The following is a 57,671-nucleotide window of genomic DNA, read 5'->3' as shown; positions in this document are numbered from 1 at the left end:
TCAAAGCGGTGGTGCTGTCGCCGATGCGGTCGCCGTCCATCTCCACCCCGGGGAGGGTGGCAACGGCGCTGCCGGTGGCGATGAGGATGCGCTCCGCCTCGAGGTGAGTGGTCTCGCCGTCGTCCCCTTCCACCACCAGCTTGCCGGGACCGTCGAGACGGCCGTGGCCCTGGTAGCGGGTGATGTCGTTCTTCTTGAACAGGCCGGCGACGCCGGTGGTGAGGGCACGGACGGTCTTGTCCTTGTGCTTCATCATGCGCGCCAGGTCGAGTTCCACACCCTGCACCTGGACGCCGAAGGCTTTCAGGCCGTCTTTGGCCTCCTCGTATTTGTGGCTCGCCTCCAGCAGCGCCTTGCTGGGGATGCAGCCCACCCGCAGGCAGGTGCCCCCGAGCTCCGGGACCTTCTCGATGCAGGCCACGTCGAGACCCAGCTGGGCGGCGCGGATGGCGGCGACGTAGCCGCCGGGACCGGAGCCCACCACTACCAAGTCGTGCTTGTGGCCGTCAGCCTTCTCGCTCTTGGATGCAGCCATCTCAAACCTCCAGGAGCATGCGGGCGGGATCCTCGAGACACTCCTTGACGCGCACCAGGAAGGTCACCGCCTCGCGGCCGTCCACGACCCGGTGGTCGTAGGTCAGGGCCAGATACATGATCGGGCGGATCACCACCTCGCCGTCCACCGCCACCGGCCGCTCGACGATGTTGTGCATGCCGAGGATGCCGCTCTGGGGCGGATTGACGATGGGGGTGGAGAGCATGGAGCCGTAGATGCCGCCGTTGCTGATGGTGAAAGTGCCCCCCTGGAGCTCGTCGGGGGAGAGCTCGTTGTCCCGGGCGCGGGTGGCGAGGTCGGCGATGGCCTGCTCGATCTCGGCGAAGCTCAAGCGCTCGGTGTTGCGGATCACCGGCACCACCAGCCCCTTGCCGCCGCCGACGGCGACCCCGATGTCGTAGTAGTTCTTGTAGACGATGTTGCCGTCGCGGATCTCGGCGTTGAGGCCGGGGATCTCCTTGAGGCCCTCGATCACCGCCTTGACGAAGAAGGACATGAAGCCCACCTTGATGCCATAGCGCTTCTTGAAGGCCTCCTGGTGGGCCCGCCGCAGGTTCATCACCGCCGACATATCCACCTCGTTGAAGGTGGTCAGGAGGGCGGCATCCTGCTGGGCACCCACCAGACGCTCGGCGATGAGCTTGCGCAGGGTGGTCATGCGCACCGTCTCCTCCTGGCGCGAGCCGCCGGAGGCTTGGCCCGCAGGCCGGGCAGGGCTCGATGCGGGCTTCTTCTCGCCGCTCTTCTTCTCGGGCGACTTCTTCGCCGCTTCCTTCTTCTTGCCGTCGGCCTTCTTATCGTCGGCCTTGTCCTCGCCGCCGTCCAGATGACGTTGGACGTCCTCCTTGAGCAGCCGGCCGCCGGGGCCGGTGGCGCGAACCGCGGAGGCCTTCAGGCCGTGCTCGTCGAGGAGCCGCTGGGCCGCCGGCATGATGCGCGGCTCACCGGATTCCTCGCCGGAGTCGTCCTCACCGGCGGAATCTTCCTCCGCGGCAGCCTCGTCGCCGGAATCGCTGGAATCGTCTTCCGCGGCTTCCTCGTCGTCGTCGCTCTCTCCGCCGTCGCCGGAATCCGCTTCGCCCTCTTCCATCAACCCGATCACCGCGCCCACCTCGACGGTGTCGCCGGTCTGGACCAGGATCTTGGTCAGGGTTCCCGAGACCGGAGCCGGAAGCTCCATGGACGCCTTGTCGGTCTCGATGACCACCACGTCGTCGTCCACCTCGACGAAAGAGCCTTCGTCGATGAGCCAATCGCCGATCACCACCTCGGTGATGGATTCGCCGGCGGAAGGTACTTTCAATTCGATCGCCATGTCGCGTTCTGCTCCTGTCTCGCTCTATCTCTTCGCGGACCGGCGGAGGACGCCGGGGCCGCGCTCGATCAGGCTCCCGATCATCAGGATCCTAGGGCCCGCTCGATCAATTCTTCTTGTTCTTCCTTGTGAGCCGCCGCCGACCCCGTCGCCGGGCTCGCCGAGGCCTTGCGGTAGATGCCGCCCTCCAGGGGCCAGCGGCCGAAAAGCTCTGTTCCCAGCCGCATGCGCAGGAAAATCCAGGCGCCCATATTCTCCGGTTCTTCCTGCACCCAGTAGACCTGTGTGCCGTCCGGATAGGGCTCCAGAGCCTTTTCCAGCTGATCCAGCGAGAGGGGGTAGTACTGCTCCAGCCGCACGATGGCGACGTCGCCGATCTCCCGCTCTTCCCGGGCGCCAGCGAGGTCATAGTACACCTTGCCGGAACACAGCAGCACCCGCCGCACCTTCGAGTCGTCGGTCACCTCGGCATCGGGGATCACCCGCTGGAAGTGGCCCTCGGAGAAATCCTCCAACGAGGATTTGGCCTTCGGATGGCGCAACAGGCTCTTGGGGGACATGACCACCAGGGGCTTGCGCAGGGGGCGCAGGACCTGGCGGCGCAGGCAGTGGAAGATCTGCGCCGGCGTGGTGAGGTTGACCACCTGCAGATTGTCCTCGGCACAGAGGGTGAGGAAGCGCTCCAACCGGGCGCTGGAGTGCTCCGGCCCCTGGCCTTCAAAGCCGTGGGGCAGCAGCAGGCCGAGGCCGCTGAGGCGATTCCACTTGTCCTCGCTGCTGGAGAGGAATTGGTCGATGATCACCTGGGCGGCGTTGGAGAAGTCGCCGAATTGCGCCTCCCAAAGCACCAGCGAGGACGGATAGTCGAGGCTATAGCCGAACTCGAAGCCCATGGGACCGATCTCCGACAGCGGGCTGTCCCAGACCTGGAATCGAGCCTGATTCTCCGCCAGGTGGCCCAGGGGCAGGTAGGTACGGCCGTCGTTGGGGTCGTGGAGCACGGCGTGGCGGTGGCTGAAGGTGCCCCGCTCGCTGTCCTGGCCGCTGAGACGCACCGGATGCCCTTCCGTGAGCAGGCTGGCGAAGGCCAGCGCTTCGCCGGCGCTCCAGTCCAGCAACTCTTCGCCGTCGGCCATTTTCAGCCGCGCGTCCAGGAGGGCACTCTGCAGCTTGGGATGAGCGGAGAAACCCTCCGGGAGCCGGGTGGTGGCCCGCAGCAGCTCCGTCACCCGCTCCTCGGGAACGGCGGTGGTGACCTCCGGCACGTCGGCATCGGGCCCGCCGGTGTAGGCCTGCCAAATGCCCGCCCCCATGACCGGGTGCTTGCGCTCGAAGTCCGGGTCCCGCGCCCGCTTGAGCTCCTGCTCCAGCAGCTTGCGGCGATCCTTGGCGATGCGCTTGGCCTCCTCGGCGGTGACGCCTCCCAGGGGTAGCAGGCTGTCGAGATAGCCCTCCCGCACCGACTTGCGCTGACGAATCTGCTCGTAGAGCAAAGGCTGGGTGAAGGCCGGCTCGTCGCCCTCGTTGTGGCCGTAGCGGCGATAGCAATACATGTCGATGATCACATCGCTGCCGAATTCCTCGCGATACTCCATCGCCATTTCGATGACCTGAGCCACCGCTTCGGGGTGCTCGCCGTTGACGTGGAAGATGGGGGTCTGAAGCATCTTGGCCACGTCGGTGGCGTAATGGCTGGAGCGCCCGCTCTCCGGCGGCGTGGTGAAGCCGATCTGGTTGTTGACCACCAGATGCAGAGTGCCGCCGGTGGCGTAGCCGGGCAGATTGCTCATGTTGAGCATCTCCTGCACCACACCCTGGCCAGCGAAGGCGGCGTCACCGTGGATGAGCACACCCAGGACCCGGCGCCGCTCGGCATCCTCGCCGCGGTCTTGCTTGGCCCGGACCCGGCCGAGCATCACCGGCCCAACGAACTCCAGGTGACTGGGATTGAAGCACAGGGAAAGGTGGAGCTCTCTACCGTTGGCCAAGCGGCGTTCGGTGCTGTAACCGAGGTGGTATTTGACGTCCCCGCGGCCGCGGAAGAGCTCGGCGTCGGCGTCGGCGAATTCGCGGAAGATCTCCGCCGGGCTCTTGTCCATGACGTTGGCCAGAACGTTGAGCCGGCCGCGGTGGGCCATGCCGATGACGATCTCCTCCGCCTCCTGCTCGCTGGCCGCCTGGATCACCTGCTCCAGCAGCGGGATCAAGGTCTCCGCCCCCTCGGCGGAGAAGCGCTTGGCGCCGAGGAATTTCTTGTGGATGAACTGCTCGAAGATCTCAGCGTCGGTGAGCTTGGTGAGGATGCGCCGCTGCTCTTCGACGCTGAGCTTGCGGCGGCAGGCGGGATCCTCCAGCCGGCGCTGCAGCCACTGCTTGCGCTCGACGCTGTCGAGATGCATGTACTGGACCCCGATGGAGCCGCAGTAGCTGTCCTTCATGCGCTCGATGATCTCGCTGAGCTTGAGCACCAGGGTGCCGGGGATGGTGGCGCTGGAGTAGACGTTCTCCAGATCCTCCTCCTCCAGCCCCCAATGCTCCAGCTCCAGCTCCGGCACTTTGTAGGCGGGCTTGGCCAGAGGGTTGAGATCCGCCAGCAGGTGTCCCCGCACCCGGTAGGCGCGCACCAGCTGATCCACCCGATGCTGCCGCGAAGCGCGGTCCCGCAATCGCCGGCTGAGGCCGCGGATCATCCCCTGGGCGAGGCGCGGCTCGGCGTTGAGGCGGGGCAGCAGATCCGTGCCCTCCAAGCACAGCAGCCGCACGTGGCCGCGGGCCAGGGCGTCCGCTACCCGCGGCTCGCTCTCCAACACCGCCAGCTCCCCCACCACGTCGCCGACGCCCAGCTGGGCCACCAGCTCGCCGTCGCGCCAGATGACGATATTTCCCTCCGCCACGATGTAGAGGGCGTTGCCCACGTCCCCCTGGTGGAAGAGATACTCGCCGTCCTCCAGCTCCAGCTCACCCATCAAGGCAGCGATCTGCTCCAGCTCGCCGTCCGGAAGATCCTGGAAGAGGCGTACGCTGTGCAGGAAGGGAGTGCGCTCCTCCACCGCCGCGGAGCTCGGTGGCGGCGGCGGCGACGGCCGCGGCGCCGAGGTGCCGAGGGCAGCTCCCCCCGGAGGGTTGAAGATGGACGAGGGATGGAAGGACGGCCCCAGTGCCGGCCCCTCGGACGAGCCGGCACCGCTGCCGCCGCCGCTCGAGGCCCCACCGCTGGAGGACGCCTCCAGCTGGGAGAAATACTCCCGCCAGGCCTCGCTCACCGATTCCCGATCTTGACGATAGCGTCGATATTGCTGCTCGACGAAAGCCAGGCTCTCGCCAGCGAAAAGCTGCTCAGCAGACTTCATGTCTTCGGTAGCTCCCTACTCTTGAAACTCGAGTCTCCGAACGCGGACGGCTCCAACGCCCTCTCGGGCCGAGGCAACACCTCGGCCGGGCAGGGTGAAACCCATCCGTGGGCTCCGAGCCGCCGTGCCCGCGCTCGAGTCCATTGTATGCAAGGGATGCGAAAAGTTCAGGTGGCGTCAATTCTTGGCGCGCAATTGATCCAGCAAGCTCCGCGCGGAACGCTCCAGCTGAGGGTCCAGATCTTCCTCCAAAAGGTCCTCCACCAACGCCTGGGCGTCCCGACTCCGGCCGCTGTTGGCCGCCTGCACGGCAGCATTGAAACGATCCACTTGCCGATTATGCCGCTCGACGGAGCGTACTTGCTCCAGTTGCCGCAGCAAATCCAGCCGCCACACCGGATCGGAGGTGAGCTCCGAGATTTCCTCGAGCAGCGCCAGAGCGGGCTCCACCCGGCCAGCCTCCAAGAGCTCGCTGGCATGCTCCAGATCCGCTCGCAGCACCGCCTCGGTGGCGGCCTCCACCATCTGCTCGTCCCCCAGCCGCGCCAGATCCCGCTCAATCACCGCCCGGGCCTCTTCTCGGCGCCCCAACCGGGCGTAGGTCACCGCCAGATTGAACACCACGTCGCCGCGGGAGGGTAGCAGCCGGCGAGCCTGCTTCAGGGCTTCGAGACCGCGCTCCGAGGCCTCAGGCTCCAGAGCATAGGCAGCGCCCAGGCCGACCCAAGCTTCGGGGAAGTCGGGATTGAGCCCGAGGCTGCGCTGGAAGGCACCGCGCGCGGCGGCGATCTCCCTCTCGGCGCGGCCCTCCAGCTCCGCGGCGGTGAGCCGGCGGCCGACCCAGGGAGCCAGCAGGTTGCGGCCGTAGAGATAGTGAATGCGGAAATCGCCGAAGGCCAGCTCCAACGCCCGCTCATAGTAGCCGCGGGCATCGTCCCAGCTCTCCGTCTGATCCTCCAGGTAGCCAAGCCCCGCCCAAGCTCCTCCATGCCGCGGATCGAGCTCCAACGCCTCCAGGAAGTGGCTCCGCGCAGCCTCGGCCCGACGGGGCGCGGCGTAGGCCAACAGATCTCCCAGCCGGTAGAGGGTCTCGGCCCGCGGCAAGTCGGTCACCGTTCCGGGCACCGTCGCCGCCTTCAAACCGGCCACCGACAGCTGCAGGCCCGGCAGGCTCGGCTGTGCCAGATAGGCCTCCAGCTCCCGCTCCAGCGTCCGATAGTCGGTGTCGAAGGCCTGGTGAAAGGCATCGTCCACCTCGACGCCGGCGACGACCTGCTCGAGGAAGCGAATCAATTGTTCGCTACGCTCCCCGTCGCCCACCATCAGGTAGTGCACGAGAGCCCAACTCTGGGCGTAGAAACCACCGCGGCGGGAGCTCTCATTGTACTCGTCGGACTCGACCCCGACGGCGAAGAGATCGGCCAGCGAGAGGTTGGGGTGGCGCTGCATCCAGCGCAGGTGATGTTCCAGGGGCCGACCCAGCTCGACCCGGTCTCCCCGCGCCTCGAACGTGCTGTAGAACTCCGCCAACCCTTCGTTGAACCACAGGGGCACCCCCGGCAGGTTGTTGGCGATGAAATAGTGCAGATACTCGTGGTAGAGGATGCGCGAGGGGTCCGCCCGCGGACTGCCGTCGAGGGCGACGTAGTTGCCCAAGGGATGGGAGATGAAGTAGCCGGCGACGCCCTGGGCTTCGCCCCGCACGCCCTGCTTGTAGGGCAGAAAGGAGCGGTCGTCGGCGAAGACGTAGATGGTGGTGGGGACGGGAGAGTGCACCTCCTCACCGTCGAGCCAGAAGGAGAGTGCGGCGCGGAGCGTCTCCAAGTCCTGCCCCACCCGCCGCGCCGTCCCCGCGTCGGTGGCGCTGAAGAGGGTGAAGTGGGGACTATCGAGGCGCAGCCAGCTCTGCCGGGAGGCCTTGGTGGCGGAATCCGCGGCGAGGGCGGGCATCGCCGCCAGCGCTAAGAGCAGGGCCGCGAGGCCAGCGACCAGCGCCAGAGCTCCCCACTGCCGCGCCGCCAGCCCCACGGGAGGGGCGGGCAGTCGCGGTCGAAGATGGCTGCTGGTCGGTATCATGAGTGGTGCCGGAGAGCGGCCTCGGCAAGAGACCGCTGACTTCCGTTGAAGATAACCCTTCCGATGGCCGCGGGATTCCCAACGACCTCCGGGGTTTCGAGCCTAACGGCCCCACTCCTATAGACACGATCATTCAGCGATGACGGCAGCCTCCGGCTCTTCCTGCCGCGCCAGCCGCTGCCGGCGATACTCCGCCGCCTTCTCCGCCAAGCCGGTGCTCACCGCCTCGGAGACCTTCAGCTTGCGCTCCTCGGCGTACTCCCGCAGCTGGCGGGTGATCTCCATGGAGCAGAACTTCGGGCCGCACATGGAGCAGAAGTGGGCCACCTTGGCGGATTCTTGAGGCAGGGTGGCGTCGTGGTAGGCGCGGGCCGTGTCCGGATCCAGGGAGAGATCGAATTGATCGTCCCAGCGGAACTCGAAGCGCGCCTTGGACAGAGCGTCGTCCCACTCCTGGGCCCCGGGATGGCCCTTGGCCAGATCCGCCGAGTGGGCGGCGATGCGGTAGGCGATGAGGCCCTGCTTGACATCTTCCTTGTCCGGCAGGCCGAGGTGCTCCTTGGGGGTGACGTAGCAGAGCATGGCGGTGCCGTGCCAGGCGATCATGGCGGCGCCGATGGCGCTGGTGATGTGGTCGTAGCCCGGAGCGATGTCGGTGACCAGGGGCCCCAAGGTGTAGAACGGAGCCTCGTGGCAGACCTCCTGCTGGCGATCCACGTTCTCCTTCACCAGATGCATGGGCACGTGGCCCGGGCCTTCGATCATCACCTGCACTCCGTGGTGCCAAGCGATCTCCGTCAGCTCGCCGAGGGTGTCGAGCTCGGCGAATTGGGCGCGGTCGTTGGCGTCGGCGACGGCGCCGGGGCGCAGGCCGTCCCCCAAAGAGAAGCTGACGTCGTATTGGGCCAGCAGATCGCAGATCTCCTCGAAGCGAGTGTAGAGGAAGCTCTCCTGGTGGTGCGCCAGGCACCACTTGGCCATGATCGAGCCGCCGCGGGAGACGATGCCGGTGAGGCGCTGAGCGGTCAAGGGAATGTAGGGCAGCCGCACGCCGGCGTGGATGGTGAAGTAGTCGACCCCCTGCTGCGCCTGCTCCTCCAGGGTCTCCATGAAGGATTCGAAGGTCAGGTCCTCCGGGCGCCCCCCGACCTTCTCCAGCGCTTCATAGATGGGCACCGTCCCAATGGGCACGGTGGAGGCGCGGAGGATCGCTTCCCGGGTCTCGTGGATGCGTTTGCCGGTGGATAGATCCATCACCGTGTCGGCACCCCAGCGCACCGCCCAATCGAGCTTCTCCACCTCTTCCTCCACCGACGAGGTGGTGGCGGAGTTGCCGATATTGGCGTTGACCTTCACCCGGAAGGCCTTGCCGATGATCATCGGCTCGAGCTCGGGATGGTGAATATTGGCGGGGATGATGGCGCGGCCGCGGGCGACCTCGGAACGCACGAAGTCCGGATCCATCTTCTCCCGTTGGGCCACGTGGGCCATTTCCTCGGTGATCTCGCCGCGGCGGGCGTAGAAGAGCTGGGTCGGGGTGCGATCCCCGCGGCGGGCTTCGATCCAGGGCTGACGTCGGTGCATGCTGCCACCTCCAAGTGGGCTAAATGGGGGCGGCGGCGGGAGAGCGGGCCGGGCGGCGAAGGGTGAGAGCGCGGGAGACTCCGCGTCGATGATCTCGCCGCAGCAGCTTCGCCGTCCCTCCGCCGGTTTGAACCGGTTCAGGTTCGAAGGGTTTGATCTCAGCCCGCGGCCCCGAAGGCCCGCCGGACACCCCCCGCGAAACTCTGTCGACTGCAATGTTGGATATTAGCAGGCTCGATCCTGGGACCGAGAAAGGTCCATCAAGAGCCTTCCTCAGCCCCGTCGTCCGGCGCCGACGGGGAGTCCGCCGGCGGCCGCCTCTTGGGCAACCGCCCGGCGCGCTTGAGCTGATCCCGCAGCAGATACTCAATCTGCCCGTTGACGCTGCGCAATTCATCGTCCGCCCAACGATGCAGGGCGTCGTAGAGCCGCGGATCGATGCGCAGCAAAAAGGCTTTGCGCTTGGCCACACTCCCTCCCGACGGAGCTAGTTATGCAGCGTGCCGGTGTTGACCACCGGCTGGGTGTGGCGGTCGCTACACAGGACCACCAAGAGGTTGCTCACCATGGAGGCGCGGCGCTCATCGTCCAGCTCCACCACCTCGCGGCCGGAGAGCATGTCCAGCGCGTGCTCCACCATGCCCACCGCACCTTCGACGATCTTCTCCCGGGCGGCCACCACCGCCGAGGCCTGCTGCACCTGGAGCATCGCCGCGGCGATCTCCGGCGAGTAGGCGAGGTGGCTGATGCGCGTCTCCAGCACCTCGATGCCAGCATCCGCCAGGCGGTCTTGGACCTGCCCCTGAAGCTTCTCCGATATCTCCGCCGTATGGCTGCTCAGCGCCACCTCCCCCTCCTCCGTGAAAGCCCCATAAGGATAGTGGGTGGCCAGGGCGCGCACCGCCGACTCGCTCTGCACCGAAACGAAGTTCTGGTAGTCGTCGACGTTGAACAGCGCCTCGAAGGTGTCGGTGACCCGCCACACCACCACCGCGGCGATCTCGATGGGATTGCCGGAGCTGTCGTTGACTTTGAGCTTGCCGGTCTCGAAGTTGCGCACCCGCACCGACACCTTCTTCTTGGTGTAAAAGGGATTGGCCCAACGCAGGCCGGGCCGGCGCACGCTGGCGCGGTACTCGCCAAAGAGCTGGAGCACCCGCGCCTCGTTGGGATTGACGGTGAACAAGCCCGCCAGGAGGAGAGCCGCCAGCGCGACTCCCACCATGCTGCAGACAATGATCGCCGGCTGATGGCTTTGCACGCCGTAGATGAAGACAGCGCCGGCGGCGGCGATGAAGAGCAAAAGGATGACCAAGACGGGAATGCCGGCCAGTGCCGACGAAAGAGTTTCTCTCCCTACCAGAGGCTGATGCTTGCTCATGGAATCGATCCTCCAAGTTCGTTCTTGGGGCGGCTACTGGACCGATGGGATGTTCACCGGAAGCCCAGCGCCGATCTGATTCCAAGATGATATCACATTGATTCCACAGCTATCGAGAGCGTGCTATCGTTTGTTCTCGCCCAGCCTGAACCAGGAGCTCTCCATGATCCCAACTCACAACCAGCTCACAACGATTGCCCCTCAAGCCCCCTCCCGCCGGCGGAGCCGGCGACTTGCGATCCCTCGCCTCGTCGCTCTCTTCACCGCCGCCTTCCTCGTCGCCTTGCCGCTCGCGGCCCAAGCAACGGCCCAGGAAAGGGTCCAGGAAAGGGCCCAAGGAAAGGAGACCGTGAGCCTTCGCGCCGGCCAGCAGCTAGCGGTGGCGGACATCCATCGCATCGGCCCGGAAGCCCTGGAAGAGCTCAAGGCCCTGCCCGGCCTCAACTGGTGGATCGAGGTCGACGACGAGCTGCTGCTGGCGGGAACCGAGGAAGCCCTGGAGGCCGCCCGCCGGATCACCTGGTTGCGCTCGCTGCCGGCGCTGCCGCCGGGCCACGGTGTCTACCTGGTGCAACGCTCCCACGGCACTCCGACCCTGCCGCCGGGAGCCACGCCCTTGACCGCTGCCCGAGGCCGGCTGGTGGTCGCCGCCGCCTCGCTTCCGGCCCTTTCCGAACCGCTGCTTTCCGATCCGGCGCACCTTCCTGAGGAAGACTGCCGCGGTCTGCACCAGCGGGCGATTCCCCTGGGCCCCGACACCGTGCTGGCGGCGCAGCAGGCCAACCGCCCGGAGCGTTGGAATCCCAAGAGCCCGCGCCGCGGATTCGCCGCCGGGGTTCAGCTGCTGGTGGACCACATCGACGATGCCCGCTGGTTCAGCGACATCAGCATCCTCGCGGGCTGGAACCGCCACACCACCAACGGCAACAGCAATATCGACCAGGCGCGGGACTGGCTGGTGCAGCAATTCCAGGCCCTCCCCCATCTCCTGGTGGGCACCGAGAGCTTCTCCGTCGGCGGCACCACCGCCTGGAACGTGGTGGCGCAGCTCCCCGGCACTCTGCGCCCTGACGCCTGGCACATCATCGGCGCCCACTACGACGCCACGTCCCAGAACACCAGCGTCGCCGCCCCCGGTGCCGAGGACAACGCCTCCGGCTGCGCCGGCGTCCTGGAGATGGCCCGGGCCTTCACCGCCTACCGGCCGGCGGAGACCCTCTTCTTCATCTGCTACTCGGGGGAGGAGCAGGGCCTCTTCGGCAGCACCGACCACGCTTCGGACCTCATCGCCCAGGGCAATGGCGGGAAGATCCGCAGCGTCCAGATCATGGACATGATCGGCTACTCCGGCGATGCAGACCTGGATTCGCTGCTCGAATCCAACTCATCCAACGTGGCATTGATGGATCTCTACGCCGCAGCGGCGGCCCAGTACACCAACCTGCGCATCGTCACCTCCACCTTCCCCTTCGGCTCCGACCACGTGCCCTACCTCAACCGTGGCCTGCCGGCGCTGCTGGTGATCGAGAACGATTGGGATGTCTACCCTCACTACCACCGCACCACCGACCTGCCCGCCAACATATCCCTCGCCATGGGCGGCGAGACGCTGCGCATGAACGTCGCGGCCATGGCCGACCTCGCCGGCGCCCCCAGCGCCGAGGCGGTGTTCAGCGCCGGCTTCGAGGGCGGCGACCTCTCGGAGTGGTCGGCGAGCTGTAGTGATTGCGGGAAGTGACGGCAGTGCCTATCGCCCCTCCGGGGCTTGGGAATTCTTCGGATCGCACACCCGGGGCTCACGCCCCGGGCTAGATGCCTCCGCCCCTCCGGGGCTCCGCTGTGCCGCCAGGGCTCCGCTGTGGACGAGGGAGCTCCACTGTCCTGAAAAGACCGACTCTAGGAGCTTGCTGAAAAAGTCAGTCGCAAGCGAGAGCGAGAATTTTTCGAGCAGAATCAAGGCGGAGAACCGTAGGCGATTCGGGAATCGTCGAGGTTCGACAACGAAGATTCGGCCGAAAAGAGCCGCTCGGAGCGCGACGCGGGTTTTTCAGCAAGCTCCTAGGCTTCTCGAATCACCCGCGAGGATGAGAATCAATCCTGGCGGTCGGGGATATCTTCAGGACAGCCCGAATGAGACAAACTCACTCATACCAGAACATGACCGATAGACTTCCCGTGCCCGCATCAGTGCGGGAGCCAACTTGAATACTTCACAGACACGAGGAGAGACATATGCCGAAGAGAAGCTCACAAGCCCGATGGCAGGGATCGCTGAAGGAAGGTCAGGGAACGATGAAGCTCGGCAGCGGGGCCTACGAAGGAGCCTACTCCTTCCCCTCCCGCTTCGAGAGCGGTGACGGCACCAACCCGGAGGAGCTCATCGCAGCAGCCCACGCCGGTTGTTTTTCCATGGCGCTGTCGGCAGGATTGGGCAAGGCCGGCTTCACGCCGACCAGCATTCACACTACCGCCACGGTGCATCTGGAGCCGGTGGACGGCGGCTTCGGCATCACTCGCATCGACCTGGTCACGGAAGCTGAGATCCCGGAGATCAGCGAAACCGAATTCCAGGCCCAGGCCAAGGGCGCGAAGGAGAATTGCCCCGTCTCGAAGGTCCTGTCCGGAGCGGACATCACCCTCCAGGCGACGCTGAAGTAGCTGCGGCACCGCCGGCGAGCTGGGGATCGAAGCCGGCTAGAAGCCGGCGCTCCCAGGAATCCTCGCTGGGCTCTTGGATCGGGCTCTTGGATCGGGTGGGGGCGTCGTCCCGCCAGGGACGATATGCACTAGCGAGGGGTTTCGAACCCCTCGCGGGGGGCCGGATTCGCGCAGACTTCCGCTTCAGGTCCGCTGCACAACCCCCCTAATCGTCTTTCTTGCCGTCGAAGTTGGGCACCGGGAACACCCCGGTGTCCATCTTCACCCGCAGCGCCCGACGCGCTTCCCGCACTGTCTCCTCGGCGCTCTCCACACTATTGCCGAGGGCGGTGAGGTGGCCCATCTTGCGTCCCGACCGCGGCTCCGCCTTGCCGTAGAGGTGCAGCTTGACCTCCGGGAAACGGCAGGTGCTGGTCCAGCTGGGCTCGCCGCCGTCCCAAAGATCCCCCAAGAGATTCGCCATGGCCGCCGGCCGTAGCTGGTAGGTGGAGCCCAGCGGCAGGCCGCAGACGGCGCGCAATTGCTGCTCGAATTGGTCGGTGATGCAGGCGTCGACGGTGAGATGCCCGGAGTTGTGGGGGCGCGGCGCCAGCTCGTTGACCAGCAGCTCGCCGCCGGCGGTTAGGAAGAGCTCGACGCAGAGCACGCCCACCACGTCCAGCTGCTCGACGATCTGCTGCGCCAGCTCCACCGCCTCGTTGGCCACCTGTTTGGGCACCTGCGCCGGCGCCACCGAGACGTCGAGGATGTGCCGGCGGTGTTGATTGGCCATCACCCCGTAGTGGGCCATGGTGCCGTCCAGGCCCCGCGCCGCCACCACCGACACCTCCTGCTCGAAATCCACGAAAGCCTCCAGCACCGCCTCGTCGGTATCCAAGCTCTCCCACGCCGCTGCGGCGTCCCCCGGAGCACCGATGCGCCGTTGACCCTTGCCGTCGTAGCCCCAGCCGGCGCTCTTGAGCACCGCCGGGCATCCCAGCTTGTCGACCCCCGCCTCCAGCTGGGCCAGATCCCGCACCTCCACCCAGGGAGCCACCGGGAAGCCGTTGCTCTCCAAGAAGCGCTTCTCCCGCAGGCGGTTCTGGGTCGTGTAGAGCACCGAGCCGTCGGGACGCACCGGAGCGTGGCGGGCGGCGGCGGCGGTGGCCTCGGCGGCGACGTTCTCGAATTCGAAGGTCACCACATCGACGCCGCGGGCGAAGTCTTCCACCGCCTCCAGGTCGTCGTATTCGGCCACCACTTCCAGGTCGGCGACCTGGCCGGTGGGGGTGTCGCGGCCGGGGGAGAAGGTGTGCACTCGATAACCCATGCGGCGGGCGGCAAAGGCGAGCATGCGGCCCAGCTGACCGCTGCCCAGCACGCCGATGGTGGCTCCGGGGAGAATCGGTGTCTTCATGGCAGGGTGTGCTCCCGAACCTCGGCGGTCTGGCGGTCTCGATAATCCCGCAACGCCTCCGCCAGCTCGGCGGATCCGCGGGCGAGGATGGACACCGCCAGCAAGGCGGCGTTCTTGGCGCCGGAGTCGCCGATGGCCACCGTGGCCACCGGTACACCGGCGGGCATCTGGACGATGGAGAGCAACGAGTCGAGGCCGTTGAGGGCCCGGCTCTTCACCGGCACGCCGATCACCGGCAGCAGGGTTTGGGCCGCCACCATGCCGGGCAAGTGGGCGGCACCGCCGGCGCCGGCGATGACCACCTGCACCCCCCGCTCCTCGGCGCCGGTGGCGAACTCGGTGAGCCATTGGGGAGTGCGGTGGGCCGAAACCACGAGATTTTCGTGCGGCACTGCGAAGCGCTCCAGCAGCTCGTGGGCATGGATCATGGTGGGCCAATCGGACTTGCTGCCCATGACGATGCTGACCAACGGATTGGATGGGCTCATGCTGCGATCCTCGTCCATGGTTCTCGAACGGGTGCTCTCGGCGGCTCGAAGCGGTCTCCAAGAGACTGGCGGGGTGGTCGGCGGTGAAGATTACCACGCCCCGCGTGATAGCCTTGCGCTCCGTGCAGGCCGCTCCTGCGCGGAAATTCTTTCAGATTCAGGCCCCGGCCGCCGCTCTTCCTCATGCTCCATCGCCGGCTAGCCCACTTCGAGATCCTCGAGCGCATCGGCCAGGGTGGCATGGGTGTGGTCTATCGCGCCCGGGACACCCACCTCGGGCGCATCGTGGCGGTGAAGATCCTGCCGCCGGCGGTAGCCAGCGATCCGGAACGGCGCTCCCGCTTCCTGCGCGAGGCTCAGGCCGCCGCCAACCTCAATCATCCCAACATCGCCACGGTCTATCAGTTCAGCACCGCCAAGGTGGAAGACCCGGAGTTCACCGAGCCGGGCAGCTCCGAGCCCGCCCAGGAGGTCTTCTTCCTGGCGATGGAGTATGTCGAGGGCAACGACCTTCAGCACCACCTGAGCCGGGCGCCCCTGACCGTCGAGGAAACCCTGGGCTACGCCCGCCAGATCGCCGACGGCCTGGCTGCCGCCCACCGCGCCGGGGTGATTCACCGCGACCTCAAGCCCAACAACATCCGCATCACGCCGGAAGGCCGGGTGAAGATCCTGGACTTCGGCCTCGCCAAGATCCGCCAGGAGGTCGCCGGCTGGGTACCCCCGGCGGACGCGGGCCAGAGCTTCCACACTACCCGCGGCATGCTCATGGGCACGCCCCCCTACATGGCGCCGGAGCAGCTCCAGGACTCGGACGTCGACCACCGCTGCGACCTCTTCTCCCTCGGGGTCGTGCTCTACGAGATGCTCTCCGGCGAAACCCCCTACCCCGCCGGCAGCCTGCTGGAATATGTCAAGGCCCTCTCTGGATCCCCAGCCCGGCCGCTGACGGAGGTGGCGACCCAGGTACCACCGGATCTGGCCCAGGTGGTGATGACCCTGCTGGCGCAGGAGCCGAAGGATCGCTATGCCTCCGCCGAAGCGCTGCTCCAAGGTCTGCGGGACTGGCACGAAGCCGGCGCCCCGACGGAGATCACCGCCGTCTCTCCCCGCTTCGAGGTCCCCGGTGGCCCACCCACGGGCTCGTCGACCCCACGCACCGGCGAGGCTCTGTCCCCGGCAACGGTGTCGACACCGCCCCCGAGCCGCCTGCGCACCCTCGCCCTGGCCGCCGGCGCCCTGGCGACGCTGGCGGCCCTGACGGCCCTCGGCTGGTGGCTACTGCCGAATCGCCAGGCACCCCAACCCACCGACTCTCCCCCCCGGCGACTCACGGTCGCGGTGATGCCCTTCGAGGTCCTTGGGGAAAGCGCCGAAGCGGAGAGTCTGGGGCGACGGCTCGCTAGCTACCTGGTTGGGGAGCTGGCCCAGCTAGAAGGCATCCAGGTGCTCGACATGGGCACCGCCAGCTCCGCAACCCTACCGGCGGACGCGGACGGCACCCTGCGATGGGAGCTGCAGGATGATGAAGCAGAGGCTCTGCGCTCCACGCTTCTGCTTCGGGATCTCAGCAGGCTCGTGCTGTGGAGTCATTCCTGGACCGGCACCCGCGAGATCCTGGCCGCCCAGCAGCCTGAGATGGCTGACCAGGCCCGAGCCGTGTTGAGCACCTGGCGCCGCCTCGACCAAGACCGCCGCTTGGAGGCCATGGACTTCTTCAAGGCAGGCCTCGAGCTGCTGGGAGACGACCGGCGCAATCGGCGCCCCCTCGAAACGCTGGTGTACTTCGATCTGGCGATCCAACAGGATCGCGAGTTCGCTCGCGCCCTCGCGGCCCGAAGCCGAGCTCTGCGACGCGCTTATGACATGGGACCAGAGGAAGCCCTCCTCGACCAAGCGGAAGAGGATGCCCGTCGAGCCATCGACCTGGCTCAGGATGCTCCCGAGCCTAGAAGCGCCCTCGGTCGAGTTCATCTGACTCGTGGCGAGTACGAAGAGGCGATGGAGCAATTCCGGCTCGCCGCTGAAGATCCCGAAGCCCGGGCAGAGGCCTTGTTCGACATCGGGATCCTGCAGCTGACCATGGGCCAGCCCGAAGCATCCATCGAAACCCTCCAAGAAGCCCTCACTCTGGATCCGGAGAATTGGGACTTCCTCAACCAGCTGGCCCTGGCTCTGGAGAGCGCCCAGAAGCTCGAGCTGGCCCAAAGTACCTTCGAGAAAGCAGCGGAGCTCGCTCCGGAAGATGCCTACTGGCCACTCTCCAATCTAGTTCGCCTGGCGGTTACTCGCGGCGACTACGAAGCCGCCGTCCAATACGACGCACGCATCAGCCGCCCATTGATGGAGGGCACCCTCGCGAGCAACCTGGGCAACGCCTACTATCGAGTCGGCCAGCTGGAGAAGGCAGAACGGGCTTTCCGTCGAGCGGTAGAGCTGGATCCCCAGGACTCTATTTATCAGCGCAATCTTGCCGATGTCCTGGCGGAGGAGGGCAAGCGGCAGGAAGCCGAAGCGGCCTACGGGGCCTGTGTCGCCTTGGTACGCCGCGAAATGCGGGTCAACGCCGCCCCGGATCGGGTCGCGCTATTGTCCTTGTGCCTGGCAGAGCGAGGGGAGTGCGCGGAGATGAACGTTGTGTTGAGCCAGAATCCACCGGAAGACATGAACAACGTGATCCCGCTATGGAACCTGGCTCATGCCCAAACCCTGTGTGAGCAACGCCAAGCAGCGGTCGACACGTTGGAAAGGCTGCGCGATCTCGGTGTCGATGCTGAGGTCATCGCGGCCTCCCGAGAATTTGCCGCTCTCCAAGGAGAGCCTCGCTTCCGACGGCTGACAGCAACCAGTCCGTGATGGGCTGTCAGGAATCTCCCGTCGAAAAGGGCTCGTCTTGCAGTCTGCAGGCAAACCTTTCGAGCCGGCGGGTGTATCCCAAGGTCCTCGATCTTCTGCGTTGGGGCCCAACCCTCACCCCCTCCGATCCCCCTCTCCCAGCCGCCCACCCAACCTTCCGGTAGAGGGGGAAGCTCAAAGCTCATCGTGGCACCAAGAGCCTGCGCTGGAATCCAGGGGGACGGGTGGAGGCGCCCCTCTACCGGTCGGGGGCCAGGGTGGCTGGGAGAGGGGTCGGGGGTGAGGGATCCGGAAAACTCCTCGCACCGGCCGCTCTTCAAACTCCTCCCGCCCGATCCGCAGCTTCGCTGGCGATGCCGCGGCTAGCCAGAGTCAAGAAAGGCTGCCAGCTCATACAACGCTGACAGCCTTTCTCGTCTTTTCGCCGGACCTCGGCCGGAGATTCAGCCGAAGTGGATCGAAGGGCGGCTCAGGGATGTCCCGCCACCACCACCTGAGGATCCACCATGCACATCTCCTTGCCGTTCTCGTCCACGACCACCACGTCATACTTCCAGTACACCCGCTTGATGTCGCGCTTCATCTCCTCCGCGGGGAATCTCTCCACCAGCCCGGAGCGGATGGCATTGTGCTCGCTGTCGATGTAGAAGGCCTCCCGCTCCTGATAGCGCTTGGGGGTGTTGAAGATCCCCCGGGGGGTGTCCTTCTTGGCGACGATGAGGATGGTGTGGCCTTCCTTGAGGCCATAGACCTTCCACAAGACCTCGATATCGGCGGTCTCGTCCTTGTCCTTCTCGTCGTAGTTGTAGGTGATGGTGACGTCTTCCGGGTCGACCCGGATCCCGCAGCGGGCGCGCTCTCCCCGGCCGTCGTTCTGATAACTGCTGGCGTAGCGAACCTGCAAGCGCACCGGCTCGATGCGGTAGGTCTCCGGGCGAGGCGCCCGCGCCTCGTCCATCTTCATGGTGTCGCCGGCCTCCATGGTGTCTCCCCCCGCCTTCGGCTGCGCCGTATGCGCCGCGCACGCCGGCAGCAGCAGGACGCCGACCAAGAGCAAGTTCCAAGCCCACCCGATTCGACCGACCTGATTCCATCTCGACATTTGACTTCCTCCCCTCTCGTAGACCCTTGATTACCCCGGAGAGCTACGGCCCCTCAGGCACCGTCCCCGTCGAAAGCCAGGGGCTCCGAGGTTGCTTGTCGTGGTTGTGGTTCATCGGACGCGAGTCCCCGGGCAACCCCCGGAGCCATCGCAGGTCACTCGTTGCTAGATCCTGTTGCCAGATCTCGTCGCCGGATCTTTCTTCCAGATCAACACCTGAATCGTTCTTTAACTTGTGCAAGATGAGTGCCGAGTCTACCATAGGCCCCCGTAGATCCCTGCCATTCCATAGTCTGCACAGCGGTGGTGTGAGAAACTTCCGAAGATGCCCGAGACAACCACTCCAGAACGCCGCACCGAGGAGCTGGAAGCCCTCGTCAACATGGCCAACGAGCTGCTGCAGCTCGATGACTACGACCGCATGCTCGACGCGGTGGTCCAGGCTTCCCTATCCATCCTGCGGGCAGACCGCGGATTCCTGGTGCTCAAGGAGGACGAAGAGCTCGCCTTCAAGGTAGTCCGCAACTGGAGCCCGGAAGAGCTTCAGGGTGGTGGCGAGCCGGTGAGCCGCTCCATCGTCAAGGACGTCATGAAGCGGGGCCAACCGGTACTGGTGGAAGACGCCCTCAGCGACCAGCGTTTCGCCAAGACCGACAGCATCCTGCGCAAGGGCATCCGCTCGGTGCTCGCAGCGCCCCTGGAGGTGGAGGGCCGGCTGGCCGGCGCGCTCTATCTCGAGAGCCGCTCCCTCGACCGCCTGTTCGGCAAATCCCAGCTGCAACTCTTCCGCCGCATCCTGGAGCTCTCCTCCGGCGCCCTGCAGTCGTGCATGAAGCGACTCCTGCTCGAGCAGCGCAACAGCCTGCTGGAGCGGGACCTGCTGGAGCGCTACAAATTCCCCGGCATCCTGACCAACGATCCGGGCCTGCTCAAGGTGCTGGAAACCGTCGCCCAGGTGGCGCCGTCGGAGCTGCCGATCTTGGTCCAGGGCCCCACCGGCACCGGCAAAGAGCTCATCGTCCGGGCTATTCATCTGAACAGCGCGCGAGCCAAAAGCCCTTATGTAACCGTCAATTGCGGCGCCGTCTCCCCGACGCTGCTGGAGTCCGAGCTCTTCGGCCACCTGCGCGGCGCCTTCACCGGCGCCACCCGCGACAAGGTCGGCCTGATCCCCGCCGCCGACTCCGGTACGGTCTTCCTCGACGAGGTCGGCGAGCTGCCCAAAGAGCTCCAGGTCAAGCTGCTCCGCACGCTGCAATTCGGCGAGGTGCAGCCGGTGGGCGCCCAGCGCCCCAAGACCGTCGACGTGCGCTTCGTCGCCGCCACCAACCGGGACCTGGAGCAGGAGGTCAAGGACGGCAACTTCCGCGAGGATCTGCTCTACCGCCTCAACGCCATCACCCTCGAGCTGCCACCCCTCAAAGACCGCCCGGGGGACGTGCTTCTGCTCTTCCACCACTTCGTCCAGCGCGCCGCCGACAAGGCCGGGCGCCCGGTGCCGGTGGTCACGCCGCGGCTGGAGAAGGCGCTGCAGGAGTACAGCTGGCCGGGCAACGTGCGGGATCTGGAGAACGAAGCGAAGCGATTGGTGGCGGTGACGCCGGAGGGCGAGCCCCTGTCGGTGGACAACCTGAGCAAGCGCATCACCTCCGACTCCACCACCGCCCAAAGCCCGCTACTGACCCTGGAGGAGAGCGAGGAGCGGTTGATCCGCCTGCACCTCAAGGAGGCCGGCGGCAACCGCACGGCGACGGCCAAGTCCCTCGGTCTGAGCCGCGAGGGGCTGCGCAAGAAGATGAAGCGCTACGGCATCACATGACACCGTAGCGCTCTCCCTCGGCCCTATGGGGCCAGCGAAACCGCCCATTTTCTGGGCAGCACCGACCACGATGTGGGCACCTCAGCCGGCGTAGGGGCCGGAATCGTAGCCGTCCGGATCCGGCGTCGCCGCTGAGCTCCGGCTGCGCTCCTTGAGCGCCGCAATGACCAGCCAGGCGCCGATGAGGATCATCGGCACGGGCCAGTAGTCTGCCAGCCACATCCACTCCCAGAGGCCGAAGCGAGCCATCAGCTCGAGGACGCCGACGAGAATCAGGGCCACCCCCGCCACCATCGTCCCCTGCCCCGGGCGCAGCCGCGGCCGCCCCGGATCGTCCAGCAGCCCGAGATCGGTGGCGAAGCCGAGATTGATCAGTTTCGCCTGGCGATAGGAGTCGAGGATGTTGAACAGGATGAGGAAGGGGATCAGGAAGCCGAAGAACGGCGCTCCGGTCAAGGTCACCATCACGATGGCGACGGAGACGAGGGCGAAGAAGACCACCCCGCGGTAGTAGAGCCCGTTATAGATATGGCCGATGCCCGGGAAGAAGGCCAGCAGGGCGGCCACCAGCGGGCTCTTGGGCAGCGGCGGCGAGGCATTCTCGGCGGCGGCCGCCGGAGGCGCTCCAGGCCCCGGGGCCCTCTCCACCGCCGGCGGCGGGGGGACGACGGGGCGCTCGGCCTCAGGCTGGGCTACCTCGGGAGCGTTTTCGGTGGAATCGAGTTGTTCAGCGGTAGCGTTCATGGCTTCTGTCTCCTTCATCGGTCCTGGAACCTTCATCAGTCCTGGGACCGAGATCTTTGGGGGCTGGATTACGAGACGGTCGAATCAGGGCTCCTGGGAATCCGGGGCCTCGCCGTCGGGATCGGTATCGAGCGAAGCGCCGCCATCGGGGGCAGGCTGAGCACCGGGCGTCTTCCAGGACTTTTCCGACCAGCGCTGGAGGCCGTCGCCGACCTTGCGCCACTCCTGGTTCAGGTTCTCGCCGTAGCTCCGGGCCTGGCCTTCCAGGCGTCCCAAGAAGCTCTGTCCCTGCTGGCCCAACTCCCCCAGCTCCGCCGCCGCTCGGCGAACCGGTCGCTCGAATACCTCCGGGGTGCGCTCCGCGATAGCCGCCGGGCCACCCAGGAGCAGAACCAGCGCCAGCGCCAGCAACCAGCTGGCGGCAGCGGCGTAGCGAGCATCGCCGAGATAGAACGGCAGCGGGCGCCGGCGACGAGGCAGCGAGCGCAGAGAGGCGGCGAGCCGCGGCGGCAGGGGCTCCGGAGCCGTCGCCAAAACGGGGGCGAAGACTTCGCTCAAAGCTCGACAGCGAGGGCAAGAGCTCAGATGCCGCTCCAGGCCCCGGCGGAGAGACTCGTCGAGCTCTGGGGGCCCAGGCTCTGGAGGCTCAGTCTTGGGGAGTTCAGTCAGCGCCGAGGGACGCACGGAAGGCAAATAATCCGGCCACAGGCGATCGAAATCGCGGCACAGCACTTCCTGGCTCGGGATCTGCTGCAACCGTCGGCGCAAGGCCTCGGGCAGCGGCTGTCGGGGGCGAGAGGGGGCTTTGGCGGGCCACCAGCGTTTCAACATGATCCAACCTCCGCCCAGGCTTCGTCGTCGCCCTCCGGCGCCGGCGGCCGGATCATCTCGGCGACCCGTTCCGCCAGCTCCCGGCGGGCGCGCACCAGGCGGGACTTGAAGGTGCCCATGGGCAGCTCCAGCGCCGAGGCGGCCTCCTCGTAGCTCAGCCCCTGGAGGTCCCGTAGCGCTACCACCAGAGCCAGGTCGTGGGACATCTCCGCCATCGCCTGTTGCACCGTGTGCAACCGCTGCCGGCGCTGCGCCGCGGCCTGGGGATCGTCCCCGGAAGGCACCTGGTCGAGGGCCTCCGCGGGCAACCGCTGGGCCCGCCGCTCCGCCCGCTGCCGGCGGTAATGCTCGATGCACAGATTGCGCGACAGACGCAGCGACCACGCCACCAGCGGCACGTCGCCGCGGTAGCGGTGCAGGTTGCGGTAGAGCTTGAGGAAAATGTCCTGAGTGAGATCTTCCGCCTCCGCCTGTGTGCGGGCGAATTGGCGGGCGATGTTGTAGATGCGGCCACCGTAGCGGCGGATCAGCTCATCCCAGGCATCGGCATCGCCGGCGGCGGCGCGGTGGGCCAGGGAGCGGTCGGATTGAGGTTTCCACGGCGTCATGAATCGTCCTTACACTAGGCAAGACGACAACGCCGCGAAAAATGTTCTCCGCCGGGGCCAGGTTTTTCTGACCAGAGATCTGAAGGTTCGAGAATCCAGGCTCCCACGAAGGGCTCAAACCCCACGCTAATCCGGCGCCGCCTGTGAGCCGGCGGATCGAACGGGCTGAGACTTGGGCAGCGTTCGATACGAGCAGCTGGAAGAACCCCTCACCCCCGTCCCCTCTCCCAGTCCCCCAAACCCCCAACCGGTAGAGGGGCGCCCCCACCCGTCCCGCTGGATTCCGGCGCCCAATCTTGGTCTGGCGATGAGCTTCGAGCTTCCCCCTCTACCGGCAGGTTTGGGTGGGCGGCTGGGAGAGGGGGACCGGAGGGGGTGAGGGCTTGGCTCTAAAGAAGCATCAGCCGCTAAATTCTCTCACCAGACGGAGCTGTCTGCTTCCGAGCTGCTGGATGTCTACCCCTCTGAGAAGCTTCAGGTCAGGGTGTCTCATCCGTGACAAGACGGTACTTATACCCACGAACCCCGGGAGCTTCGGCTTCTTGCCGACTCCGGGGAAGCCCTCAGAGCCGCTTCTTGACCAAACGGATCATGCCACCGAGCACCGGGATGCGCTCGTAAACCGTGGAGGTAGTGTCCCAATAGTCGCGTTGGAAGAGGATCCGGCCCTGGTCGTCGAAACGAACATGGGAAACCCCCGGCGCCACCAGTGGGGGCTTGTTCGAGCTCTCGCCGAGGGTGAAGGACATGGTCCAGCGGAAATAGAATTCTGTTCCCTCGCGAGCGGCGTGCTCGACGGCGAAGTCGCCTTCTCCGAACTTCTCGGAAGTCTCCACCAGGTACTCTTCGATGGCTTCGACCCCTTGCAGCTCGCGGATCTGATCGTTGAGGTAGGCGTCCGGCGCAAAGGTGCTGGGAACGTTCTCCCGAAGAGCCTCGGGGGTGAATTGACCGTAGAGGGCGACGAAGCGCTCCCGGGCCTGTGCCAGGGTAAGACTCTCCGAGGCCCTTTCGGCGCTTTGTTGCAGGGCGTTACGATACGTCTCCAAACGCGCTTCTCCTCGTGGATTGGCCGAGCCGCAAGCGGCGACCAGCAGCATCCAGGCCGCCACCGCCACCCCCCAAGCTCGGGCGGACCGGGAAGAGCTCATGAAGACCGAGCTTGCAACCGACGCAGCTCCGCCACGACCTCCCGGGGATCGGGCCAGCCGCCGCCGAGAAAGCTCAAGAGGCCTCGGGACTGCTTTTCTGCGATGACCTGACCATCGGCAAGGACTTCGAACTGTCCGGGTTTCCCCGGTTCCAGGGTCACCGGTTCTCCCAACTCTTTCTGAATGATGGCGGCGAGACTCGCCGCCCGGGGCCGGTAACCTCAAGAAACGCAATGCTGAATGATGATGTTCATGAAACCCCCTTCTTGTCATCTCGCTGACTGGGCCTCCAATTGGCCTTTCGCTCAAATATACGAGGTCCAGCTACCGAAGGCCAGCGGTGACCAGCGTAGAGCTCGCGCCGGGACCCCGCCGGCGGGGGTGCTAGCAGCCCGCGGTCTGCTAGGCTGAGGCGGCCGAGAGAATGATCATGAGCCGCACCATCCACATTTCCTCCGAAGTCCTCTGCCGCGAGCTGCAGGGGGAGGCGGTGCTGCTGGATCTGGACAGCCAGCGGTACTTCGGGCTCGACGCCGTCGGCACCCGTATCTGGCAGCTGCTGGACCAGCACGGCGAGCCTCACGCGGTGTTGAATGCCCTGGAGGAGGAGTTCGATGCCGACCGAAAGACCCTGGAGCACGATCTGCAGCAGTTTCTCCAGCGGCTGACGGAGGCGGGGCTGATCACCGTCGAAGCACCGGCGGAAGCGGCTCGAGCCACGGAGGAATCCAGCGGTGGCTGATCCCGCACCGCGCCATGCGCCGAGCAAGGCTTTGGGGCTCTTCTTTCGCTCCCCGGCCCGGGATCGCTGGCTTTTTCTGCGCTCACTGATCTTGCTGCCCTGCTGCCGCCTGGGACTGCGGGTCCTCGGCTACCGGCGCCTCACCGCGCTGTTGGGGCGCTGGTCCCGCCCGGCCCAGGACGGTGCCCAAGCCGGACCCAGCGCAGAGCTCGTGAGCGCCCACCGGCGAGCGGTAGAGCGAGGCGCCCGCTATCTTCCTGGCCATTACACCTGCCTACACCGCTCCCTGCTGCTGTGGTGGACGCTTCGCCGCGCCGGCCTCGACTGTCAACTGCGCATCGGAGTGCGGCGGGAGGATGGAGAGCTCGCCGCCCACGCTTGGATCGAGCACCAGGGCCGGGCGGTCAACGATCAACCGACGGTGGCGGAGGAGTTCGCTCCCTTCGAAGCGCCTCTGACCTGAGCCACCACCGGCACTCCCCGGCCGGAGCCCGGACCACGGCTCCACACCCAATACACCAGCAGGGCCGCCACCAGCGCCAGCCCGATGCACATGCACCACCACAGGCCGCCGATGCCGCCGTCGGCGCCGAGGATCCACCAGGCGGCCAAGGGCAAGGCCACGACGTAATAGCCGATGAAGTTGAAGACCGCCGCCGGCCGTGGCTGACCGGCACCGCGCAGGATCCCGCTGCCCACCACCTGGAGCCCGTCGAAGAGCTGGAAGGCGGCGGCGATGGGCAGGATGGAAGCGGTGAGGGCGATCACCCCCAGGTCGTCGCTGTACAGCCGCGGCAGCTGGTGGCGCCCCACCACGAAGAGCAAGGCGAAGACCAGCATCACGCCGCCGCCCATGCCCAGGGCCACGAAGGCGGACCGCCGCGCCCCCTCGGGCCTGCCCGCACCCAACTGGTTGCCCACCCGGGTCACCGAGGCGATGCCGATGCCCAGGGGCACCATGAAGGACACCGAGGCGATATTGAACACCACCGAGTGGCTGGCCAGCTCCACTTCTCCCACCAGACCGGCCAGCAGGGTGGTGCTGGAGAACGCCCACAGCTCCAACCCCAACTGGGTCGCCACCGGCCAACCGAACCCCAGCACCTGACGGATCCCCGCCAGATCGAAGGCTTCCCGGCTCCAGCCCGACCAGCCGGCGCGATGCAGCCGCCGACGCACCACCAGCCAGGCCAATCCCAGAAACATGGAGATCTGGGTGATGGTGGTGGAAATTCCAGCGCCCACCACTCCCAGCTCCGGGAAGCCCCACTTGCCATAGATCAACAGATAGTTGGCCAGAACATTGAGAACATTGGCGCTGAGGGCGATCCACATCGCCGGACGTACCAGCCCCCGGCCCTGGAGCCATTGCCGTAGGGCCATGTAGCAGAGGGCGAAGGGGACGGAAGGAATCTGCACCAGCAGGTAGCGGTGAGCCAGCCGCGAAAGCTCCGGATCCTGACCGGTGAGGAGCAACAACGGCTCGGTCATCAGCCACAGCAGAGCGACGGGAATGCTCGCTCCCACCGCCACCACCAGCCCCCATTGCAGGGACAGGCCGACCCGGCGACGATCCCGGGCGCCGTGGGCCTGGCTGGTCACCGGATCCATGCCCAGTACCAGGCCCATGCCGATGATCAGAGTGCAGATCACCCAGGTGCGGCCGAGGGAGACCGCTCCCAGGGCCTCCACCCCGACCCTCCCCACCATCAACAGATCCACCACCCACAGGCTCATGCCTGCCAGCTGCCCCAAGACCACCGGCGTCGCCAGTCGGCTGAGGGCGCGGATCTCCCGCCGCAGCGGCGAGGCGGTGGTGGGGGGCGAAGGGCTCATGAGGATCGTCTCCGCCAGCGAGTCGTTTCCCACGGGCAGGCCGACCATCTTATGGTCTCGGCCCACACCGCACCACTTCTACGAGCAAAAAAAACGGGCACACCCTCAGCAGGTGTGCCCTTTGGAGAGACGCGGTTCGCGTCTTGAGTCAGGAATCCTTGGTCAGGCGAGGCGGCGGCGCAGCAGGAAGATGGCCGCAGCCGCGAGGCCCAGGAAGAGGGCCAGCAGACCGAAGTTGTTGGCGGTGGGCACTTCCACCGGCGACGGAATGATGGGGAAGCAGTCCTCCGGCACCGGGTTCGGGTGCAGGATGCAGATGCCGGTGTCGTCGGGCACCGAGCCGCCGGTGTCGCAGGCGTAGTTCAGACCGGTGGTCGGCGGCGGGAAGTCCTGGATGCCGGTGGTGGAACCGGAGCCGGTCTCCGGGTTGCCAGCGCCGACCTGGTACACGATGTCGTTGGTCTTGTGGTAGAGGATGACCTCCATGTCCCAGGTGGGCTCGGCGGCGCCGCCGGGGAAGTGGGCCACGTCATCCCACTGGAAGACGGTGCAGCTCTCGATGGGGCAACGATCGTTCACGCGGGGGCACTCGGCGAAGTATTCCGCCACGCCGCTGCCAATGCCGGCTTCCAGGTCCAGGTCGTCATGCAGCGGGTAGAGGCGAGCGCCGCCACCGGTGCTGGGCGCCGCCGGCACAGGGCAGTCGTTGGACAGGTCCGGGCCGGTGTCCGTGAGGTCGGTGGACATGTAGCCGTTGGAGGCCATGACGATGTCGCTGAAGCTGGTGCCGTAGATGTCGATGGGCTCGGAGAGCGCTACCGGACCGGAGGAGGAGTCATCCCCATCGAAGAGGAAGATACCCGTGGCCGAGATGTCGACGAACTGGTAGGTGCAGTTCGGCTCGGCGGAGTCAGCGTAGGTGTAGCCGAAGGCGTCCGGACCGCCGGTGGCCTCGGCAGGCGAGCCCACCGTGTCGCCGGACGGCGGAGTGGGATCCTTGACCTCAGCCGGCTGCGCGATGAGAGTGGCGGAGACAGCCAATGCCATCAAAGTAGTCAGTAAATAGCCTCGCTTCATGGTTCCTTCTCCTCGAATTTTCGAGCCCTTGGCTCAACTCCCCCACCCACGCCCACGGTTTATTTAATCTTCCAAACGGTCACGACACAGTACCAAGAGGCATAAGGACTTGTCTAGAGGCATGTCCGATCTTTGATCTCGCCGAAATCAAGACTTTGTCTGCAGTGCGGTCAGGATCCCCCGACGATCGAGCTCCTGCCGCAAGGCATCCGCCCCTTCGAAGAGGATCGCCGCCATCCCCGACTGACGGGCGCCCGCCACATTGGCCGGCCGATCATCCACCACCAGACATTGAGAGGGATAAAGCCCCAGGCTCCGGGCGGCCCCTAAATAGGACGCCGGCTCGGGCTTGCGCACCCCGGTACGGCAGGAGACGAAGCTCCAGGCGAGGTAGCGTGACAACCGCAACTTCTCTTCGATGAGGCGATACCAGACGGGGTAGTTGGACAGGGCGTGGGCCTCGAAGCCTTCTGCGACGAGCTCCGCCAGCAGCTCCTCCATGCCATCGATCCAGCGGTAGGAGGCAGCCACGTGTTGCCGGAAGGCCAGGTGATCGAAGGGCCGGCCGTCGCGGAAGAAACGGCGCAGGAATTCTTCCTCGGTGATCCGGCCGAGCTCGAAGTCGATCCAGGCTGTGGGATGTTTGAGCGCCTGCAGCTGATCCAGGGCGAGACCGAAGAAGGCCGGCTGCTCGCGGTGATAGGGGTCGTGGACCAAGGTGTCCATGACGTCCAAGAGCAGCACCGGCCTCGGCTCGGGCGAGCTCACCACCGATGCGCGCGGCCGGGCTGATTCCTGCGGACAGGTCGGCCCCCGCGGACGGGCTGGGGGGTCAAGGCGAATTCTCCCCCGGAGACTGGACCCCCGGCGGACGCAGGCCCGGGGCCTGGCCCAGGATCTCCGCCAGCAGCACTGCTTGACCGAGGGAGCGGGGGCCGCCGTAGAGCTGCCGCCGGATCTCCTGCGCCAGGCTGACGGTGGAACCCTTGGGGCCGGCCCCCGGGGTCAAGACCTCCAGCCGCGGCGCCTGGATGTCGCCAGCGGACGGCTCCTCGCCGATCAGCGGCGGTGGTGCGGCGAGCTCGACCACTTCCAGGTCTCCGGAGCCGGAGATCAGCTGCTCCCCGGGCACGCCCTGGGTGTCTCGGGTCCCACCAGCCCCGGTCGAGGGTTTCTCGATCTCCATGCCCAGCTCCCGCAGCAGCTCGGCGGTGAGGGAGCGGGTACCTTCGTGGGCCGGCAGCGGCCGCTCCGGCGCTTTCTCCCGCGACGAGGTGGACGGCTGGGGCGGCGGTGCCGGCTGGATCGGCTTGCCGGCCTCGATGGTGGCCGGCGCCGGCTTGGGGCGCGCCTGGGGCTGAGGGCGAGCCCGCTGAGGCTCAGCAGACCTCGCCGGATAGGAGCCCTGATGACGCTGAGGACCCTGCTGGCGCCGAGCACCTTGGCCCTGAGTCGTCTGACGCTGGGCTCGCTGGTGCTGGGCTGGCTGGTGCTGGCCTTCGGCCTGCTGCTGGCGCTTCTCCTCCTGCCGCTTGGCCAGCGGCGAGAGGATCGCCCGTAGCGCCCAGGCGATGACGATCACCAGCGTGGCGATGACTTCTAAGGCATCTCCCGGCATCGATCAGCTCTCGCCGTCATCCTTCTTCGAGCCCGGCTTGTCGCCCTGGTTCGAGATGGAGTCGCGCATATCGGTGTCGGCCATGATGTTGCGCATGCGGTAGTAGTCCATCACTCCGAGGTTGCCACTGCGGAAGGCGTCGGAAATGGCCTTGGGAACCTCCGCCTCAGCCTCGGTGAGCTTGGCACGCATCTCCTGGGTACGAGCGCGCATCTCCTGCTCTTCCGCCACCGCCATGGCACGGCGGGACTCGGCCCTCGCCTGGGCGACCTTCTTGTCCGCCTCCGCCTGGTCGATCTGCAGCGCCGCGCCAACGTTGGCGCCGACGTCCACGTCGGCGATGTCGATGGACAGAATCTCGAAGGCGGTGCCCGAGTCCAGCCCCTTCTCCAACACTCGGCGGGAGATGGAATCGGGGTTCTCCAGCACTTGCTCGTAAGTTTCTGCGGAACCGATGGTGGTGACGATGCCCTCGCCGACACGGGCGATGATGGTCTCCTCACCGGCGCCGCCCACCAGGCGATCGATATTCGCCCGCACCGTCACCCGGCTGATGGCCTTGAGCTGGATACCGTCCTTGGCCACCGCGGAAACCACCGGGGTGGTGATGACCTTGGGGTTGACGCTCATCTTCACCGCTTCGAGAACGTCGCGGCCCGCCAGGTCGATGGCCGCCGCGCGCTGGAAGGAGAGCTTGATGCCCGCCTTGTCGGCGCTGATCAAGGCGTTGATCACGTTGTAGACATTGCCGCCGGCCAGGTAGTGGGATTCAAGGGCCGAGATGTCCACCGCCAGACCGGCCTTGATGGCGCTGATGCGCGGCTCCACCACCACCTTCGGCGGCACCCGGCGGATGCGCATGCCGATGAGGTTGACCAGCCCCACCTTGGCGCCGCTGAACCACGCCGCCAGCCACAGGGGCACGGGGATGAAGAAGAGAAAGAGGACGATGAAGGCGAAGATCGCCAGGCCCAAGAGGAAAATCGTCAGCAGCTGTGTCATGGTCGGTCGTCTCCTGGTTCTCGATGCCGCGGCCCGATGCCGCGACAAGATCTAACCGAGCACCGCCCCCCGCCGACTACGGCGTTCTGGGGTGGCTCGGGATGAGTTATGGTTTCGCCTCTCGCCCCGCCGCGAGCTCTTCGGCGCCATGCCGGGCCGGCGGATCGGTGGGGATCTCAGGGTCCGCCGCCTCGACCTCGGCCACCGACTCCACCACCACCCGACCGCCCTCGACCTCTACCACCTCCACGGCGGTCCCGGCGTCGAGGAATTCGCCATCCGCCACCACGTCGAGGCGGCGACCCTCCAACTCCATGGTTCCCGAAGGCCGCAAATCGGTGACGGTCTGGCCCCGGCGGCCGATCAAATCGCTGAGATCCTCTTCCTGAGAGCGCCAGCTGGGAGGGTCCGGACTGTCCAGGACCAGCGCCCGGCCGGTGCGGGATCGGAAGAAGAAATGCACGCCGGCGGCGGTGACCCCCATGCTCAGCAACACCACCGCGGTGCCCCACAGCGGTCCCATGTCGAAGGCCAGGTAGCAGGCGTAGAGCACCACCACGAAGCCCACCAGGCCGAGCACGCCGCCGGGAACGAAGAGCTCCGCCAGCAGCAGCAAGTAGCCCACGGCGAGGACGATGATGAGGGCGATGAGGCCGTCCGGTGCCGCCGGCATCACTCTTCCTCCACGGATTCTTCAACGAGTCGTACCACCACCCGGCCGGAGGTCACCTTCACCACTCGCACCGGTGCTCCCTTGGCCACGTACTCACCCTCCGTCTCCACCGTCACCCGTTCCCCCGCCAGCCGCGCCCGGCCGCTGGGACGCAACGGCGTCAAGGCGACCCCTTCGGCGCCGTCCAGGGGGTGTTCGGGATCGTCGTGGGAAGTGTAGCCCTCGTCCCCGCCGAGCGTCGTGCCCAGGAAGAGGGCGGCACGGCGGCCGCTGCTGGCCCCGACGTCGGGTAGGAAGCGAATCATCACCAGGATCATCACCAGTCCCAAGAAGGTGGAGAGGAAGACCCGGAACACGGCGTCGAGGGTGAAGGGGTTGGTGATGGAGATGTCGCCCCAATCCCCGGCCATGAAGAGCATCACCCCGGAAGCGAAGATGGCCACGATGCCGGTGATGCCGGCGATGCCGAAGCCGGGGATGACGAAGATCTCCAAGAGCACCAGGATCGACCCGATGACGAAGAGGGTGAGCTCCTCCCAGCCCGCCAGGTTGACCAGGTAATGGCTGAAGTAAAGGGTCAGGAAGCAGGCCAGGGCGACACTGCCAAAGACGCCGAAGCCGGGAGTCTGGAGCTCCATGTAGCCGAAGATCATCATCCCCAGGAAGAGCAGTCCGGCGATGGTGGGGCTGGTGAGAAAGCCCACCAGCTGCTCCGACCAGGTGCGGTCCAGGGTCTCGTAGTCGGGGGAGTAGCCCAGCTCTTCGAGCATCTGGGAGAGGCTCGAAGCCTGCAGGTCGGCGATGCCGGTCTCCAGGGCGGTCTTGGTGGTGAGGGTGAGGAGCTTGCCCTCCTCGCTGATCCCCGGCACTTCCACCGAGGCGTCCACCATGGCCTCGGCGATGTCGCCGTTGCGCCCCGTGGCCTCCGCCGTCACCCGCATCTCCTGGCGGAAGTAGGAAAGGTATTTCTCCTCCACCGGCTGGGGAGTGCCCTGGCCACCGGGGGCGGACATCACCGGCGTCGCCGCACCGATGGTGCCGCCGGAGTTGATGGCGATCTTGTCGCAGGCCAGGGAGATCAGGGCACCGGCGCTGATGGCGCGCTTGTTGATCCACACAAAGACCGGGATCTCGGCGTCGAGGATCTGATCGCGCATGGCCACCGCCGCATCCACGCGGCCGCCGAAGGTGTTGAGCTCGATGACCACCGCCGGCGAGTCGCGCTCCGCCGCCGCCGACAGCAGCCGGCTCAGATAGGCGCTGGAGACCAAGCCGATCTCGCTGTCGATGGTGCCCGCCAGCGCTCGGGGCTCGCGCTCGGCGTCGGAGGTTTCCGCAGGGCCGGGCTCCTCCGAGGGCTCGGCCTCACCGTCGGCGGATTCCACCGAGACATCTTCAGAGGCGGCAGCTGCCGGCGCAGGCTCGGCATCCGGCTCCTGCCCCGAGACGGCGGGAGAGCCCAGACCGGTCCACCAGGCGGCGAAGAGCAGGACCAGCAGCCAGGCGGCCAGGCGGCGCAAGGCGGCAGGGCGAGCGACGGCAGACTGTCGGGAGAGCGGGCGGATTCGGACGTTCACCTCTTCATCATACACCGCCGAAGCCCGCGGCTGGCGGCGTATCCAGCTCCCTCGGGAGCGGCCCACGGGGCTTCGCGGCGAGGCGGCGTCCGACGACGGAGGGGCGTCAGTCCCGGCCTTCGTAAACCTTGAGACGGTTGTAGAGAGTCTTGAGGCTGATGCCCAACATCTCGGCGGCGGATTTCTTATCGCCTTCCAGCTGATCGAGGGTGGCGAGGATCACCCGCTTCTCCACCTCGTCCAGGGAGGCTCCCACCCGCACGTGCACCGAAGGCCCCCGGGCTTCCTCGGCGCCGGTGATCTCGCCGGGCAGATCGTCGGGGGAAATCACCGAGTCGGCGAGGATGTAGGCGCGCTCCAAGATGTTCCGCAGCTCGCGCACGTTGCCCGGCCAATGCCAGGCTTTGAGGCGCTCCAGAGCCTCCGGCGAAAGGACCTTGGACTCGCCGTGGCGTTTCGCCAAGCCGGCGAGGAAATGCTGGCTCAGAGCCTCTACATCCCCGTCCCGATCGCGCAGCGGCGGCAGCTCGAGGGGGAAGACCTTCAGGCGGTAGAGCAGATCCTTGCGCAGGCGGCCCTCTTCCACCGCTTCCTGGGGATCGCGGTTGGTGGCGGCGAGGACCCGCACGTCGACCTCGATCTCTTTGTTTCCGCCGACCCGCAGCACCTTGCCCGACTCCAGCACCCGCAGCAGCTTGACCTGTGCCTCCATGGGCATCTCGGTGATTTCGTCGAGGAAGATGGTGCCGCCGGAGCAGCGCTCGAAGTGGCCCTCATGACGCTTGTTGGCCCCGGTGAAGGCGCCGCGCTCGTGGCCGAAGAGCTCGCTCTCGATGAGGGTCTCGGAGATGGCGCCGCAGTTGAGGGCGAGGAAGTTGGCATCCCGCCGGCGACTCAGGCTGTGGACGGTCTGGGCGGCGATCTCTTTGCCGGTGCCGCTTTCCCCCACCAGGAAGACCGTGGCGTCGGTAGGCGCCACCTTCTCCAGCAGATCGTAGACCCGCTGCATGGCCTGGGACATGCCCACCATGGAGCCGAAGCGTCCCAGCTCCCGCAGCTCCGTGCGCAGGTTCACCACCTCTTTCTTCAGCTCGCGGGTGGATTGGAGCCGCGCCAGCAGGGTCTTGAGCCGCGCCACGTCGACGGGCTTGGTGAGGTAGTCGTAGGCCCCTAGGCGCAACGCCTGCACCGCGGTCTCCACCGACGCCTGGCCGGTGATCATGATCACCTCCGCCCGGCCTTCCTCGGCGATCTCTTCGAGCAGGTCGAAACCCTGGCCATCGGGCAGCATGACGTCCAGCAACACCAGGTCCGGAGGATCCTTGGCGATGTGTTTGCGCGCGGCCTCGAGGTTGGGGACCATGACGGTCCGGAAGCCCTCCATGGAAACGAGGGCGGCAAGGGCCTCCAGGGCGTCCTTGTCGTCCTCCACCAAGAGAGCGGTGAGCTTGGGAGAAGCGGCGGCGTTCATACGCCGGGGATCTTAGCCTCTTCCGGCGTTTTGTGCACCCGGGCGGATGCTCGGCGTGGAAGTTTTGTCCCCGCCGGCGGAAGACTTTTCACGCTCTCGGGGGTCCGGCGGCGTTTCAGCGCCGCTGCCCAGCGGTGACGACCTCGTATTCCCTGCGCCAGAGCCGAGGATCCCGCCGGCAGGGAGCTTGCAACTTCCGCCTGGAGAGTCCGCAGCAAGGTCTACGGACGCAGCAAGGCCTCGCCATAGAAAGGGCCGCAAGAAAGGGCCGCAAGAAAGGAACGTCGAGAATGACCGCACACCCCATGCATCTACCCAAGTTCATCCGCATCGCCTGGATCCTCTGGAAGCACGGCCGCAACGGCCTCTTCGATCAAATGGAGCCACCCATGGAGTTTCCTCCGGAGCTCTCGGGCCAAGCCGCGGAGCACGGGGACGAAGCGGGCAAGCCGGAAGAGCTGGCGGATGAGCTCGAGGAGCTGGGGCCGACGTTCGTCAAGCTGGGCCAGCTCCTCTCCACCCGACCGGACCTCATCCCGCCGGACTATCTGAAAGCCCTGGCACGGCTCCAGGACGGCGTCGACCCAGTCCCCTTCGACGAGATTCGGGAAATCCTGCAGGAGGAGCTGGGAGCTCGGCCCTCGAAGATCTTCCGCACCATCGAAGAAGAGCCCATGGCCTCCGCCTCCCTGGCCCAGGTGCATCGGGCGGTGCTGCGAGACGGAACCCGAGTCGCCCTCAAAGTCCAGCGCCCGGGCCTGCGCAAGCGGGTGGTCGACGACATCCAGGTATTGGAGTCGGCGGCGGAGCTCTTTGCCGCCCGCTGCAAGACCTTCGACCTCGAAGAAGTGGTCGGCGACCTCACCCGCACTCTGCTGCAGGAGCTCGACTTCCAGCGCGAGGCGGAGAACCTGCTGCGCATGGACGACACCCTGGCCGAGTATCCGCGGCTGGTGGTCCCCCGCCCGATCACCGGCCTCAGCACCTCGAAGCTCCTGACCATGGAGCTGATCCATGGCACCAAGGTCACCGACGTCAACCCCGTGGTGCTCATCGACCTCGACGGCGAGGAGCTCGCGGAGCAGCTCTTCCGGGGGTATCTGGAGCAGGTCCTGGTGCAGGGCTTCGTGCACGTTGATCCCCATCCCGGAAATCTCCTGCTCACCGCGGACCACCGCATCGCGCTCCTCGACCTCGGCATGGTGTTGGAGCTCGGGCAGCGGATGCGCGAGCTGCTGCTCCAGCTGATGCTCTCCATCAGCGAAGGGGACGGCGAGCAGACGACTCAACTCGCTCTGCGCCTCGGCGAAGAGACCGACGAGCTCGACGTCGATGCCCTGCGCGCGGAGATCAGCGCTCTGGTGCAGAGGCTCACCGACCACCAGATCGAAGAGCTGCAGCTGGGCATCCTGCTGATGGAGGTCAGTCAGGTGGCCGCGCGCAACGGCCTGCGCCTGCCCCGGGAGTTTCCGCTCCTGGGCAAGACCTTGCTCAACCTGGACCAGGTGGCGATCCTCCTGGCGCCGAACTTCCAGCCCAACCGCACCATCCAAGAGGAAGCGGCGCGCATCGCCCAGGACCAGATGAATGCGGCCTGGAGCCCGTCGGCCCTCTTCTCCAAGCTGATGAGCCTGCGGGACACCCTCGAACGCGTTCCCCGCGCCGTCGACCGGGTGCTCGAAACCGTCGAGGAAACGGGAGGAGTGCGGCTGGACGTCCAAGCCTTCGACGAGGAGCGCCTGCTGGCGGGCCTGCAGAAGATCGCCAATCGCATCACCGCCGGTCTGGTGCTGGCGGCTCTCATCCTCGGTGCGGCGCTGTTGATGCAGGTGCCCTCGGACCTCCAGCTCTTCGGCTATCCCGCCTTCGCCATCATCCTCTTCCTCGGCGCCGTCATCGGCGGCTGCGTGCTGGTGTGGAATATCTTCCGCTCGGACATCCAAAGCAACTGAGTCCCTCCCGCTGCCCAAGGCCCACCGCCCACGGCCAGCGACCACCGACCACCGACCACCGACCACCGACCCGCAGGAAAACTTACAGCCCGCTCTGTAACCTGGTTCGCTCCCGGCCTCCCGACACTCTCCCCGCAGAGTCCCCGACGCCCTCAAACGCTCCTCCTAAAGCCCTTTGATTCAGTCAGTTGCGGGCCAAGCCCCCATCTGGCGCAGGAGCTGGCCCGGCGCTTGCTCTAAGTAAGGGTGATGAGGGAGGAAACACCATTGAAGCACGAAGAAATCATCACCGAAGCCCAAGGCGAACCCAGCGCAGCCCAAAGCGCGCCAGGTGAAGAAACACTGGAGGCCTCGCGAGGATCGAAGACTCCGCGAGTCTGGAGACTCCCGAGCCCCGTCGGCGACACCCTGTTGTCCTACGTGATGCTCGGCGCACTGCTCCTCACCACTCTGGCGGCGGGAGTACAGGTGGCGGTGACCACCGACGTCAAGGCCGCCAGCTCCCGCGCCGGACTGAGCCAGCCAGGAACCCCCATCGCCGGTGCCTATCGCCTGGCCTCCACCAATCGCTCTGCCCTGCGCAAGGCTCTGGCCGCGAAGCCGCCGGTGAGCCCCCAGGTCCACTCCTCCCTCCAGACTTTCTACCAACAGAACGACCTGCGCACCGCCTGGTTCTTCGGCGGCGTGCTGAAGCCCGCCGCGCTGCCTCTTCTGGAACGGCTCCAGGCCTGCCCCACCGCTGCGCTGCCCGGTGACCTCCAGCCTGCGAGGCTCCTGGAGCGCGCTCAGAAGATGATCGCCGAGGGTGGCGAGGCCGCGGCCGTCGCCGCTCTCGACCGCGACCTCTCCGCCGCGTTCCTCTCCTGCGTCGAAGCTCTGCGCCAGGGCGCTCCAGGGGTCCACCCCCGGCAGCATGGCTGGGAGGTCGACCTTCCCGGGCCCGACGGCCTGACGCTGCTGACCAAAGCGCTCGGTAGTAGCTCGGGGTCGCTGGGAGTCACCGAAGGCACCCAGGACGGCACCACGGCGGAGGACGGCGTCCGCAGCGCCCTGGAAGAGAACCTTCCCAACCATCCTCAATTCCAGCTGCTGGCGTCCGCTCTGGTGCGCTACGAAACCATCGCCGCCACCGGCGGGTGGTCCACCGGGCTGAAGATCGAAGACACCTGGAAGCCCGGCGACAAGATCGCCCTGGCGCAGCTGGCCAAGCTCAGCGCCCGGCTACAGAAAGAAGGCTTCCTTGCCGCCGACGCCAACCCCCTGCCCAACGAGCCACGCTACGAAGGAGCCCTGGTGACGGCCATCGAGGCCTATCAGCAAGCCCGTGGGCTGGCGGTGGACGGCAAGCTGGGAGACGAAACGGTGGCCTCCCTCAACGTGCCGGTGGAGGAGCGGATTCAGCAGCTACGCATCAACCTGCAGCGCAGCCTGTGGCTCAACGAGGACGCCGCCGGCACCGCGGTGACGGTGAATATTCCGGCCTTCCGCTTGCAGGTCACCCGCGGCGGAGAGATCGTCCACCGGCAGAACGTGGTGGTGGGCAAGCGCAGCTGGCAGACGCCCATTTTCCGCGACCAGATCGAGCTGGTGGTGACCAATCCCACCTGGAACGTCCCCGAATCCATCGCCGTCGACGAGATCATTCCGCAGCTGCGCGAGGAGCCCGAGTACCTGCAGAAGAAGGGCTTCCAGGTGCTCTCGGGGTGGGGTGCCGACGCCGAGCCCATGGATCCTTACGCCGTCGACTGGGACAAGGTCGAGGCCGGGGAAACCCAGATTCGCTTCCGCCAGAAGCCCGGCCCCACCAACGCCCTGGGCAGCATCAAATTCCTCTTCCCCAATTCCCACGCGGTCTACCTCCACGACACTCCCGCCCAGCGGGCCTTCCTGCGGGCGGACCGAGCTCAAAGCCACGGCTGTGTGCGAGTGGAGAATCCCCGGGAGCTGGCCCGCGTGCTGCTGCCGGAGGACGTGGCGGAACGCGTCGAGAGCCGACTGAAGGGCACCGAGCCGGCCACCCTGAGCCTGCCGGAGCCGATCCCAGTCCAGCTGGTGTACATGACCGCCTGGGTGGAAGAGGACGGCCGGGTGCAATTCTTCGACGACGTCTACGAGATGGACAGCGACCTGGGACGAGCCGTGGAGCGCTGGAACGGCGTTCCCGTCTGGCTGGCCGCTGATCAGGAGCTCCCGACAACCGAAACCGCCCAGAAGAGCCCGCGACAGCCCCAAAGCGACCGCGTCGCCCAGGTGGCTCAGAGCTCGCCGGCGAATCGCTCCCGGAGCTGAGGAGCCGCCTGAGCCTCAGCAATCTAGGCCTTAGCAACCTGGGCCGTAGCGAGACGAATTTCTCCATGGAAGTACCCAATCAACTCACAACCCGAGAACCCTGCAACGAAAGGACCCCTCATGAGCCTTGTACAGATCATCCTCGCAGTGCTGCTGCCACCGCTCTCCGTCGCCTTGAACCGCGGCATTGGCCTGCACCTGCTGCTCAACATCGTGCTGACCATCATCGGCTGGATCCCCGGCGTCATTCACGCCCTGTGGCTGACCGCCGGAGAGCCGACTCCGCGCACGGCCTGAGCTTTCTCGACTCGAGCCTCGTGCTCCAAACCGGCGTGACTCGATAGCAGCGCGCATGGCCTGCTGCTCGATCTCGACCACATTCGACAACCCCAATCTTCGGTCTATGAGCACCGCCGTCCTCCGTTCAGGGTGCTGGCGGATCTCGCACCGACAACTAAGAAAGGAACAACCTCATGCTTTGGACTCTCATCGCGATTCTTCTGATCCTCTGGCTCCTCGGCCTCATCGGCGGCTACACCTTTGGCGGCATCCTGCACATCCTGCTGGTGGTCGCCGTCATCGTCCTGCTGGTTCGGCTGATCCAGGGCAGACGCGTCCTATGACCCGTTGACCCCAATCTCGCCAGACAGCAAAACGCCCGGGTGATGAGCCCGGGCGTTTTGCTGTGCGGAAGACTCGGCGCAGCAAGATGTCTCGGAGAAAGGGGGGAAGAGGAGCAATCAGAGCTGATCGTGGACCAAGAATGCCGCCCGTTCGAGCCAGCGGCCCCACTGCGCTCGCCGGCGCCAGCGCTCCAGCTCCAGCTCCTCGGCCTGATCCAGATCGCGTTCGAAGAGGCTCACCAGGCGATGAGCGAAGTCCTCGTGGACGATGCCCAGGCCGACCTCGGCGTTGATGTCGAAGGAGCGCTCGTCGAAGTTCGCCGAGCCGACGTAGCTCCAGCGGCGATCCACCACCACGATCTTCTGGTGGTTGAGGGTGGTCTGGAAGAAGTAGATTTCGACGCCGGCCTCGAGCAGGCGCTCATAGAGGTAGCGGCCGGCGTATTGGACGATGCGGCTATCGGTCACCGGCCCCGGCAACATCAACCGCACCCGCACCCCGCGGGATGAGGCGTCGCAGAGCATCTGGGCCATCTCCGGGCCCGGGGCGAAGTAGGGATTCTGAATCAGGATCTCGCGGCGGGCGGAGCCCACCATCAGCCGGTAGAAGATGGAGGAATTGGAAACGCCGCCGCGGGGCGAGCTCGCCACCACCTGCAGCGGCAGGTCGCCGGTGGTCTCGAGGTCGGGGAAGTACCCGGGATCGACCAGGAACTCCGCCGTCTCCTCCATCCAGTTCTGGGCGAAGACCGCCTGCAGATGGTTGACCGCCGGCCCGGTGACCCGCAGGGCCATGTCCCGCCAGCAATCCGGACGGTCCCCCGCTCCTTCCCACTCCTCGGCGATGCCGTGGCCGAAGACGAAAGCGCGGCGGCCGTCGAAGATGGCCAGCTTGCGGTGATCCCGCTTGTTCAGACGCCCGAGGGTACGCAGGCGGAAGTCGTGGTAGCGCGCCACCCGACAGCCGCAGTCTTCGAGCTCCGAGACCAGCTCGTCCTCCATCAGGAAGGAGCCCAGGGCGTCCACCAGCAGACGCACTTCCACTCCCCGCCTCGCCGCTCGGCACAGGGCGTCGGTGACCCGCCGGCAGATCTCTCCCCGCCACCAGGCGTAGACCTCCAGATGCACGGAACGCTCCGCGGCGTCGATCTCGCGCAGCAGAGCAGGATAAAACTCGGAGCCGTTTTCGAACAGCTCCAGTGAATTGCCTTCGACGGCCCAGCTTTGGGTCAGGCCCTCGGCGGCGGGGAGCAGCCGGTCGGCGTCGGGAAGGGGGTCGGGATTGAGGCGAGTGTAGCGTTGGGAGCGTCCGGACCAGAGGAGCAGGCCCAGAACGAGGGCGAGGAGAGTGCCGCCACCGAGGGTGACGACCAGCCAGGTAGGTAAAAGCATGAGAATGCGCACGACGAAGGGCCGGGGGGAGGGGGAGCCCCCCGGCCCTTCGCTGCGTCAGTTGGCTTACGACTGCTTGTCGCCGACCTTGATGCGGTTCTGCACGCTGCGGACGCCCTTGGTGCGGGCGGCCAGCTTGCCGGCTTCATCGCGGGCGGCTTCCTTGGTCACACGACCGGTGAGGGTGACCACACCCTCGCTGGTGTCGACGTCGATGTTGAAGGGATTGACCTCCGGATCGGCGGCCAGCTTGGACTTGACTTTGGCGGTGATTTCCGCATCGCTCAGAGCCTGACCGGCGGTCTTCTTGCCGAGGGTGATGTCGTTGGTCACGTCCATCACGCCCTCGGTGCTGCGGGCCAGCTTCTCGGCTTCCATGCGGTCCGCGTCGGATTCCACGACGCCGCTCAGGCGCACCACGCCTTCGTCGGTGTCGACGTCGATCTCGAAGGGATTCAGCTCGGGATCAGCGGTGATCTTGCTCTTCACTTTGGAGCTGATGACGGCGTCATCGACCTGCTCCGCCGGCGGCTGGGTGCTGCTGCACGCCACGGCGAAGGAGGTGAGTAGAGCGAGGGCGAGGGCGAGGAAAAAATGCTTTCTCATGGTTTGGAACTCCTAAGGGTCATCAAATGGCAATGGGGGGGCGAAACCGGCATCGGTGCCGATTCCGAAGAAAGACTTATTGCGCGTTCGGAGCCTGGCCGTCGTCGTCCAGCTCCGGGTTGTCATCGTCTTGGTAATCCGGATCGTCCGGAGTGGTCACGTCGATGTCCGGCACGGTGACCTTCTTCTTCTCGCCCTCCACGCTGACGTCCACGTCGGGCACGGTCACTTCTTTCTCTTGGGTCCCGACATCGATGTCCGGACCGTCTACGTCATATTCCGGCAGCTTGCCCTCTTCGACCTCGACCTCGGGCATCTCGCCCTCCTCGGTCTGGGTCACCTGGCAGGCGGCCAGGGGCAGGATGAGCAAAGCGCTGAGAGCCAGCATCGACAGCTTGATTGGAATCTTCATAAGTTCTGTACCTCCTTGGGGAAATCTGCGGGCGATGGCCGGCAGCGAAAGCGTTGTTTCGACGGCGCCGGCCGCCGCCGAAGAGCGCCAGGAGCGCTCCTGCCATGAATAAGGAGCAGGTTGCATGCCAGAGCTCGAGAAGAGCGGCCAGGAACCGCGCAAGGCCCCTGTAATCAGGACTTTACGAACCTCCCCACAGGATGCCGGGAGGCCTCTTGGAAGGCTGCGGAGGGGACGGGAAGGAAAAAGCTACGCGGCAGGCTTGTAGAGTCTGCCGGCGGCGAACCGGCTCAATTGGCGGAGCAGGCGCTGGCAGCGAGGATGCGTTGGAGCTTCGCCCGCGTCAGGGGCTTTTGCACCACCAGCCCACCCCGGGGCCGTTGGGGGGTAGGGGCAGCGGCGCTCACCACCACTATCTTGCGATCCCACTCCGGATTCTCCAACAGCTCGGCGGCGGTGCCGTCGGGCAGGTTGTAATCCGCCAGGATGAGGTCGTAGGGGCGTAGCTCCAGCAGCGTGCGGGCGCCGGCGAGATCGGAGGCTTCATCCACCGTCGCGCCCCACAGGCGGAGCAGCTCCGCCAAAGTCTCCAGCTGGGCTGGGTCGTCCTCAATGCAGAGAACTCGGCAATCTTCGGTCAGCTCGACGGTGGTGGGCTTCCTCACTGGAGAACCGTCGCAGTCTCATCGCTTTGAGGTCGGCTCGTTTCGGTGCTCGAACCGCCCCCGAACCGCGGCAGACGGACTTCGAAGACAGTTCCGCCGCCGGGCTGAGACGTGACGCTGACGGCACCGCCGTGCCCCTCGACGATGGCCCGGACGATGTACAGCCCCAGACCGAGACCACCGCTGGAGCCCCCAGTCTTGGAGCCCCCCGTCTTGGAGCCACCGGGGCCGCAGCCCCGATGGAAGGGCTCGAAGAGGGTCGGCAAGGCATCGTCGGGAATCACCTCGCCACGGTTGTGGACGCGCAGGATCAGCCAGCGGTCGGTGACCTCGCTGTCCACCTCCACCGGGTGCTGCGGGTCGCCGTGGGCCAGAGCGTTGGCCAGCAGATTGGAAGCGACCTGGGCAATGCGGTCCGGGTCGATCTCCCCGGTGCCATCTCCCGCTTGCCGGAAGACCAGCTCCCGATCCGGGTGGGCGACCTGCATCTCATGATGGACCTGGGCGATGGGCTCATGGAAACTAGAAGAACGTAAAGAAATAGGAATACCTCCGCCGAATCGCGCCTTGGAGTAATCCAAGAGGGTTTCGATCATTCGCACCGCGCGATCCGTGCTGCTCTTGATGATATCGAGCATCTTGCCTTCGCGCTCAGTCTCGCCCAGCATTGCCTCGAGCACCGAGTGGGCCGTGACGATGGCCGACAGCGGACTGCGCAGATCGTGGCCGACGATGGCCATGAGGTGACTCTGGAGCTCCGCCAGCACCCGCTGCTCCTCCTCCCGGCGCTTGCGGACGGAGACGTCCGCCACCACCCCGAAGAGCCGTATCTCACCGTCCGTGCCGGGATTGGTGCGACCCCGGGTCTGCAACCAACGCTCGCCGGCGCCGGGGGTCAGCTGAAGCTCCGCCTCCGCCTCCTCACCGGACTCCAGAGCCTCCAGGAACGCGCGCAAGCGGTGGCGATGCTCGCGCCGGATGGCTCGCATGACCGGCCGCAAAGAGACCTCTTCGCTGCCCCGTTCGAGCCCGAAGAGCTGGTGAAAAGCGCCGGAGTAGGAGATCCGGCGGCGCTCATCGTCCCACTCCCAACCACCGAGCTGCGCGGCGTCCATGGCCAGCCGCAGGCGCTCTCCGTGGCGCGCCAGGATCGCGTCGACCTTGCGCCGCTGCTCCAGGTAGAAGGCCTTCTCCTTCGCCTGACGGGCCTCGTCTTCGAGGCGCTGGCGGCGCAGCTGAACCCGCAGCCGAGCCCGCACGACCTCCAGATCCGCCGACTTGGCGATGAAGTCGTCGGCACCGGCGCGCAGGCCCGCGAGCATCGTCTCCGAGCCCTCGGAGGCGGTGAGCATGATGATGGGCGTGCGCTGGTAGCGCGGATTGTGCCGCAGGCGCCGACAGAGCTCCTGCCCGGAAATCCCCGGCAGCGTGAGGTCGAGGAGGATGCAGTGGACGGATTCCTGAGTGAGAAGCTTGAGGGCAGCCTCGCCGGTGGTGGCGGTGAGCACCTCCACCCCTTCCGCCTCCAGAGCTTCCGTCAGCATCCCGAGGTAGGTGCGACTATCCTCCACCGCCAGCACCCGAACGGCGGAATCGTCGCACACCGTACCGCCGGCGGGGGCCACCGGCGCGATCTGCACCGCCAGAGCCACCAGCTCGTCGCGGTCGTAGGGGAGCTCCAGGGTGTAGATCGACTCCTGGTCCGGGACGCGCAGCAGATCCCCTTCGTCGCACAGGACGATGAATGGGGTTTCGAGCAGATCATCGCCGTTGCGGAACAGTCGCATCAGCTCATCGAGCCCGCCGTCAACGGCCTCGAAGGAGGTGATCACCATGGAGACGAAGCCCTCCCCGGCGATCAGCTCCACCGCCTCCATCGAGTCCGCTTCGGCGATCTCCAGATTCTCCGCCTTCAGGCAATCAGCGATGTCCTTGCGCACCGTCAGGCTGGGGTGAACCACGAGGGCACAGGGCGAGGGAGTCTCTTGGGTTTCAGTCATCGTGGCAAACCTCCGTCAGGAATGCAGCGATCTCCGCTAGTCCCAGGGTGAATTCGGCGGCGCCCAAATCCAGTGCCGCCGAAGGCATACCGAAGACCGTACAGGTCTCCCGGTCTTGCACGAACGTCGTGGCGCCGGCCCGGCGGAGCGCGGCGAGGCCGGCGGCGCCGTCCCGTCCCATGCCGGTGAGCAATCCGGCGGCAACCCGCGACGGATCCTGGTGCCGGGCCAAGGATTCGAAGAGCACGTCCACCGACGGCCGCAGGCCATGGCGCTCCGGGGCCCGGGACAGGCGCAGACGGCCATTCTCCACCGTCACGTGGTGATCCGGCGGCGCGAAGAGAATCTTCCCATCGAGCCCGTCCAGCCGTTCGCCTCCCTGAACCTCGGAGACCGGCATCGGCACCAATCCCTGCAACCAGCTCGCCAGCGCCAAGCTGAAGGGCTCTCCCAGATGCAGCACCACCAGGACCACACAAGGCAGGTCGGTGACTCCGGAAAGAATCTGGCGCAACGCCCGGGGCCCGCCGGTGGAAGCCCCCAGGGCGACGATGCGGATGCCGCGGGAGGGAATGGGAGTGGGCTCTTGGTCTGGCCACTCCGCCGTCTGCTTGCGGCGCCGGCCCTCCAGATGGGTGATCACCCGCACTCGGGCTACCCGCCGCAGGCGCCGGCGGAAGGTCTCTTCCCACTCCTCCGCCGACTCTCCCGGACGCGGTTTGTCGAGCACATCCACCGCCCCTGCGGCCAGGGCGTCTAGGGTCTTGATCAGCTCCCCGCGCTCCGCCGAGGCCGAGATGATCAGGATGGGGGTCGGACAGTTGGCCATGATCCGGCGAGTGGCTTCGAGACCGCCGACACCGTCCATCACCATGTCCAGAGTGACGACGTCGGGGCGCAGGCGCTGGCAGAGGTCAAAGGCCATGCGGCCATCCGCCGCCTCTCCCACCACGGAAAAGCCCGGGCTGCCCTCGAGGCTCTCGACGATCTTTCCCCGCACCGTCAGCGAGTCGTCCACCACCAGCACCCGTACCGGCTTCAGCGACATAGGATCAACTCCTCGACCAACTTCAAGAACTGCTCCTGATCGAATTCACCCTTGACCACGTAGTGGCTGGCACCAGCCTCCAGCCCCCGGCGACGATCCTCCGGGCTGTTGCGGGAGCTGATCAGGATGGCGGGCACCGGATCCTCGTGGGCACGGGTCCGGGTCACGAAGGTAAATCCGTCCATTCCCGGCATCTCGACGTCCACCAACAACAGCCCAAAGGGGCGCTTGGCCATGCGCAGCAGACCCTGGGCCGGGGAAGAGGCCGTCTCCACCCGGTAGCCGGCGGCCTCCAGAATCGACTGCTGGAGCATGCGGCTGGTGAGGGAATCGTCCACGACCAGCACCGGCAGCGGCCGGCGGATCACGACCCGCTCATCGAGTCCCGGACTGGAGGCGATGGCGGTGATCAAATGCTCCACCGAAAGCATGGGAATGGGTTCGCCGCTACGGCCTCGGCCGATACCCGCCACCGCCGGCGCCGGGGCGGTCCACGGCGGCAAGGGCAGCACCGCCAGCTCTTCCACTTCTTCCACCCGATCCACCCCCAGAGCGGCCTGCCGCATTCCGTGGCGCAAGACCACCGCCACCCGGTATTCGCCGGTGGGCACGTCCAGATGCAGAGCCCGCCGCGGTGCTCCCAGCGGGATCGGCACGTCGTCCACCAGCAGCTCGTCTCCGGTGGCGGCCCGCAGCGGCAAGGGCCGCACCTCCGCCACGGCGTGCAGAGGCAGGGCGAAGCGGCGGCCGCAGGCGCGGGCGTAGAGCGCCGGCACCGCGTAGGAGGAAAACGGCGTCCGGATCTCCAGCACCGACCCGGCGGGATCTCCGGGCAGGAGCCGCACCTCTCCCTGGAGGCCCTCCACCCGCTGGCGCAGAGCGTCCAGACCGATCCCCCGGCCGGCCAGGTGATCGACTCCCGAAGCGGTGGTGACCCCCGGCTGGAACGCCAGCTGGGCGATCTCTTCGAGCTCCCAATCGTCGCCCTCGTCCGCCGCGAGGGCGCCTTGGGAGCGAGCGGAGCTGAGCAGAGCGGCGGCATTGATGCCCGGGCCGTCGTCGATCACCCGGAAGACCACCAGGCCCCCTTCCCGCTGACAGCTGAGGGTCAGGTGCCCCCGATCCTCCGTGGTCACGCCGTGGGTCACGGCGTTGGTGACGGCGTGGATCAAGATATCCCGCAACGCCGACGCCAGCTCGGCGTCGAAGCGCGCCTCGCGCCCGACCAGCCGCACGGTGATCTGCTTGCCCTGAGCCTGGGCGATATCCCGGGCCGCCCGCCGCAGGGAGTTGAGCAGCTCGGCGGCGGCCACCAGGCTGAGCTCTTCGACGCCGTCGCGAATCTCCCCCAGAGAGGCCACCACCGCCTCCAGCTCGTCGGCGACCACCGCCACCGGATCCTCCTCGGCGCCGGGAGCGCTGTGCCGCCGCAGATCCTCGAGGGCGCGTTGACTGCGCGCCACCCGGCCGGTGATCGCCAACGTACGGTGCATCAGGTCTTCGAGCCCGAGGAGATCCAGCGGCGAGCTCGCCACCGGCGCGGGCGCCGGGGCGGCGACGCTGGGAGCCGAGTCCTCGCCGACGCCGGGAGCAGCACCGCCGGCGTCGGCACCGGGTCCATCGGCCTCTCCTGGCCGAGGATCGGAGGCCGAGCCCGGCGCCACGGAGGCCCCAGAGCCTCCCGCAGAAGCTCCGGAAGCGCCCTCGGCAGGAGCCAGCACCCGCTGCAGCTCCGCGCCGATCTCGTCGACGGTGCGAAACAAGGGCTGCAGGCTGATCTTCGAAGGGTTCGTGGAGTCACTGGCGGCGCGAGCATCCCGCCAGGCCGCCAGCTGATCCTCCAGGGCATGGGCCAGCCGCGCCGCATCGTCCAGGCTCACCACCCGGGCGGCGCCTTTGAGGGTGTGGGCGGTCCTCAGCAACCCCGCTACTGGCTCCGGCTGCGGATCATCCTCCAGATCCAAGAGCCCCTGAGACAGGCGCTCGTGGAGCTCCGCTGCCTCGATGCGAAAGTAGCGATAGGGATCCTGCGCCAAGGATCAGCTCTCCGAGGTGCGATTTTCTTTGCCTACCAGCCGGGCCAAAGACTCCGCCAGCTCCGCCAGCTCTCGGGACATGGAACGCGCCTGTTCGGCGGTGACCTCGCCCTCCCGAGCACCCTGGGAGACCTCCAACAGAGCAGCGTTGACCTGCTCGACGGCGGTGGTCTGCTGCTGGGTGCTGAGCTCGATCTCCCGGGCTGCCTCGGCGGTGTTGGAGACGCCGTCGGCGATCTTGCGCCAGAGGTCGGTGATGCGGGACACCGAACGGCTGCCCTCGTCCACCGCCTTGGAGCCTTCCTCGGTCACCATCACCGTGGTGTTGGCCGCCGCCCGCATGTCGTCGATGAGCTGGCGAATCTCCCGGCTCGACTCCCCTACCCGATCCGCCAGTCGCCGGATCTCGTCCGCCACTACGGTGAATCGCTTGCCCGCCTCGCCGGCCCCCACCGCTTCGATGGTGGCGTTGATGGCCAGAATGTTGGTCTGCTCCGACAGCTCGTTGATGATGTCCAAGATGCCGCCGGCGCGCTGGGACTGCTTGCCCAGCTCGAGCATGTGCTCGACCACCGCGTCCACCTGATTGCGGATGGTGGTCATGCCGGTGTCCATGCCGGAGACGGCGTCGACCCCCTGGTCGGCGGAGCGCGCCGCCTCCTGGGACAGCGACGCCACCTGCGCCGCGTTCTCCGAAATCTGCTTCGACGCCGCCACCAGCTCGCGTAGCGTGGAGGTCACCTGCACCGTCGCGGTGGCCTGCTCCCGGGCGCTCTGAGCCTGCTGGCCGGACGCCACGTCGAGCTCCACCACCGAGCTCTGGATCCGCGAGACCGCATTGTCCAGCTCGTTGTTGAGCCGCCGCGAGAGGGCCAGGGAAATGCCCATGGCGATGATGGTGGCGAGGGTGGCGAGGGCGATGAGCAGCGAGCGGGCGCTGCGGGTGCGCTGGTCGGTATTCTCCACCTGCCCCTTGATCGCCGTCTTCTTGTTGGAGACGAAGGAGTCGATGAGCTTCATCAGCGACTCGAATTGCGGCCGGGCCTCGGTGTCGAAGCGCGCCTCCAGAGCTCGCTCGCTGAGCCCTTCGGTCTCGGAGACGATGTTCTCCACCGTATCGATCCACAGCCGGTTGGCGTCGAGGATCTGCCCCAGCAGCTCGTGCTCCTCGCCGAGCATCAGCTCGCCGATCTCGTCCTCGTCCAAGTCCAGCGCCAGCCGCGCCTGGTGCAGACGATTGAGGAAACGATCCTCGCCGGTGATCACATAGGCACGAAAGGCCGCCGACTCCTCGTGCACCCGGCCCCGCAGCTGCTCGATCTCGAGCAGTGCGCGGTAATGCCGCACCACTTCTTGCTCGGCACTGGCGATGATGTCGGTGGATTTGATTCCCACCACCGCCACCACCCCCAAGAGCACCACGCAGGCCAGAAAGCCGGCGCCCAAGCGCTGGCCAAAGCTCCAATGAAACATTGTCTAAGTCCTTTCCTCTCCGATGAGCTCGCGTAGATCTTCGAGCACGGCGGAAATGCTCAGCACCGAGAACTCCTGTCCCTCGTACTGGATCCGACCGGTGATCGGCGAACCTCCCCTTGCTTCCTTGGCGGGCTTGCGGCGGCGAGGGGAATCCGGGCTGCTGTCGGCCGCAGCTTCGTCCAAGTCAGCCTCGCTCTCCGCATCCACCAAGAACAACCCTACGACCTCTTCGACGGCTAGGGCCACCGGCGCCTCCCGGCACAACAACAACCAGTGGGCGCGCCGAGCTTCCAAGCTCAACAACTCCGCTAGCGAGTAACAGGGGTAGAGCTTGCCCTCGACACTGCTCAATCCCAAGAGCTGGGGCAGCGACGTGGGCAGCGGCACGACCTCGCCGCGGGAATGGAAGGTCAGCAGCTGAGAAACGTCGATGGCCAACCACCGCTGACCGCAGCGCACCCCCAGGTAGCGGATCTGCGGCCTGCGGGCGTCCTCCCAAGGCTCGGCGAAGGCATCGTCGAATTCCCGACGCAGCCTTTCCACCGCCACCGGCTCCTCCCGGGCATCCGCCGCCGGCCCGCTCACGCGTCTTCCTCCAGACCCGTTTCCTCCAGGGTGGCCAGCTGAGCCCGGCAGAGCTCCACCAGCGCCTCCCGGCGGAAACCGCCGCCGTAGAGCAGGAGCTGCGCCGACTCAGTGCCGGCGAGCAACCGCTCAGCCTTCTCCAGATGCTCCTGGGCCTGCTCCGAATCTCCCCGCCGCATCGCCAACCGCCCGAGGTGCAGGTGGGCCATGGTGAAATCTTGATCGAGGTGCAAGGCCGTTTCGTCCTGCCGCCGCGCTTCCCGCAAATCCCCTTCCAGCTCGGCGCACAACGCCAGCAAATAGCGGGCGCCGGCGTGGAGGCCGTCTAACTGTTGAATTTCCCGGCAGGCCAGCCGCGCCCGGGCCACGTCCCCGCGATTGGTTAACAACACCGCCAACAAAGTCCAGGAATCCACATCCTCCGGGTGCTGGCGAGCCAACTCCTCCGCCAACTCGAGAGCCTGATCGAAGCGCTCCAGGTTCATCAGTTCCAGAACCCGAGCTCGGCGATCCCGCCCGTTCAGCCCTTCCCCCGGCTCTTCGGCGACGGCGGCCGTCTCGTTCCCGGGGCCGTCCACCCCCGCCAACCGCCGCCGCGGCGGGGCCGAGGATGATACCGCTCCCGAGGCCACGGTGTCGCCCCGGAATCCTCGGGCCACCGTCGAATCCTTGCCATCGGCCTCAGCCTGCGAAGTCTCAGCAGGCTGGCGCCGATAGTAGAAGGTGCCGTGGGTGTGCTCGACCTGAAAGTCTTGACTGATGCCGCGCAGGGTCTCGGTGTGGCCGAGGAAGAGAAAGCCGTCGGGCTCCAGAGACCGGGAGAACCGTTGAATCAGATCCCGGGTCAGAGAAAAGCGGAAATAGATGATCACGTTGCGGCAGAAAATGACGTCGAAGCGCGAGCGGCCGAAAAAGTTCCCGTCCTCGTGAGCCAGATTGCGCTGCTCCAGACGCACCATGGAGCGGATCCTCGGCGAGAGGATGAAGCGATCCCCGCGCTGACGAAAATAAGCGTGCTGCATCTCCTCGGGAGTGCTGCGCAGCGACCAGCGAGAGTAGCTCCCCTCCTGGGCGTGATCCAGTGCCCGGCCGTCGAGATCGAGACCGGTGATCTCCACCCGCTCCAGCAGCGCCGGCCAGTAGTGGGCCATGACCATGGCGAGGGAGTAGGGTTCCTCGCCGCTGGCGCAGCCCGCCGAGAGGATGCGCAGGGATTGGGAACGGGGACGGCTCTCCAAGAGCTCCGGGATCACCCGCTCCGTAAACGCCGAGAATTGCTCCCGGTTGCGGAAGAAATGAGTCTCACCGACGGTCAGCAGCGTCGCCAACTCCCGCTCCTCGTTGCTGCCCAGAACGCCTTCTTCCAAGCGCACCAAATAATCGTTGGCGTTGGCCATCCCCAAGCTCGTGAGGCGTCGGTAGAGCACCCGCTCCAGGCTCTCCGCCAAGGGCCCTTCCAAGAGCAGCCCCAGCCGACGACCGACATAGCGGCGAAATCGCTCCAGGTCACTCGCCAGGACCGGAGCGATCATCGAGAATCCCCAATGGAGGAATCTCCAGCAGCAGCCTCGTCAGAGGCAATCGATCTGTGGGGTAGGTCCAAGGCCTCGACGATGCGGGCGGTCTCCAAACAGACCAGAATCTGGCGATCGAGGGCTCCCAGGCGACCGACGGCTCCCGCCGCCGCTTCCGAGAGCAAGTCGGCGCGGTCGAGCTCCTGCGCATCGAGCCAGCGCACCCTCTCCACCGCGTCCACCGCCAGCACCGGCGCCTTGGGATCGTGCAGCGTGACCCAGCGGCCTGCTGGGCGTGCATCCGATGGGCCGGCATCCACTGGGCCTGCATCCGTTGGGCGCCGTCCTCCGACCCCTTCATCGTCGAACAATCCTGCCAGCCGCAGAACCGGCAGCGAGCGCCCCCGGACCACCGCCACCCCGGCGACTTCCGGTGGTGCCCCCGCCACCTGGGTCACCGCCAGAGGGCGCAACACCTCTCCGACCTCGCCCAAGGCCAGAGCGCAACGTACTCCACCGGCGATGACGATGAGAAACGGCTCTTTGCCCTGCCGATCTCCACCACCGACGGTCCAGCGGAGCTTGGATGGATTGGACTGCTGCATGGGTCCCTTCGAGGACGGAGTTCGAAGCGTGGATCTCGAGGATGTTCGGGGCTGCCGCGCAGGGCACATACTACCTGTAGCGGCCTACCTGTAGCGGCAGTCCCCTGCCGATAGATACGAAGCAAGGTTTATACCCGGCCTCGAGCTCCCGGTGCCAACCCCCGGCCCACGGACCTTCAGATCCCGGCGAGCCCTGGTACGGCCGTCAGGATCGCCCCAAGGCTGGTAAATCCTGCTCTCCGCATTGCAAGACCTGCACCCCTCCAGACTTTCACCATGGGCTGTTAAACTGTCTTCGATGGGGAGCCTTCCTCGTCGTTCCAACGAGATCTTCGCCCGCCTCAGGAGTCAGCAATGAATATCTACAAAGTACTTCCGGATCTCAAAAAGAAGCGCCAGATGCACCTCTGGCATACCGCCCTGCGCTCCCAGTGGTCGGCGGAGGACGTCCAGTGGGACAAACCCCACCGCATCACCAGCCGCAAATTCAAAGAAGAGCTGGCCAAGGTGCTGACCCCGGTGCTCATGGGCGAGCAGGCGGCGCTGTACTCGGTCTCCGGCCTGATCCCCATCCTCGGCCACCGTTCCGAGGTGGAGAGCCAGTTCTATCTCACCACCTGGGCGGTGGACGAAGCCCGCCACACCGAGCTCTTCGCCCGCTTCTATCAGCGGCTGGACCAAGAACCCCTGCCCATCCGCCGCTTCCCCGCCGGCTACCTCTTCCAGAGCCGCATCGTCTCCAAAGAGCCGGCGGAGTGGCTCTCCGGCGTGTTGATCAGCGAGGTGCTGGCGCTGCTGATCATGGAAGAGTTCAAGCGCCTGGACATCGACCCGGTGCTCAGCGATGTCTCCGACGGCATCCTCGGGGACGAGGCGCGGCACCTGGGCTTCAACCACATTTATCTGGAAGATCGCTTCAGCCAACTCTACGAGCAAGATGCGGCGGAGGCGGAGAGCTTCAAGGAGCATCTCGCCAAGCGGCTGGACTACGTACTGGAGGGCGTGCCGCCGATCTTCGAGGCGCTCAAGACCGAGCTCGACTCCATCGGCCTCGCCAGCGACGAGGTGATGCACAAGCTGGGCAAAGAGACCCACCGCCGCCTGCTGCGCTCGGTGGAGGCGGGCCGCCGGGTGGCCCAGCGCCAGAGCCAGGCCAGCCGGCTCTCGGAGGCGGAGACCGTCGGCGCTTGAGCCCTCCCGCCGAGACCCTCACCGCCGCCCTGCTGCGCGCCGCCGAGCGCTTCCCTCAGCGGGGCGTCGCCATCTATGACGGCCGCGGCCGCCGGGCCGAACGGCGCAGCTACCAGCAGCTGCTGGCTTCGGTGCAAGCCTGCGCCTCCCAGCTGGCGGGGCTGGGAGTGCAGCCGGGGGAGCCGGTACTGGTCTCCCTGCCCACCTCCTGGGAATGGATGGACGCCTGGATGGGCGCCCTGCTCCTGGGCGCGCTGCCGGTGGCCATCGCCCCCGCCGGCGCCATGGGCTCCTCCGTCGCCCACACCCAGCGGGTAGCGGCGATCCTCGATCTGCTGGGGGCGCGGCGGGCGGTGGCCGGCACCGCCCTGCGCACCGGCGCCGAAGAGCTCGGCCTCGACGGGCTGGCCCAGGCGGTGATCACCCCCGAGGAGCTGCGGGCGATGACCGCCATCGGCTTCACCGCTCCCCAGCCGTCCCCGGACGACCTCGCCTTCCTGCAGCTCACCAGCGGCTCCACCGGGCTGTCCCGGGCGGTGAAAATCTCCCATCGCGCGGCGGTGCACAACGGCCTGGCCAGCGACGAGGCCATCGGCGCCCCCCACGGCGCCGCCGCCAGCACCTGGGCCGAGAGCATGGTCTCCTGGCTTCCCCTGCACCACGACATGGGCCTGGTGGGCTGCCTCTTCCTGTGCCTCAACCGCGGCCTCGACCTCTGGCTGCTCAACCCCACCACCTTCCTGGCCCGCCCCCGGCTGTGGCTCGAGAACCTGGGCAACCACGGCGTGTGCTTCGCGCCGGCGCCCAACTTCGGCTACCAGCTGTGCGTCGAGCGCATCGCTCCCAAGCAGCTCCAGGGCCTTGATCTATCCCGCTGGCGGGCTGCCATGACCGGCGCCGAGATGGTCCGGCCGGAGACCGTCGAAGCCTTTTGCCAACTCACCGCCGGCTGCGGTTTCCGTCCCGAGGCCTTCCGCCCCTGCTACGGTCTGGCGGAGGCGACCTTGGCGGTGACCTTCGACCGCCGCGGCGAAGGCCTGCGCACCCTGCCGCTGCCGGCGGGGGCGGACACCGGTCTGGGCCTGGGGGACGTGGCCTGCGTCGGCGAAGCGGTGGCGGATACGGAGCTGCGCATCGCCGGCCCCGCCGGGCGGCCCCTCGCCGAGGACCGCATCGGCGAGGTTTGGGTGCGCGGCCCCGGCGTCTTCGACGGCTACTACAACGATCCCGAGGCCACCGCCGAATCCCTGGTGGACGGCTGGCTGCGCACCGGTGACCTGGGCTTCCTCCACGACGGCGAGCTCTACCTCACCGGCCGCACCAAGGACGTGCTCATCCTGCGCGGGCACAACCTCATGCCCCACGAGCTCGAATGGCTGGCGGAAGAGGCCATCGGCGGCGGCGGCGCCCAGCGCTGTGGCGCCTTCTCCATCGCCCGCAGCGGCGCCGGCGAGGAGCCGGTGTTGGTGCTGGAGGTGGACAGCCGCAGCCAGGAGAACCTGGAAGAGCTGGAGCGGGAAATTCGACAGCGCATCGGCCGCGCACTATCCTTGCCCCTCGCCGACCTGGTGTTCGTACGCCGCGGCAAGATTCCCAAAACCACCAGCGGCAAGGTTCAGCGCCGGCAGCTGCGCCAGCAATATCTGGACGACGAGCTGGAGGCCCTGATCTGAGCCCTGGATCGAGACCCCAGACCCAGGGGCCCCAGACCCAGGCTTCAGGTCGAGCTCGGGGCCGGGCTCCGGGCTGCGGCCTTGCCCTTGATCAACCTCTTGGAGACGAGAGCAGACCATGAAGATCGACGAACAAAAGAAGATCGCCACCTCCGTCATCGCGGAGATCAGCGGTACCGATGCCGGCGAGATCCAGCCCCAGATGGACCTGGTGGCGGAGCTGGGCATCGACTCCCCCAAGGCCTTGCAGCTGCTGGTGGAGCTGGAGGACCGGCTGGAGATCGAGATCAGCGACGAGGAGGCCGCCGGCCTCGACACCGTCGGTGACATCTACCAATTCCTGGAGGCCCGGTCTGTGGAGGCAAAAGGCTGAAGCTTCAGGGCTTCCGACTGCGACTGGCGGCCTCCTTGCTGCGCTGGGTGATCCAGCTCTTGGGCGCCACCTGCCGGGTGCAGGTGGTGACCGGTGCCGGCGTGCTCGAAGAGCTGGCGGCGAGCCGCCGGCCGGTGATCTTCAGCTTTTGGCACAACCGGGTGCTCTTCTGCGCCTACACTCTCTACCGCCGACTGCTGCGCAAGGGCTACCCCATCACCATCCTGGTCAGCCACTCCGGCGACGGCGCCCTGGGAGCGCGGCTGGCGGAGCTGTGGCGGGCGCGGGTGGTGCGCGGCTCCAGCTCCCGCGGCGGCAGCGCCGGGTTGCGCAAAATGTACCGGGCGGTGCGGGACGGCAGCGCCGCGGTGACCATCCCCGACGGCCCCCGAGGCCCGCTGTACCGCGTACAACCCGGTGCGGTAGTGCTGGCCCAGATGGCGCAGGTGCCGATTCTGCCCCTGGCTTTCAGCGCCGACCGCTACTGGGCGATAAGATCTTGGGATAGGCTGATCGTGCCGAAGCCCTTCGCCCGGATCCGTCTCGCCGTCGGCGAGCCTCTGGAGATCCCCCGGGAGCTTACGGAGGGCGACCTGGAAGCCCAAAAACACCGGCTCGAAGAGACTCTCAACCAGCTCGTCCAGCAGGTGGAGGCCACCCCGGGCCAGAACCCCGACGGCAAAGGCCCGCACGACGGAAGCTCGGGCGGCAGCTGATCGGATCCGTACAACCCGACGCCGCCGTACCAACCCAAGGGAGCCACGGCCCCCGCGGCCGTCGACTGGAGGAAGACGACCATGGAATCTGTATCGCATCCGGAGATGGAGAAAATCATCTCCTCGTGGAATCGGGACACCCTGCTCAGAGAGCTCACCGAGCGGGGCGACGACTTCAGCACCGAAGCCCGGGCGTTCATGCACGCCGAGCTGCTGCGCCGGGGGGTCACGGAGGAGGAGATCCAGCTCGCCGCGGAGCGCTATCGCGCCCACCTCTCGGAGCGTCAATTCACCCACGACGAGCTGGTGGTGATCCGCACCTTCGACGCCATGACCATCGCCGAAGCGGCGCGAGACGAGCTCGAAAGCGCCGGCATTGCCTGCCTGCTCCACGGCTCGGACCATCTGCTCTTCGGCCCTGGTCTGCTGCGGGTGGGCCCTGATCCCATCACCATCAAGGTCGCCGAGCACGACGCGCCTCGGGCCCGCCAGGTGCTGGAGAGCTTCGCGCTGCCGGTCTCCGAGGGTGAAGCCGGGAACGACGAAGAAGAGTAATCAGGCTCCCGGCGGCTCTCGCCGGGGCTCGGGCCCTGGGCCCTCCACCACCGAGGCCAGGGCCGCATCCAGCTCCGGCGCTCGCCGCTGCCAGAAGTACCGCTCCATGGCGGGAGCCACCGATCCAGGCTCCCGCCACACCGAGCCTGTCCGCTCCAGCCGGCCCGCCAGCTCTTCGATGCGCCTCGCCAGCGCCCCGCTCTCCGGCTCTCCAGATTCACCGCTGAAGAGATGCTCCTCCTGCGCCGCCGGCGATAGAGGGGCCAGGAGCTCCGGATAGGCCAACCGCCGCGGCAGCAGCGGAAAAGCGCCGGCGGCCATGGCCTCCACCGCCCCCAGGCCAAAGAACTCGTGATCGGCGGTGGAGACGAAGACATCCGCCGCTGCCAGCTCCCGCCAATAGTCCCCTCGGTCCTCGGCGTAGCCCCAATGCCGTATTCGCTCCCCGAGGCTTTGGCGGGCGTGGTGGAAGATTTCCGGAACCTGACGAAAGCTCTGCCCCAGAACGCTGACCCGAAAGTCCACTCCCCGCTCCCGCACCAGCTCCAACGCGGCGAAAAAAGCCTCGGGATTCTTGTCGTGCTCCCAGCGCGCCGCCCACAGCAGCCGTAGCGGCCCCGGCTCCCGCTCTTCCGAGCGTCCCGGCCCCTTGCCACTTTCTGGAGGCTCGATTTCCGGGCAGACAATGCCCGGAGGCTCCACCACCGAGCGCTCGGTGATGCGGGCCATCAACCCGTCCACTCCTCGCTCCAATCCCAGGTCCGGCAGCTGGCGCAGCAACTCCTCCGCCGCCTCCGAGAAGGCAGCGCGATGGAAGGCCGAGTTGAACCACACTCGGTCCGCCGCCAGGGCGGTGACCACGTTGGTGAAGCCGAAATGGAGATCCCGAGGGTCTGGGTGACGCACCGGGTAGGTGAGCTGATTCTCGTGAAAATAAACCACCCGCGGCAGCGCCGCCACCGCCGCCGGCGCCAGCCCCGCCAGCTGAGCCAGGTCGAGCATGTCGGTGGCGAAGAGCACGTCCCACGGCCCTTGGTCCGCGACCTCCGGCCGCTCCAGCTCCGCCGCAAAGCTCAGGGGAGCCTGGCGCATGCGCCATTTCCACTGGTAGGCGGGAAGGGTGAGGAGGGTCCAGCGGTGCTCGCTGGCGCCGATCCAACCGTCCAGGAAGGCGCGGTGGCTACCGCCGTAATAGGGCTCCAGAGCCAGAACCTTGAGACTCGTCATCGGGTAGTGTCCGGCCCCGCCAGCGGCCAACGAGGAGGGCCGGAGGGCTCACCCCGCCTGCAGCCGCTCCTGCATCCATTTGAGCAAGCCGCCGCGCAGGATCATGTCCACCTGCCGTTGCGACAGCGTGTGCTGCACCTGGTAGCTGCGATCCCGACTGCGGTTGCGCAGCTCCAGCTCCCGGCCCTGCTGAATCGCCGCGCGGGCATTCTCCAGCACCAGCACGTCGCCGGCCTGGATCGAGTCGTAGTCGTGATCGTCGGCGAAGGTGAGGGCGAGGATGCCGAAGTTGGCTAGATTCTGCCAGTGGATGCGGGCGAAGCTCTTGACTAGCGCCAGCCGCAGCCCCAAAAAGCGTGGCGCCAAGGCCGCGTGCTCGCGGCTCGACCCCTGACCGTAATTGTCCCCTGCCACCACCGCGTGCCCCCCAGCGTCCCGCACTTCCATGGCCCGGTCGTGGTAGGTGGGATCGAGAATGTCGAAACAGAACTCGCTGATCTTCGGGATATTGCTGCGGAAGGGCAGCACCCGGGTGCCCGCCGGCATGATCTCGTCGGTGGAAATGTCATCCCCCATCTTGAGCAGCACCGGGATCTCCAAGCGGTCCGGCAGCGGGTCGAAATCCGGGAAGGAAGCGATGTTCGGTCCCTTCACCAACTCCACCTTCGCCGACTCCTCCGGGGGCAGCGGCGCCTCCAGGTGGTCGGTGAGGATCACCGGATTCTCCGGTTCTTCAACCCGTGGATACTCCATGTCCAGGGTGCGGGGATCGGTGATCTCGCCGGTCAAGGCCGCCGCCGCGGCGGTCTCCGGGCTCACCAG

General features: G+C 66.8%; 50 protein-coding genes and 1 riboswitch (1 of these 51 running past the window's edge). Of the genes, 15 read left to right on the top strand and 35 right to left on the bottom strand.

Annotation, left to right across the window (positions count from 1 at the left end):
* From lpdA to SX243_05275, 7 genes are all read right to left on the bottom strand, one after another.
* On the bottom strand, window positions 1-535 hold the beginning of the coding sequence (gene lpdA, locus SX243_05305; protein MDY7092376.1) for a dihydrolipoyl dehydrogenase. 884 nt of this gene lie to the left of the window's left edge; 535 of the gene's 1,419 nt are visible here — the first part of the coding sequence; its start codon is at window positions 533-535; its stop codon lies off the left edge, out of view.
* 1 nt (window position 536) lies between these two features.
* A complete protein-coding gene (gene odhB, locus SX243_05300) occupies window positions 537-1,871 on the bottom strand; it encodes a 2-oxoglutarate dehydrogenase complex dihydrolipoyllysine-residue succinyltransferase (GenBank protein ID MDY7092375.1) in 1,335 nt (444 codons plus the stop codon).
* 83 nt (window positions 1,872-1,954) lie between these two features.
* Window positions 1,955-5,221, bottom strand: a complete 3,267-nt coding sequence (locus tag SX243_05295) for a 2-oxoglutarate dehydrogenase E1 component (protein MDY7092374.1) — start codon at window positions 5,219-5,221, stop codon at window positions 1,955-1,957.
* 177 nt (window positions 5,222-5,398) lie between these two features.
* Window positions 5,399-7,297: a tetratricopeptide repeat protein gene (locus tag SX243_05290; protein MDY7092373.1), complete on the bottom strand. Its 1,899-nt coding sequence runs from the start codon at window positions 7,295-7,297 to the stop codon at window positions 5,399-5,401.
* A gap of 129 nt (window positions 7,298-7,426) precedes the next feature.
* A complete protein-coding gene (gene thiC / locus SX243_05285; protein MDY7092372.1) occupies window positions 7,427-8,881 on the bottom strand; it encodes a phosphomethylpyrimidine synthase ThiC in 1,455 nt (484 codons plus the stop codon).
* A 96-nt stretch (window positions 8,882-8,977) separates the two neighbouring features.
* Window positions 8,978-9,085, bottom strand: a riboswitch (TPP riboswitch).
* A 56-nt stretch (window positions 9,086-9,141) separates the two neighbouring features.
* The gene (locus tag SX243_05280) at window positions 9,142-9,351 is read right to left on the bottom strand and encodes a hypothetical protein (GenBank protein ID MDY7092371.1); all 210 of its coding nucleotides are present in this window, start codon (window positions 9,349-9,351) and stop codon (window positions 9,142-9,144) included.
* A 17-nt stretch (window positions 9,352-9,368) separates the two neighbouring features.
* A complete protein-coding gene (locus tag SX243_05275; GenBank protein ID MDY7092370.1) occupies window positions 9,369-10,262 on the bottom strand; it encodes an SPFH domain-containing protein in 894 nt (297 codons plus the stop codon).
* A gap of 349 nt (window positions 10,263-10,611) precedes the next feature.
* On the opposite strand from SX243_05275, the gene SX243_05270 reads away from it, so the two are divergent.
* Together SX243_05270 and SX243_05265 are read left to right on the top strand one after the other, a co-directional pair.
* Window positions 10,612-12,000: a M28 family peptidase gene (locus SX243_05270; GenBank protein ID MDY7092369.1), complete on the top strand. Its 1,389-nt coding sequence runs from the start codon at window positions 10,612-10,614 to the stop codon at window positions 11,998-12,000.
* A 494-nt stretch (window positions 12,001-12,494) separates the two neighbouring features.
* Window positions 12,495-12,920 (top strand): OsmC family protein, encoded by a 426-nt coding sequence (locus SX243_05265; GenBank protein ID MDY7092368.1) that lies wholly within the window; start codon window positions 12,495-12,497, stop codon window positions 12,918-12,920.
* A 205-nt stretch (window positions 12,921-13,125) separates the two neighbouring features.
* On the opposite strand, the gene SX243_05260 is transcribed toward SX243_05265, so the two are convergent.
* Together SX243_05260 and purE are read right to left on the bottom strand one after the other, a co-directional pair.
* A complete protein-coding gene (locus SX243_05260; protein MDY7092367.1) occupies window positions 13,126-14,316 on the bottom strand; it encodes a 5-(carboxyamino)imidazole ribonucleotide synthase in 1,191 nt (396 codons plus the stop codon).
* Window positions 14,313-14,804, bottom strand: coding sequence for a 5-(carboxyamino)imidazole ribonucleotide mutase (gene purE / locus SX243_05255; GenBank protein ID MDY7092366.1), 492 nt, complete (start codon window positions 14,802-14,804; stop codon window positions 14,313-14,315). The genes SX243_05260 and purE overlap by 4 nt, the downstream gene beginning before the upstream one ends.
* Before the next feature lie 183 nt (window positions 14,805-14,987).
* Between purE and SX243_05250 the strand changes: the two genes are divergently transcribed.
* Window positions 14,988-17,660 (top strand): protein kinase, encoded by a 2,673-nt coding sequence (locus SX243_05250; GenBank protein ID MDY7092365.1) that lies wholly within the window; start codon window positions 14,988-14,990, stop codon window positions 17,658-17,660.
* A gap of 469 nt (window positions 17,661-18,129) precedes the next feature.
* Here SX243_05250 and SX243_05245 read toward each other — a convergent pair whose 3' ends face one another.
* Window positions 18,130-18,711: a hypothetical protein gene (locus SX243_05245; protein ID MDY7092364.1), complete on the bottom strand. Its 582-nt coding sequence runs from the start codon at window positions 18,709-18,711 to the stop codon at window positions 18,130-18,132.
* Between the two features lie 376 nt (window positions 18,712-19,087).
* On the opposite strand from SX243_05245, the gene SX243_05240 reads away from it, so the two are divergent.
* Window positions 19,088-20,581, top strand: coding sequence for a sigma-54-dependent Fis family transcriptional regulator (locus SX243_05240; protein MDY7092363.1), 1,494 nt, complete (start codon window positions 19,088-19,090; stop codon window positions 20,579-20,581).
* An 81-nt stretch (window positions 20,582-20,662) separates the two neighbouring features.
* Here the strand turns inward: SX243_05240 and SX243_05235 are convergent, their stop codons facing one another.
* The 4 genes from SX243_05235 to SX243_05220 all read right to left on the bottom strand — a co-directional run bounded on the left by SX243_05235 (window position 20,663) and on the right by SX243_05220 (window position 23,915).
* Window positions 20,663-21,325, bottom strand: a complete 663-nt coding sequence (locus tag SX243_05235; GenBank protein ID MDY7092362.1) for a hypothetical protein — start codon at window positions 21,323-21,325, stop codon at window positions 20,663-20,665.
* Window positions 21,326-21,409: 84 nt separating this feature from the next.
* Window positions 21,410-22,156: a hypothetical protein gene (locus SX243_05230; GenBank protein ID MDY7092361.1), complete on the bottom strand. Its 747-nt coding sequence runs from the start codon at window positions 22,154-22,156 to the stop codon at window positions 21,410-21,412.
* Window positions 22,150-22,764, bottom strand: coding sequence for a sigma-70 family RNA polymerase sigma factor (locus tag SX243_05225; GenBank protein ID MDY7092360.1), 615 nt, complete (start codon window positions 22,762-22,764; stop codon window positions 22,150-22,152). The genes SX243_05230 and SX243_05225 overlap by 7 nt, the downstream gene beginning before the upstream one ends.
* 563 nt (window positions 22,765-23,327) lie before the next feature.
* A complete protein-coding gene (locus SX243_05220; protein ID MDY7092359.1) occupies window positions 23,328-23,915 on the bottom strand; it encodes a nuclear transport factor 2 family protein in 588 nt (195 codons plus the stop codon).
* A 430-nt stretch (window positions 23,916-24,345) separates the two neighbouring features.
* Between SX243_05220 and SX243_05215 the strand changes: the two genes are divergently transcribed.
* Complete coding sequence (locus tag SX243_05215; GenBank protein ID MDY7092358.1) at window positions 24,346-24,657, top strand: PqqD family protein; 312 nt, start codon at window positions 24,346-24,348, stop codon at window positions 24,655-24,657.
* Window positions 24,650-25,120: a lasso peptide biosynthesis B2 protein gene (locus SX243_05210; protein ID MDY7092357.1), complete on the top strand. Its 471-nt coding sequence runs from the start codon at window positions 24,650-24,652 to the stop codon at window positions 25,118-25,120. Before SX243_05215 ends, SX243_05210 begins: the two co-directional genes overlap by 8 nt.
* On the opposite strand, the gene SX243_05205 is transcribed toward SX243_05210, so the two are convergent.
* The 8 genes from SX243_05205 to SX243_05170 form a co-directional block, all read right to left on the bottom strand.
* Entirely contained in the window at window positions 25,069-26,493 is a 1,425-nt protein-coding gene (locus tag SX243_05205) for an MATE family efflux transporter (protein MDY7092356.1), read from the bottom strand. The two genes, SX243_05210 and SX243_05205, sit on opposite strands and share 52 nt — an antisense overlap.
* A gap of 162 nt (window positions 26,494-26,655) precedes the next feature.
* Window positions 26,656-27,570 (bottom strand): hypothetical protein, encoded by a 915-nt coding sequence (locus SX243_05200; GenBank protein MDY7092355.1) that lies wholly within the window; start codon window positions 27,568-27,570, stop codon window positions 26,656-26,658.
* 147 nt (window positions 27,571-27,717) lie between these two features.
* A complete protein-coding gene (locus tag SX243_05195) occupies window positions 27,718-28,338 on the bottom strand; it encodes an HAD family phosphatase (protein ID MDY7092354.1) in 621 nt (206 codons plus the stop codon).
* 64 nt (window positions 28,339-28,402) lie between these two features.
* Window positions 28,403-29,188 carry a hypothetical protein gene (locus tag SX243_05190; GenBank protein MDY7092353.1) on the bottom strand — a complete coding sequence of 262 codons (786 nt, stop codon included), beginning with the start codon at window positions 29,186-29,188 and terminating at the stop codon, window positions 28,403-28,405.
* 3 nt (window positions 29,189-29,191) lie between these two features.
* A complete protein-coding gene (gene floA / locus SX243_05185) occupies window positions 29,192-30,190 on the bottom strand; it encodes a flotillin-like protein FloA (protein MDY7092352.1) in 999 nt (332 codons plus the stop codon).
* Between the two features lie 106 nt (window positions 30,191-30,296).
* Window positions 30,297-30,863: an NfeD family protein gene (locus SX243_05180; protein MDY7092351.1), complete on the bottom strand. Its 567-nt coding sequence runs from the start codon at window positions 30,861-30,863 to the stop codon at window positions 30,297-30,299.
* Window positions 30,863-32,440, bottom strand: coding sequence for an NfeD family protein (locus SX243_05175; GenBank protein MDY7092350.1), 1,578 nt, complete (start codon window positions 32,438-32,440; stop codon window positions 30,863-30,865). Before SX243_05175 ends, SX243_05180 begins: the two co-directional genes overlap by 1 nt.
* 106 nt (window positions 32,441-32,546) lie before the next feature.
* Window positions 32,547-33,911 (bottom strand): sigma-54 dependent transcriptional regulator, encoded by a 1,365-nt coding sequence (locus tag SX243_05170; GenBank protein ID MDY7092349.1) that lies wholly within the window; start codon window positions 33,909-33,911, stop codon window positions 32,547-32,549.
* Window positions 33,912-34,201: 290 nt separating this feature from the next.
* Between SX243_05170 and SX243_05165 the strand changes: the two genes are divergently transcribed.
* The 4 genes from SX243_05165 (at window position 34,202) to SX243_05150 (ending at window position 38,775) form a co-directional block, all read left to right on the top strand.
* Window positions 34,202-35,863: an AarF/UbiB family protein gene (locus SX243_05165; protein MDY7092348.1), complete on the top strand. Its 1,662-nt coding sequence runs from the start codon at window positions 34,202-34,204 to the stop codon at window positions 35,861-35,863.
* A 267-nt stretch (window positions 35,864-36,130) separates the two neighbouring features.
* Entirely contained in the window at window positions 36,131-38,152 is a 2,022-nt protein-coding gene (locus SX243_05160) for a L,D-transpeptidase family protein (protein ID MDY7092347.1), read from the top strand.
* 120 nt (window positions 38,153-38,272) lie between these two features.
* The gene (locus SX243_05155; GenBank protein ID MDY7092346.1) at window positions 38,273-38,449 is read left to right on the top strand and encodes a YqaE/Pmp3 family membrane protein; all 177 of its coding nucleotides are present in this window, start codon (window positions 38,273-38,275) and stop codon (window positions 38,447-38,449) included.
* A 176-nt stretch (window positions 38,450-38,625) separates the two neighbouring features.
* A complete protein-coding gene (locus tag SX243_05150) occupies window positions 38,626-38,775 on the top strand; it encodes a lmo0937 family membrane protein (GenBank protein MDY7092345.1) in 150 nt (49 codons plus the stop codon).
* A 117-nt stretch (window positions 38,776-38,892) separates the two neighbouring features.
* Here SX243_05150 and SX243_05145 read toward each other — a convergent pair whose 3' ends face one another.
* The 11 genes from SX243_05145 to SX243_05095 form a co-directional block, all read right to left on the bottom strand.
* On the bottom strand, window positions 38,893-40,167 hold the full coding sequence (locus SX243_05145) for a phospholipase D-like domain-containing protein (GenBank protein MDY7092344.1): 1,275 nt from the start codon (window positions 40,165-40,167) through the stop codon (window positions 38,893-38,895).
* A 66-nt stretch (window positions 40,168-40,233) separates the two neighbouring features.
* A complete protein-coding gene (locus SX243_05140) occupies window positions 40,234-40,773 on the bottom strand; it encodes a BON domain-containing protein (GenBank protein MDY7092343.1) in 540 nt (179 codons plus the stop codon).
* A gap of 76 nt (window positions 40,774-40,849) precedes the next feature.
* Window positions 40,850-41,185 carry a hypothetical protein gene (locus SX243_05135; protein ID MDY7092342.1) on the bottom strand — a complete coding sequence of 112 codons (336 nt, stop codon included), beginning with the start codon at window positions 41,183-41,185 and terminating at the stop codon, window positions 40,850-40,852.
* A gap of 290 nt (window positions 41,186-41,475) precedes the next feature.
* The gene (locus SX243_05130) at window positions 41,476-41,850 is read right to left on the bottom strand and encodes a response regulator (GenBank protein MDY7092341.1); all 375 of its coding nucleotides are present in this window, start codon (window positions 41,848-41,850) and stop codon (window positions 41,476-41,478) included.
* Window positions 41,847-43,850: a response regulator gene (locus SX243_05125; protein MDY7092340.1), complete on the bottom strand. Its 2,004-nt coding sequence runs from the start codon at window positions 43,848-43,850 to the stop codon at window positions 41,847-41,849. The genes SX243_05130 and SX243_05125 overlap by 4 nt, the downstream gene beginning before the upstream one ends.
* Window positions 43,843-44,898, bottom strand: a complete 1,056-nt coding sequence (locus tag SX243_05120; GenBank protein ID MDY7092339.1) for a chemotaxis protein CheB — start codon at window positions 44,896-44,898, stop codon at window positions 43,843-43,845. Before SX243_05120 ends, SX243_05125 begins: the two co-directional genes overlap by 8 nt.
* Complete coding sequence (locus SX243_05115) at window positions 44,889-46,934, bottom strand: response regulator (protein ID MDY7092338.1); 2,046 nt, start codon at window positions 46,932-46,934, stop codon at window positions 44,889-44,891. Before SX243_05115 ends, SX243_05120 begins: the two co-directional genes overlap by 10 nt.
* Window positions 46,935-46,937: 3 nt before the next feature.
* Window positions 46,938-48,407: a methyl-accepting chemotaxis protein gene (locus SX243_05110; GenBank protein MDY7092337.1), complete on the bottom strand. Its 1,470-nt coding sequence runs from the start codon at window positions 48,405-48,407 to the stop codon at window positions 46,938-46,940.
* Window positions 48,408-48,410: 3 nt separating this feature from the next.
* Complete coding sequence (locus SX243_05105; protein MDY7092336.1) at window positions 48,411-48,995, bottom strand: chemotaxis protein CheW; 585 nt, start codon at window positions 48,993-48,995, stop codon at window positions 48,411-48,413.
* Window positions 48,992-50,527 carry a CheR family methyltransferase gene (locus SX243_05100; GenBank protein ID MDY7092335.1) on the bottom strand — a complete coding sequence of 512 codons (1,536 nt, stop codon included), beginning with the start codon at window positions 50,525-50,527 and terminating at the stop codon, window positions 48,992-48,994. Before SX243_05100 ends, SX243_05105 begins: the two co-directional genes overlap by 4 nt.
* Complete coding sequence (locus tag SX243_05095) at window positions 50,524-51,114, bottom strand: chemotaxis protein CheW (GenBank protein ID MDY7092334.1); 591 nt, start codon at window positions 51,112-51,114, stop codon at window positions 50,524-50,526. Before SX243_05095 ends, SX243_05100 begins: the two co-directional genes overlap by 4 nt.
* Window positions 51,115-51,468: 354 nt before the next feature.
* Between SX243_05095 and SX243_05090 the strand changes: the two genes are divergently transcribed.
* The 5 genes from SX243_05090 (at window position 51,469) to SX243_05070 (ending at window position 55,622) form a co-directional block, all read left to right on the top strand.
* The gene (locus SX243_05090) at window positions 51,469-52,305 is read left to right on the top strand and encodes a ferritin-like domain-containing protein (protein ID MDY7092333.1); all 837 of its coding nucleotides are present in this window, start codon (window positions 51,469-51,471) and stop codon (window positions 52,303-52,305) included.
* Window positions 52,302-53,978 (top strand): fatty acyl-AMP ligase, encoded by a 1,677-nt coding sequence (locus tag SX243_05085; GenBank protein ID MDY7092332.1) that lies wholly within the window; start codon window positions 52,302-52,304, stop codon window positions 53,976-53,978. The genes SX243_05090 and SX243_05085 overlap by 4 nt, the downstream gene beginning before the upstream one ends.
* 118 nt (window positions 53,979-54,096) lie before the next feature.
* The gene (locus SX243_05080) at window positions 54,097-54,351 is read left to right on the top strand and encodes an acyl carrier protein (GenBank protein ID MDY7092331.1); all 255 of its coding nucleotides are present in this window, start codon (window positions 54,097-54,099) and stop codon (window positions 54,349-54,351) included.
* Window positions 54,352-54,386: 35 nt separating this feature from the next.
* On the top strand, window positions 54,387-55,067 hold the full coding sequence (locus SX243_05075) for a lysophospholipid acyltransferase family protein (protein MDY7092330.1): 681 nt from the start codon (window positions 54,387-54,389) through the stop codon (window positions 55,065-55,067).
* An 81-nt stretch (window positions 55,068-55,148) separates the two neighbouring features.
* Window positions 55,149-55,622, top strand: a complete 474-nt coding sequence (locus SX243_05070; protein ID MDY7092329.1) for a DUF2007 domain-containing protein — start codon at window positions 55,149-55,151, stop codon at window positions 55,620-55,622.
* On the opposite strand, the gene SX243_05065 is transcribed toward SX243_05070, so the two are convergent.
* Both SX243_05065 and SX243_05060 read right to left on the bottom strand, forming a co-directional pair.
* On the bottom strand, window positions 55,623-56,849 hold the full coding sequence (locus tag SX243_05065; GenBank protein MDY7092328.1) for a DUF3524 domain-containing protein: 1,227 nt from the start codon (window positions 56,847-56,849) through the stop codon (window positions 55,623-55,625).
* A gap of 48 nt (window positions 56,850-56,897) precedes the next feature.
* Window positions 56,898-57,671: aconitate hydratase (locus tag SX243_05060; GenBank protein ID MDY7092327.1), on the bottom strand; the 774-nt coding region annotated here is incomplete at its 5' end.

The sequence above is a fragment of the Acidobacteriota bacterium genome (assembly GCA_034211275.1).
In the GTDB taxonomy this organism is placed as follows: domain Bacteria; phylum Acidobacteriota; class Thermoanaerobaculia; order Multivoradales; family JAHZIX01; genus JAGQSE01.
This window is presented reverse-complemented; position numbering and strand designations above follow the sequence as displayed.

Excerpts from the sequence above, each read along its gene's own strand:
- odhB (MDY7092375.1), bottom strand. The coding sequence starts at position 1,871 with ATGGCGATCGAATTGAAAGTACCTTCCGCCGGCGAATCCATCACCGAG.
- SX243_05295 (MDY7092374.1), bottom strand. The coding sequence starts at position 5,221 with ATGAAGTCTGCTGAGCAGCTTTTCGCTGGCGAGAGCCTGGCTTTCGTC.
- SX243_05290 (MDY7092373.1), bottom strand. The coding sequence starts at position 7,297 with ATGATACCGACCAGCAGCCATCTTCGACCGCGACTGCCCGCCCCTCCC.
- thiC (MDY7092372.1), bottom strand. The coding sequence starts at position 8,881 with ATGCACCGACGTCAGCCCTGGATCGAAGCCCGCCGCGGGGATCGCACC.
- SX243_05275 (MDY7092370.1), bottom strand. The coding sequence starts at position 10,262 with ATGAGCAAGCATCAGCCTCTGGTAGGGAGAGAAACTCTTTCGTCGGCA.
- SX243_05265 (MDY7092368.1), top strand. The coding sequence starts at position 12,495 with ATGCCGAAGAGAAGCTCACAAGCCCGATGGCAGGGATCGCTGAAGGAA.
- SX243_05260 (MDY7092367.1), bottom strand. The coding sequence starts at position 14,316 with ATGAAGACACCGATTCTCCCCGGAGCCACCATCGGCGTGCTGGGCAGC.
- purE (MDY7092366.1), bottom strand. The coding sequence starts at position 14,804 with ATGAGCCCATCCAATCCGTTGGTCAGCATCGTCATGGGCAGCAAGTCC.
- SX243_05250 (MDY7092365.1), top strand. The coding sequence starts at position 14,988 with ATGCTCCATCGCCGGCTAGCCCACTTCGAGATCCTCGAGCGCATCGGC.
- SX243_05240 (MDY7092363.1), top strand. The coding sequence starts at position 19,088 with ATGCCCGAGACAACCACTCCAGAACGCCGCACCGAGGAGCTGGAAGCC.
- SX243_05235 (MDY7092362.1), bottom strand. The coding sequence starts at position 21,325 with ATGAACGCTACCGCTGAACAACTCGATTCCACCGAAAACGCTCCCGAG.
- SX243_05230 (MDY7092361.1), bottom strand. The coding sequence starts at position 22,156 with ATGTTGAAACGCTGGTGGCCCGCCAAAGCCCCCTCTCGCCCCCGACAG.
- SX243_05225 (MDY7092360.1), bottom strand. The coding sequence starts at position 22,764 with ATGACGCCGTGGAAACCTCAATCCGACCGCTCCCTGGCCCACCGCGCC.
- SX243_05220 (MDY7092359.1), bottom strand. The coding sequence starts at position 23,915 with ATGAGCTCTTCCCGGTCCGCCCGAGCTTGGGGGGTGGCGGTGGCGGCC.
- SX243_05215 (MDY7092358.1), top strand. The coding sequence starts at position 24,346 with ATGAGCCGCACCATCCACATTTCCTCCGAAGTCCTCTGCCGCGAGCTG.
- SX243_05205 (MDY7092356.1), bottom strand. The coding sequence starts at position 26,493 with ATGAGCCCTTCGCCCCCCACCACCGCCTCGCCGCTGCGGCGGGAGATC.
- SX243_05200 (MDY7092355.1), bottom strand. The coding sequence starts at position 27,570 with ATGAAGCGAGGCTATTTACTGACTACTTTGATGGCATTGGCTGTCTCC.
- SX243_05190 (MDY7092353.1), bottom strand. The coding sequence starts at position 29,188 with ATGCCGGGAGATGCCTTAGAAGTCATCGCCACGCTGGTGATCGTCATC.
- floA (MDY7092352.1), bottom strand. The coding sequence starts at position 30,190 with ATGACACAGCTGCTGACGATTTTCCTCTTGGGCCTGGCGATCTTCGCC.
- SX243_05180 (MDY7092351.1), bottom strand. The coding sequence starts at position 30,863 with ATGCCGGCGGCACCGGACGGCCTCATCGCCCTCATCATCGTCCTCGCC.
- SX243_05170 (MDY7092349.1), bottom strand. The coding sequence starts at position 33,911 with ATGAACGCCGCCGCTTCTCCCAAGCTCACCGCTCTCTTGGTGGAGGAC.
- SX243_05165 (MDY7092348.1), top strand. The coding sequence starts at position 34,202 with ATGACCGCACACCCCATGCATCTACCCAAGTTCATCCGCATCGCCTGG.
- SX243_05155 (MDY7092346.1), top strand. The coding sequence starts at position 38,273 with ATGAGCCTTGTACAGATCATCCTCGCAGTGCTGCTGCCACCGCTCTCC.
- SX243_05150 (MDY7092345.1), top strand. The coding sequence starts at position 38,626 with ATGCTTTGGACTCTCATCGCGATTCTTCTGATCCTCTGGCTCCTCGGC.
- SX243_05145 (MDY7092344.1), bottom strand. The coding sequence starts at position 40,167 with ATGCTTTTACCTACCTGGCTGGTCGTCACCCTCGGTGGCGGCACTCTC.
- SX243_05140 (MDY7092343.1), bottom strand. The coding sequence starts at position 40,773 with ATGAGAAAGCATTTTTTCCTCGCCCTCGCCCTCGCTCTACTCACCTCC.
- SX243_05135 (MDY7092342.1), bottom strand. The coding sequence starts at position 41,185 with ATGAAGATTCCAATCAAGCTGTCGATGCTGGCTCTCAGCGCTTTGCTC.
- SX243_05125 (MDY7092340.1), bottom strand. The coding sequence starts at position 43,850 with ATGACTGAAACCCAAGAGACTCCCTCGCCCTGTGCCCTCGTGGTTCAC.
- SX243_05120 (MDY7092339.1), bottom strand. The coding sequence starts at position 44,898 with ATGTCGCTGAAGCCGGTACGGGTGCTGGTGGTGGACGACTCGCTGACG.
- SX243_05110 (MDY7092337.1), bottom strand. The coding sequence starts at position 48,407 with ATGTTTCATTGGAGCTTTGGCCAGCGCTTGGGCGCCGGCTTTCTGGCC.
- SX243_05100 (MDY7092335.1), bottom strand. The coding sequence starts at position 50,527 with ATGATCGCTCCGGTCCTGGCGAGTGACCTGGAGCGATTTCGCCGCTAT.
- SX243_05095 (MDY7092334.1), bottom strand. The coding sequence starts at position 51,114 with ATGCAGCAGTCCAATCCATCCAAGCTCCGCTGGACCGTCGGTGGTGGA.
- SX243_05090 (MDY7092333.1), top strand. The coding sequence starts at position 51,469 with ATGAATATCTACAAAGTACTTCCGGATCTCAAAAAGAAGCGCCAGATG.
- SX243_05080 (MDY7092331.1), top strand. The coding sequence starts at position 54,097 with ATGAAGATCGACGAACAAAAGAAGATCGCCACCTCCGTCATCGCGGAG.
- SX243_05070 (MDY7092329.1), top strand. The coding sequence starts at position 55,149 with ATGGAATCTGTATCGCATCCGGAGATGGAGAAAATCATCTCCTCGTGG.
- SX243_05065 (MDY7092328.1), bottom strand. The coding sequence starts at position 56,849 with ATGACGAGTCTCAAGGTTCTGGCTCTGGAGCCCTATTACGGCGGTAGC.